This window comes from Pseudomonas sp. PLB05 (assembly GCF_021106615.1).
GTDB classification, from domain to species: domain Bacteria; phylum Pseudomonadota; class Gammaproteobacteria; order Pseudomonadales; family Pseudomonadaceae; genus Chryseomonas; species Chryseomonas benzopyrenica.
This window is the reverse complement of sequence record NZ_JAJOHO010000005.1, coordinates 166,694-223,199: the sequence shown is the minus strand read 5'-3', so window position 1 is coordinate 223,199 and position 56,506 is coordinate 166,694. Positions and strand designations below refer to the sequence as shown.

Here is a 56,506-nt window from a genome sequence, read left to right as displayed (position 1 = left end):
CTGCTGGTGCTGTTGCCCGAGAATCAGCTGCTGGATCTGCGCCGGCTGGTGGAATTCACCGGGCGGCAGCTGGCGGTGGTGGCGCCGGAGCGGCTGATGCGCACCCTGGAGCGCTACGAATTGGACGTCCTGCCAGGGTTGCCGTCGCTGACCAATTCCCCCTGCCTGTATGACGAGCGCCTGCTGGAGGCACCGCGCCTGCTGTTGGAATCCGGTGAGCGCTCGCTACTGTTGGAAGTGGAAACATCTGACTATCGCTGTCTGCTGAGTCAGGCGACCGCGGGCAGCTTCGGCATCCCGGCGGCCGGTATCCAGCCGAATCTGCGGCAACCGGAGCGAGACGAAGCGGAAATCCTCCATGCCGCCACCGCCTTTACCGCGCGGCGCATCCGCCAGCGTCTGGAAGAGACCCTGGAGATTCCGCCCCTGTCCAAGACCGCGGAAAAGGTCATCAAGCTGCGCGTCGATCCCGAGGCCACGGTGGACGACCTGGCCAATGTGGTGGAGACCGATCCGGCCCTGGCGGCCCAGGTGATCAGCTGGGCGGCTTCGCCCTACTATGCCGCGCCCGGCAAGATCCGCTCGGTGGAAGACGCCATCGTGCGGGTGCTGGGTTTCGACCTGGTGATCAACCTGGCCCTTGGCCTGGCCCTGGGCAAGACCCTGAGCCTGCCCAGCGACCAGGCCCAGCAGGAAACGCCCTACTGGAAACAGGCCATCTACACGGCCGCCCTGATCGAGGGCCTGGCGCGCGCCATGCCGCGCGCGGAACGCCCGGAGATGGGCCTGGCCTACCTGGGCGGCCTGCTGCACAACTTCGGCTACCTGGTGCTGGCCCATGTCTTTCCGCCGCACTTCTCGCTGATCTGCCGCCACCTGGAGGCCAACCGCCAGCTGGATCACCAGGTCATCGAGCATCACCTGCTGGGCATCACCCGCGAGCAGATCGGCGCGGCCCTGATGCGCTGCTGGGAGATGCCCGAAGAGGTGGTGACGGCGCTGCGCTTCCAGGGCGACCCGGCCTACCAGGGCGAGCAGGCGGTCTATCCCAACCTGATCTTTCTCGCGGTGCAGCTGCTGCGCGGCGAAGGCATCGGCAACGGCCCCGCGCAGGCCATTCCCGACGATCTCTATGCGCGGCTGAACATAGATCCGACCAAGGCGCGGGAGTGCATGCAGAAGATCCTCGGCGCCGAAGCCGCCCTGCGCGAGCTGACCGGCCAGTTCAAGTAAGCCGTTGATCAGGCTCCGGCGGCGCCACCGCCGGGCCAGGCGCCAGACAACAAAAAACCCGCCGAGGCGGGTTTCTTGTTCAAGGGGCGATCAATTACTTGATCTTGCCTTCCTTGTACATGACATGCTTGCGCACGACCGGATCGAATTTCTTGATTTCGATCTTTTCGGGCTTGGTGCGCTTGTTCTTGTCAGTGGTGTAGAAGTGACCGGTGCCGGCACTGGAAATCAAACGGATCAATTCACGCATGACGAATCCCCTTAGAATTTTTCGCCGCGGCTACGCAGCTCGGACAGTACGGTTTCGATACCGCGCTTGTCGATGATACGCATGCCCTTGGCAGAAACGCGCAGACGCACGAAGCGCTTCTCGGATTCTACCCAGAAACGGTGATGCTGCAGATTCGGCAGGAAACGACGACGGGTTTTGTTGTTAGCGTGGGAAACGTTGTTCCCAGTAATCGGACCCTTACCGGTTACTTGGCAAACTCTCGACATGGCTCAGCCCTCATAAACCTCATGCCAAACCCGGCATGGGTTGGCCGCTTGTAACTGTATTGATTCCTGTTTTGACGGGGAGAGCCGGCAAACGCCGGGGACCTGAAGCGGCCATACCCCGAAAAAAGAGCGCTGTTTTATACCAGAAGCACCCAGGGATAACAAGGTAGGGCGACGGATGAAATGCCTACGGACCGGCCGCCGTGTGGGCCTGGCCGGAATGTCAACCGTTCGTCGGTGAGAAGCATTGTGACGGACGGACGGGTGGTCTAGTTTAGAGCGCGTGCCACACTCAATCCACGTCCGCCAGACGGCCGCCCACAGCGCCCTGTCAGCCGCTGCCCGCTAAGCGCGTGTCGTCTGCCCACCTCGGATCTACAAGGAATCGTTCATGCGTTTCGCCGCCTTGCCTCTGCTCTTCGCGCCCCTGCTGGCTCAGGCCGCCACGCTCAGCGTCTGCACCGAAGCCAGTCCGGATGGATTCGACGTGGTGCAATACAACTCCCTGACCACCACCAACGCCTCGGCCGATGTGCTGATGAACCGGCTGGTGGAATACGACGCCAGCGAAGCCAAGCTGGTGCCGAGCCTGGCGCAGAGCTGGACGATCTCCACGGACGGCCTTACCTACGACTTCGCCCTGCGCCCGGACGTGAAGTTTCACCAGACCGACTACTTCACCCCCAGCCGTACCCTGACGGCCGACGACGTGGTGTTCAGCTTCCAGCGCATGCTGGACAAGGATCATCCCTGGCACGCGGTGGCCAAGAGCGGCTATCCCCATGCCCAGTCGATGCAGTGGCCCAAGCTGATCAAGCGCGTGGAAAAGACCAGCGACCTCGGCGTGCGCATCGTTCTCAACAGCCCGGACGCCACCTTCCTGCCGACCCTGAGCATGGGCTTCGCCTCCATCTATTCCGCCGAATACGCCGCTCAGCTGCTCAAGGCCGGCAAGACCGCCCAGCTCAACGACGAGCCCATCGGTACCGGTCCCTTCGTCTTCAATCGCTATCAGAAGGATGCCGTGGTGCGTTACGCCGCCAATCCGGACTACTTCGCCGGCAAGCCCAAGCTGGATGGCCTGATCTATGCCATCACCCCGGATTCGGCGGTGCGCCTGCAGCGACTCAAGCGCGGCGAATGCCAGATCGCCCTGTCACCCAAGCCCCAGGATCTGCAGAGCGCCCATGAGGACAAGAGCCTGCAGGTGCTGCAGACGCCGGCCTTCATGACCGCCTTCGTGGGTATCAACACCACCCATCCGCCGCTGGACAACATCAAGGTGCGCCAGGCCATCAACCTGGCGTTCGACAAGCAGAGCTATCTGAAAGCGGTATTCCAGGACACCGCGGTGGCCGCCGACAACGTCTATCCGCCCACCACCTGGGGCTATGCCAAGGACGTGCCGGCCTACCCCTATGACCCAGCCAAGGCCAAGACGCTGCTGGCCCAGGCGGGCCTCAAGGACGGTTTCAAGACCACCATCTGGACGCGCCCCAGCGGCAGCCTGCTCAATCCCAATCCGCAACTGGGTGCCCAGATGCTGCAGGCCGACCTGAAGAAGATCGGCGTCGATGCCCAGATCCAGGTGATCGAATGGGGCGAATTGATCCGCCGCGCCAAGACCGGCGAACACGATCTGCTGTTCATGGGCTGGGCTGGCGACAATGGCGACCCGGACAACTACCTGACACCGCAATTCTCCTGCGCCTCGGTGCAGTCGGGGCTGAACTTCGCCCGTTATTGCGACAAGACCCTGGATGGCGCCATCAGCAAGGGCAAGACCCTGTCCGACCAGATGGCCCGGGCCACGGTGTACCACCAGGCGCAGCGCATCATCCACGACCAGGCGCTGTGGCTGCCGTTGGCCCATCCGACGGTAACGGTGCTGGCCAAGAGCGGCGTCGAGGGCTATCAGCCCAATCCCTTCGGGCGGCAGGACTTCAGCAAGGTCAGCGGCGGTCGCTAGGACCGCCTGCGGCGAGTGGTGCGCGGTCAGCCTAGCGCCAGGGCTGGCCGTCGGTGCGCTCCACCTGCTTGACCTTCTGCTGGATGGCGGCGCGCGCCAGCATATGGGCGCTGACCGGCGCGGTGATGAAGATGAACAGGGCGATCAGCAACTCGTGCAGGCTGAGACCTTCGCCCTGGCTGCTGAAGAACAGCATCGAGGCGATGATGGTGCTGCCCACGCCCAGGGTGGTGGCCTTGGTCGGACCGTGCAGGCGCATGAAGAAGTCCGGCAGCCGGTACAGGCCGATGGCGCCGATGAGGGCGAAGCTGCTGCCGATGAGCAGCAGGGCGCAGATCAGGAGTTCGAGCCAGAAGGGCATGGGGTAGCTCCCTGTTAATCGATGATTTCGCCATGCAGCATATGCTTGCCCAGCGCCACGGTGCCGACGAAACCGGTTACGGCGATGAGCAGCGAGGCTTCGAAGAAGACGTCGGTGGCCAGCCAGATACCGAACAGGATGATGATCGCCAGGACGTTGATGTAGAGGGTGTCCAGGGCCAGCACCCGATCCGGGATGTCCGGTCCCTTCACCAGGCGATAGACGTTGAGCACGGCGGCCACGCCCATCATCCCCATGCACAGCAGGGTCACGTAGGTGAGCATTCGAAGATCTCCTTGAGCGGGGCTTCATAGCGCGTCTTGACCTGATGGATCACCGCGTCCTTGTCCGCGACATCGAGACCGTGCAGCAGCAGGGTCTTGCGATCACCGCTGAGGCCGGAGGAAACGGTGCCGGGGGTGAGGGATACCACGCAGGCCAGCAGGGTGAGCAGGAATTCGTCCTCGATGTCGATGGGCACCTCGATGAACGCCGGCTTGAGCGCCTCGGTCCGGCCCAGCACCAGGCGGGCGACGTGCAGGTTGGCGACGATGATGTCGTATACCACCATCAGCATGTAGCGCAGCAGGAGGACCGGGCGGCGCAGCCGGGGCGCGTGCAGCAGGAAGTCCTGGCACAGCAGCGGGATGCCCCAGCCGAGCAGCAGACCCAGCAGCAGCTGGCCCAGACTCAGGCTGTTGTTGAGCAGCAGCCAGGTCAGGGTCAGCAACCCGGTGAGCAGTGGGTGCGGTAGCCAGTGTTTCATGGGCCAACCCCCCGGACGATGTCGAAGTAGGGTGTGACGTCCAGCAATTGCCGGGCGGTTTCCAAGGCGTAGCCGTGCAGCGGCGCGGCCAGCGCCATCAGCAGCGGGCTGCCCAGCAGCAGGCCGAGGGTGGCGGCGAGCTGGACCGGATCGAGGCGGACGTCCAGGGCGGCGCTGTTGCCGCGCCAGAACAGCGTGGTGCCGGCGCGGGACAGGGCGATGATCATGCCCAGGCCGCCCAGCAGCACCACCGGCCAGATGATCAATGCCGGCCAGGCGGTGCCGGTAGCCTGCAAGAGCATCACCTTGCCGAGAAAGCCGGGGAAGGGCGGCAGGCCGGCGACGGATACCGCACCGAGAAAGAACAGGCCGCCGAGCAGTCGTGGGTGAGCCAGCTGCGGACCGCTGTTGAGGGTATCGCCCTGCGCCCCGCGCTGCTGGGCGATGAGATCCGCCAGCAGGAACAGGGCGCCGGCGATCCAGGTGCTGTGCACCAGGTAGAAGAAGCTGGCGGCCAGGCCCGCGACGCTGCCCAGGGCCACGCCGGTCAGCAGCATCCCTACCGAGATGACCACTAGGTAGCCAAGCAGGGCCTTGAGGTGATGGGCCGCCAGGGCGCCGAACACCCCGGCCGCCAGAGTGACCGCCGCCAGCGGCCAGAGCCAGGGCAGGACATAGTGGGCCAGGGGTCCGGCGGCCGTGCCGAATACCAGCAGGAAGACGCGGACGATGGCGTAGAGCCCGACCTTGGTCATGATGGCGAACAGGGCGGCGACCGGGGCGCTGGCGGCGGAATAGGCGCTGGGCAGCCAGAAGTACAGCGGCAGGATGGCGCCCTTGAGACCAAAGACCACCAGCAGCAGAAAGCCCGCGGCGGCCAGCAGCGGCGCCTGCTCGGGATCGGCGTTGGCGACCCGGAGGCCAAGGTCGGCCATGTTCAGGGTGCCGAGCAGGCCATAGAGCAGGCCGATGCCGATCAGGAACAGCGCCGAGCCCACCAGGTTGAGCACCACGTAGTGCAGGCCGGCGCGGACCCGGGCGGGGCCGGCGCCATGCACCAGCAGGGCATAGGAGGCGATCAGCAGGATCTCGAAGAAGACGAAGAGGTTGAACAGGTCGCCGGTGAGAAAGGCGCCATTGATGCCCAGCAGCTGGAACTGGAACAGCGCATGGAAATCCGGGCCACGCTTGTCGTCGCCGCGGCAGGCATAGAGCGCCGCCCCGGCGGCCAGCACCGCCACGCTGACCAGCATCAGCGCGGCCAGGCGATCCAGCAGCAGGACGATGCCGAAGGGCGCCGGCCAGTCGCCCAGGGCATAGACCTCCAGCTGACCGCTGTTGGCTCGCTGCAGGAGCAGCAGTGCCAGCGGCAGCAGGGTCCAGGTGGCCAGCAGTGACAGCCCGCGCGCGGTGCTGGCGGACAGCCGCGGACGCATGAGCAGGAAGGCACCCATGAACAGCGGTACGAGAATCGGCAGGATGATCAGGTGCTTCATCGGCGCGGCTCCTCGCCATCCACATGGTCGGTACGCAACTCGCCGAGGGCGCGCAGCGACAGGGCCACCACGAAGGCGGTCATGGCGAAGCCGATGACGATGGCGGTGAGCACCAGCGCCTGGGGCACCGGATCGGCTTGCTCGGCGGCCTTGCCGATCACCGCCGGCACGCCGGTGCGCAGGCGGCCCATGGCGAACAGGAAGAGATTGACCGCGTAGGAGAGCAGGGTGAGACCGAGCACCACCGGATAGAGGCGCGCCCGGAGCAGCAGGTAGACACCGCTGGCGGTGAGGACCCCAAGGGCCGTGCAGAACAGGATTTCCATGTTAGAGCACCTCCTGGCTGGAGCCGTCCTTGTCCGTCTCGTCCCGGCTGACATGGCCGAGGTTGGAGAGGATCAGGAGGGTGGCGCCGACGACGGCGAGGTAGACGCCGAGATCGAAGATCAGGGCGGTGGCCAGTTCGGTCTTGCCGATCAGGGGGATGGCGAAGTAGTCGAAGGCGGTGGTGAGGAAGGGGTGACCGAAGGCCAGCGAACCCAGTCCGGTCAGGGCGGCGATCAGCACGCCGAGGCCGCAGATGGCGTGGTAGCTGATCGGCAGGCGCCGCTGGGTCCAGGTCACGCCATGGGCCACGTACTGCAGGATCAGGGCGATGGCGGTGATCAGGCCGGCGATGAAGCCGCCGCCGGGCAGGTTGTGGCCACGCACGAAGATGAAGGCCGATACCAGCAACGCCAGCGGCAGCAGCACCCGCGCCACGTTGTTGAGGATCATCGGGTGGCTGTCGCGCGACCAGGGCGTGCCCTTGGGGTCGACCAGCGGATGCGGCAGATGCAGGTGCTTGAGCAGGCCGTAGACGCCGGCGGCGGCGATGGCCAGCACGGTGATCTCGCCGAGGGTGTCGAAACCACGGAAGTCCACCAGGATGACGTTGACCACGTTGTAGCCACCACCCCCGGACACCGAGTTGGCCAGGAAGAAGTCGCCGATGCCCTCGTAGGGGCGGGTTAGCACGGCATAGGCCAGTAGCGCCACCAGCAGGCCCAGGCCGCCGGCCAGCAGGACGTCGCGCAGGCCGCGCAGGCTGCTGGATTCGATGGGGGTGCGATCCGGCATGAAGAACAGCGCCAGCACCAGCAGGATGATCGTCACCACCTCCACCGACAGCTGGGTCAGGGCCAGGTCCGGCGCCGAGTAGCGGGCGAACAGCAGCGAGACGATCAGGCCCACGGTGCTCAGGGTCATCAAGGCCTTGAGCCGGTTGCGGTGGAAGAACACCGTCAGTACCGCGGTCAGCATTAGGATGCCCAGGCCCAGGGCGGTGAGCGGATCGAAGGGCGACAGCGCGACCGGACCGCCGAGGTTGTCCAGCCCCGACAGCGCCGCCACCAGCAGCACCAGGGTGGCCGCCAGCATCAGCGCGATGTAGCCCTGCAGCGAGCCGCTCTCCAGGCGCCCGGTGAGCCGCTGGGCGAAGCCGATCAGCCGGTTCAGGCTCTGCTCGAAGACCAGGCGGGCGTCGACGTCGGGCAGTCCCTCCTGCCAGCGGAACAGGGGCTGGCGGAAGGCATAGACCAGTACGCCGCCGACCATGGCCAGGATGCTCATCACCAGGGCGGTGTTGAAGCCGTGCCAGATGGCCAGGCTGTAGTCGGGCAGGCTGCCGCCAAGGGCGGCGCTGGCACCCGCGGCCAGCAGCGGCGCCACGGTGTAGCCGGGCACCACGCCCACCAGCAGGCAGAGCAGCACCAGGATCTCCACCGGGATCTTCATGTAGCGCGGCGGTTCATGAGGTGGGTAGTGGGGCAGGTCGCGCGGCTCGCCGTTGAAGAAGACGTCGTGGATGAAGCGCAGCGAATAGGCCACCGAGAAAACCCCGTAGAGCACCGCCACCGCCGGCACGACCCAGCTGAAGCTGCCGAACAGGCCGTGATTGAGGGTCTCGTTGAAGAACATCTCCTTGCTCAGGAAGCCGTTGAGCAGGGGCACCCCGCCCATGGCCGCGGCGGCGACCATGGCCAGCACCGCGGTATGCGGCATGTAGCGCCAGAGCCCGGCCAGGCGGCGCATGTCGCGGCTGCCGGTCTCGTGGTCGATGATGCCGGCGGCCATGAACAGCGAGGCCTTGAAGGTGGCGTGGTTGAGGATGTGGAACACCGCTGCCACGGTGGACAGCTGGGTGTCGAGGCCGAACAGCAGGGTAATCAGGCCCAGGTGACTGATGGTGGAGTAGGCCAGCAGGCCTTTGAGGTCGTGCTGGAACAGCGCCAGGATGGCGCCCACCACCAGGGTGGTGAGGCCGGTGAGGGTGACGATGTAGAACCACCACTCCGAATCGGCCAACGCCGGATAGAGCCGCGCCAGCAGGAAGACCCCGGCCTTGACCATGGTCGCCGAGTGCAGATAGGCCGACACCGGCGTCGGCGCGGCCATGGCCTGGGGCAGCCAGAAGTGGAAGGGAAATTGCGCGGACTTGGTGAAGACGCCCAGTAGCACCAGGATCAGCGCCAGTGGATAGAGGGCATGGCCGGTGATCAGCGGGCCGGCGGCGAGCACGTCGGTCAACTCGAAGCTGCCGACGATATGGCCGATCAAAAGGATGCCGGCGAGCAGGGCCAGGCCGCCGCCGCCGGTGACGGTCAGGGCCATGCGCGCGCCCTGGCGGGCTTCCTTGCTATGGCTCCAGAAGCCGATCAGCAGAAAGGATGACAGGCTGGTCAGCTCCCAGAACACCATCAGCAGCAGCAGGTTTTCCGCCAGCACCACGCCCAGCATGGCGCCCATGAACAGCAGCAGGTAGGCGAAGAAGCGGCCGACCGACTCGTCCTTGCCCAGGTAATAGGTGGCATAGAGGATCACCAGCAGGCCCATGACCAGGATCATCAGGGCGAACATCAGGCCCAGGCCGTCCAGGCGCAGGCTGAGGTTCAGGCCCAGGGCCGGCAGCCAGTCCAGTCGCTGCAGCAGCACGGCGCCGTCGAGCACGGCCGGCAATTGCGTGGCCAGCAGGGCCAGGGCTACGGCAGGCGCTATGGCGGTACCCAGGGCACAGGCACGCCGCCCGAAGCGATCAGTCGCCAGCGATAGCAGTGTTCCTAGAAAGGGCAACGCGATGATCAGCGCCAATACCATGCCTGCATCCTTTAGCTGAGCGCCTCACGGCGGTGGATAGATGGGGCTCCCTCGAGACCTCGAGCGGCATTCGATCCGTCCACGCAGAGATCGCCAAGACGGCGAGAGGTGGAGGAATCGATCTTCGAGTTTCGTACAAGAACCGAAGGTTTAATAACCTAAGGTGATAATAAAAGAGAGACCACAAAATCCTAGCCCTGTCTCCCTTACAAAATATTAGGAAACAGGCACGCCGTGTCCAGCACGGGTCTCAAACACCTGGCAGGCGCTGTGCGGGTCTCACTAAGACCTCTAATACGGGCTTTTGCTCAGATCTGTGCGGAGGAGGGCACCCGGTGCGGCACCCTGGGCGCCGCACCGGGTAGTGCAAAGAAAAAACCCGACACGCCAAAGGAGCAAGAGAACACGCGTGTCGGGGGTAAGCGCCAGCGTCAGAGCGCCGGCGCGGGGGAAGCGTTACCCTGGGCGAGACGGGCGGGCTGCACGTCCCAGCCGCCACCCAGGGCCTTATAGAGGGCAACGATGCCGCGATAGAGCTCGATCTCGCCCTGGGCCTGCTGGTCCTCGGCGGCCAGGCGTTCGCGCTGGGCATCAAGCAGCACCAGGAAGTCGGTACCGCCTTCGCGATAGCGGATCTCGGCCTGGTCGGCGGCGGCACGACTGGCCACCGACTGGCGAATCAGCGCCTGCAGGCGCTCCTGGCGCCGTCCGTAGTCGCTGAAGGCGTTGGCGCTCTCTTCCAGGGCGGTCAGCACCTGCTGCTCGTAGTTGGCCAGGGCCTCGTCGGAACCGGCACGGGCGCCGCGCAGGCGGGCGCGCACGCTGCCCAGGTCGAAGGCGGCCCAGCTGATGCTCGGGCCGAGGCCCCAGGCGCGGGCGGCACTACTGCCGATCTGCGAGCCGCGTCCGGCGGTGAAGCCGAGAAAGCCCGAGAGGCTGACCCGCGGGAAGAGGTCGGCGGTGGCCACACCAACGTCGGCGGTGGCGGCGGCCAGCCGGCGTTCGGCGGCCGCCACGTCCGGGCGCCGGCGCAGCAATTCGCCGGGATCGCCGATGGGCAGGCGCTTGGCGATGGCCGGCAGGGCCTTGGGTGAGAGATCCACGCTCAGGGCATCCGGGCGTTGGCCGAGCAGGGTGGCGATGCGGTTGCGCGCACGGGTGGCCTGGGCCTGGAATTCCGGCAGGCTGGCTTCGGTGGCGGCCAGGCGCGCTTCGCTGCGTTGCACGTCCAGGTCGCTGCCCATGCCTTCGTCCCTGAGGGTCACGGTCAGGCGGCGCGCCTCGCGCTGGTTACCCAGGTTGTCCCGGGCGATGCGTTCGCGCAGCTGGGCGCCGCGCAGGTCGCCATAGGCGTCCACCAGTTCGGCGATCAGGCTGACCTGCAGGCCAGCGAGATCCGAGGCCGCGGCTTCCGCGCGGGCATCGCTGGCTTCCAGGGTATGGCGGACCCGACCGAACAGGTCCAGCTCCCAGGCCATGTCCAGGCCCAGGTCATAGCGCTCGCTATTGACTCGCTGCTCGGTCAGCCCGGGCTGCTGGGCCTTGCCGAGCTGGCTGCTGGCGCGACTGGTGACCGTCGGATAGAGGTCGTTGGCGTCGTCATCGCGCAGGGCGCGGGCGGCACGCAGCCGGGCGAAGGCGGCGCGCAATTCACGGTTGCCGTCCAGGCTGCTGGCGACCAGGGCGTTGAGGGTCGGGTCCTCGAACTGGCGCCACCAGAGTGCCTCGAAGCGACCCTGGTCATAGACCGCGGATTGCTGACTGGCCTTGAGTTGGGCCGGCGCCGGGGTAGGCGCCTGGTAGTGCGGGCCGACGGCGCAGGCGGAAACCGCCAGCGCCAGCAGCAGGGGAGCGAAAGCCTTCATGCCTGGGCCTCCTGAGCAACGGCGGAACGGGCCTGGCGACGCTCGACGAAGGCGCGCACCAGCACATAGAACAGCGGCGTGAGCAGCAGCCCGAAGAAGGTCACCCCAAGCATCCCGGAGAACACCGCGACGCCCATGGCATGACGCATCTCGGCGCCGGCACCAGTGGAGGTCACCAGGGGCACCACACCCATGATGAAGGCGAAGCTGGTCATCAGGATGGGTCTCAGGCGCAGGCGGCAGGCCTCCAGCACCGCGGCGACGCGGTCCTTGCCGGTGGCCTGCTGGTCCTTGGCGAACTCGACGATGAGGATGGCGTTCTTGCACGCCAGGCCCACCAGCACGATCAGCCCGATCTGGGTGAAAATGTTGTTGTCGCTGCCGGCCAGGATCACCCCGGTAATGGCCGAGAGCAGGGTCATGGGCACGATCAGGATCACCGCCAGCGGCAGACTCCAGCTCTCGTACTGGGCGGCCAGTACCAGGAAGGCCAGGAGCACGCAGAGCGGGAAGACCAACAGGGCGGTATTGCCGGAGAGGATCTGCTGATAGGTCAGCTCGGTCCATTCGAAGGTCATGCCGTTGGGCAGTTCCTGCTTGAGCAGTCCCTCGATGGCCGCCTGGGCCTGGCCGGAGCTGTAGCCCGGGGCCGGCGCGCCGTTGATCTCGGCGGTGAGGAAGCCGTTGTAGTGCATCACCCGGTCAGGCCCCGCGGTATCGCTGATCTTGACGAAGGTGGACAGGGGCACCATCTCGCCGCGGTCGTTGCGCACCTTGAGCTGGCCGATCTGCTCGGGCTCCAGGCGGAAGCGCTGGTCGGCCTGGACGTTGACCTGGAAGGTGCGGCCGAAACGGTTGAAGTCGTTGGCGTAGACCGAGCCCAGGTAGGCCTGCAGGGTGTCGAAGATGGCGTCGATGGGCACCCCGTGGGTCTTGGCCTTTTCGCGGTCGATATGGGCATCGATCTGCGGCACGTTGACCTGGTAGCTGGTGAACAGCGACTCCGGCGCCAGCTCCGGCAGCTGCCGGGCCTTGGCCAGCACGCTCTGGGTCTGGGTGTAGAGCTCCTCGTAACCCAGGTTGCCACGGTCTTCCACCTGCAGGCGGAAGCCGCCGATGCTGCCCAGCCCCTGCACCGGTGGCGGCGGGAAGATGGCGATGATGGATTCCTGGATGGCGGCGAATTCACCGTTCAGCTGCGCGGCGATGGCGCCGGCCGACAACTGGGGATCACGGCGCTCCTCGAAGGGCTTCAAGGTCACGAAGACGATGCCGCTGTTGGGGCTGTTGGTGAAGCCGTTGATGGACAGGCCGGGGAAGGCCACGGTGCTTTCCACGCCGGGATGCTTGAGGGCGATGGCCGACATGCGGCGGATGACCTCTTCGCTGCGATCCAGGGTGGCGGCGTCGGGCAATTGGGCGAAGGCCACCAGGTACTGCTTGTCCTGGGGCGGCACGAAGCCAGTGGGGGTCTTGATCAGGCCCAGGCCCGTCAGGCCGAGCAGTACCACATAGAGCACCAGCACGATGGAGCCACCGCGCAGTACCCGGCGCACGGCGCCGACATAGCCGTGGCTGGCCTTGTCGAAGAAGCGGTTGAAGGGCGCGAACAGCCAGCCGCCGAACAGCCGGTCGAGCAGCCGCGAGAAACGGTCCTTGGGCGCGTCGTGGCCCTTGAGCAATACCGCGGCCAGGGCCGGCGACAGGGTCAGGGAGTTGAAGGCCGAGATCACTGTGGAGATGGCGATGGTCAGGGCGAATTGCCGATAGAACTGCCCGGTGAGACCGGAGATGAAGGCGGTCGGCACGAACACCGCGCAGAGCACCAGGGCGGTGGCGATGATGGGCCCGGTCACCTCGCCCATGGCGCGCCGAGTGGCGGCTACCGGATCGAGGCCGAGGCCGATGTTGCGCTCGACGTTTTCCACCACCACGATGGCGTCGTCCACCACGATGCCGATGGCCAGCACCAGGCCGAACAAGGACAACGCATTGAGCGAGAAGCCGAAGGCGTGCATCACTGCGAAGGTGCCGATCAGCGACACCGGCACCGCTGCCAAGGGGATGATGGAGGCGCGCCAGGTCTGCAGGAACAGGATCACCACCAGCACCACCAGGATGATGGCCTCGAACAGGGTGTGCACCACGGCCTCGATGGAGCCGCGCACGAAGATGGTCGGGTCGTAGACGATCTCGTAGTCCATGCCCTGGGGGAAGCTTTGCTTGAGCTCGGCCATCTTGGCGCGTACCTGGTTGGACAGGTCGATGGCGTTGCTGCCGGGGCGCTGGAAGATCGGGATGGCCACCGCCGGCTGATTGTTCAGCAGCGATCTCAGGGCGTACTGGTTGGAGCCCAGTTCGATGCGGGCGATGTCGCGCAGCCGGGTGATCTGGCCGTCGCTGCCGGCGCGCACGATGATGTTGGCGAATTCCTCCTCATCCACCAGGCGGCCCTGGGTGTTGATGGCCAGCTGGAAGCTGGTGCTGCCCGGCGCTGGCGGCGCGCCCAGGGCACCGGCGGCGACCTGGCGATTCTGCTCGCGGATGGCGGTGACTACGTCGCTGGCGGTCAGGCCGCGCGAGGCGACCTTGTCCGGATCGAGCCAGACGCGCAGGGAATAGTCGCCCATGCCGAACAGCTGGACATCGCCCACGCCGTCCAGCCGTGCCAGCTCGTCCTTGACGTTGATCAGGGCATAGTTGGACAGATAGAGCATGTCGTAGCGCTGATCCGGCGAGGTCAGGTGCACCACCATCGCCAGGTCCGGCGAGGCCTTGTCGGCGGTCACGCCGAGGCGCTGCACCTCTTCCGGCAGCTTGGGCAGGGTGCGGGTGACGCGGTTCTGCACCTGCACCTGGGCGGTGTCCAGGTTGGTCCCCAGGGCGAAGGTGATGGTCAGGGTCAGCTTGCCGTCGGCGGTGGACTGGGACGACAGGTAGAGCATGTGCTCCACGCCGTTCATGGCCTGCTCCAGGGGCGCGGCCACGGTCTCGCCGATCACCTTGGGGTTGGCGCCGGGGAAGGTGGCGCGCACCACCACGGTGGGCGGGACCACCTCGGGGTATTCGCTGATCGGCAACTGGAACAGCGAGATGGCCCCGCCGATCAGGATGATCAGCGAGAGCACGGCGGCGAAGATCGGCCGGCGGATGAAGAACTGGGAGAAGTTCATCGGAGCAGTCCTTGAGCGAAAGGCGTGCAGAGGCGCAGCCATCGCGGCCATGGGCCGCTCCTACAGGTACGGATGCCACTGTAGGAGCGGTCGCAGTGGCGAACCACCATGACCGCAATACCGCGATGCCTGGACGGGTGAAAGTCTGAAACGGGACGGGGTGGAGCCTGGGGTCTAGCGACTACCCACCTTGAGCGGCTGGGTGGGCGCCGGCAGGCTGGCCAGGACCGCGTCACGCTGGCGCTTGAGGGCGGCCAGGGTGGTGGCATCGGCCATGGGCACCGACTGGGCGTCGACGGTCATGCCCGGGCGCACCCGCTGCAGGCCGTTGACCACGATGCGATCGCCGGCTTCCAGCCCCTTGCGCACGATACGCAGGCCTTCCAGGCGTGGGCCCAGGTCGACGGTGCGATAGGCCGTCTTGCTCTGGCCATCCACCACCAGCACGAATTTCTTGCCCAGGTCGGTGCCTACGGCGGCGTCCTGGATCAGGGTGCCTTCGTAGGTGCCGCTGCCCACCAGCCGCAGCCGGGCATAGAGCCCCGGGGTGAAGCGGCCGTCGGCGTTGTCGAACACGGCGCGGCCGTGGATGGTGCCGGTGCGCGGATCGAGCTGGTTGTCCATGAAGTCCATGTGGCCTTCATGGGAGAAGTCGTCCTCGTTGGACAGTGCCATGTAGACCGGGCTGGCCGTGCCGCGCTGACCCTGGCGGGCGAGGGCTTGCTGCTTGAGGAAGACGCGCTCGTCGGCGTCGAAATAGGCATAGACCTTGTCGGTGGAGACCAGGGTGGTGAGGCGGGTGTCGCCGGCGTTGACCAGGTTGCCGGCGGTGACCTCGGCACGGCCGACGCGGCCGTCGATGGCGGCGCGCACTTCGGTGAAGCCCAGATTCAGACGCGCGGCGTCCAGTTGCGCCTGGGCGGCGGCGACGCTGGCCTTGGCTTCCTGAGCGGCGCTGCGGCGGGCCTCGACGATTTCCGCGGAGATGGCGTTGCTGCTGCGCAGGCGTTCGCCCCGGGCGGCTTCGTCGGCGGTGCGGCTGGCGTTGGCGCGGGCCTGTTGCAGCTCGGCTTCGAGGCGCTTGACCTCGGCCTGGAAGGGGCGCGGATCGATCTGCAACAGCAAGTCGCCGCGCTTGACCCGGGCACCCTCGTGGAACAGGACGCAGTCGACGTAGCCAGAGACGCGGGGACGGACCACCACGGACTCGGGCGCTTCCAGCCGGCCGGTCACCTCGTCCCATTCCACCACCGGCTGGCGCAGCACCTCGGCGGCGCTCACCTTGGGCGCGGGCGGCGCGGCGCTGGCCTGGGGATGGGAATCGCCGCAGGCGGCAAGGAATAGCGTAGAGGTCAGGGCCAGGGGGCCGAGGGTTTTCGCGAAGAGATCCATGTTCGAGTCCGCCCGAGGTGGAAAGAGGTCAGGGAGGCGAGTCTGCCGCCGGGGAAGGGCGACGACGAATCGAAGGGCTCGAACTTATTTATCGATGACGGTGATGGTTTTGCTGTAGGTATCGCTGGCGGTGATGGCCCTCGCTGGAAAGGGCCGCGGTTGAGCCCTTCGCCGGGTCGAGAGCAGGATCCGTGTCTCAAAGACTGTCCGGATCGCCAATGAACATCTGGATGCGCGATCTCAGCCAGCGCTCGCCGGGGTCGTGATCCTGGGCACCGCTCCAGGCCATGGGCAATTCATGGCCGCCGTCGTTCAGCTCGGCGGGCGGGTCTTCGTAGCGAAGGCCGCCGGTGCTGGCCAGCAGGCGTGCGGTGTAGTCCGGCACCATCACCAGCAGATCGGTTTCCGCCAGCAGCGAGCCCAGGCCGTTGAACTGGGGCACCGCCAGCACCACCCTGCGCTGGCGGCCGAGCTTGTCGAGCAATTCGTCGATATAGCCGGTGAGGTCGCCGGCATAGGACACCAGGGCATGGGGGCGGGCGCAGTATTCGTCCAGGGTCAGGCGCCCGGGCTTGCTGTCGGCGCGCAGTACCTTGAAGCCGAAGCGGCGCACCGGGCGGCGCTTGGCATTGGCTGGCAATTCCTCGGTATAGCCCACCGCCACGGTGATCTCGCCGGAGGCCAGCATGCCGGCGGCGGTCAGGTAGTTCATTCGCCGCACCACCAGGGTGGTGCCCGGCGCCTCGATGCGGATGCGCCTGAGCAGCGGCGGCAGCAGGGCGAATTCGACGTCGTCGGATAGGCCGACGCGAAACACCCGGTCGGCGCTGGCCGGCTCGAAACTCTGGGTCCGGCTCACCGCGCTGGAGATCTGGTCCAGGGCCGGCGACAGCAGGGCGGCGATCTCCTGGGCCCGGGGGGTCGGCTCCATGCTGCGCCCGGTACGCACGAACAGCGGATCGTCGAACAGGGTGCGCAGTCGCGCCAGGGCGGCGCTGATGGCCGGCTGGCCGAGAAATAGCTTTTCCGCGGCACGGGTGACGCTGCGCTCGAGCATCAGGGTCTCGAACACGATGAGCAGGTTGAGGTCGACGCGGCGCAGATCGGTACGGTTCATTCAGGCCCCGATAGGGAGTGGATCGATACCCCCGATGTCCATTATCGATGGGGATGCATAGAATCCTAAGGCAAGGCTGGTTAGAGTCCTAGCCATAAGCAGTCCGCCTCGGCAACGGTTCCGGGGTCGGCATCAACGCGAGGTAGTGCCATGTCCCGCCTGATCCAGTTCACCCAATTCGGCCCGCCGGAGGTGCTTGCCTGCATCGACCGGCCCACGCCCGTGGCGGGGCCAGGCGAGGTGCTGGTGCGGGTAGAGGCCATCGGCGTGAGCTGGTACGACGTGCTCTGGCGGCAGAATTTGGCCCCTGAACAGGCCGTGCCGCCGGCCGGTCTCGGCTGCGAGCTGGCCGGGGTGGTCACCGCCCTGGGCGAAGGCGTGGCCGACCTGGCGGTGGGCGATCGCGTGGCCAGCTTTCTCGGCCACGACATCAATCGCTATCCGGCCTATGGCGACGACCTGGTCTATCCAGCCACCTCCCTGGTGCGCTACCCGGACGTGCTCACCCCGGTGGAAGCTGCGGTGCACTACAATCCACTGCTCACCGTCTATACCGCGTTGATGCACCAGGCGCGGCTGCAGCCCGGCGAATGGGTACTGATCACCGATGCCAGTCGCTGTTGCGGCCCGGCCTCCATCCAGCTGGCCAAGGCCCTGGGTGCCCGGGTCATCGCCAGCACCCACGACGCCGCCGACCGTGACTACCTGCGCGAACTGGGCGCGGAAAGGGTCATCGCCGCCGAGGAAGAGGATCTGGTCAGCCGCATCGCCAGCATCACCGACGGCGTTGGCGTGCACGTGGCCCTGGATGCCCTGGGCGGTCCGCAACTGGCGCTGCTCGGCGAGGCCATGGCGCCCCGCGGCCGATTGCTGCTCTATGGTCTCAACGGCGGCAACCAGACCCCCTTGCCGGCCTGTGCGGCCTTCAAGAAGAAATTCAAGCTCTACATCCACTGCGTGCAGGACTTCACCGGCCAGCCGGAGATGGGCCTGGAAGCCGATTGCGCCGCGGTGCGTGAAGCCTTGCAGCACATCGACCAACTGACCCGTGATCGCCTGCTCAAGGCGCAGATCAAGCAGGTCTTTCCCTTCGCGCAGTTCGTCGAAGCCCATCGCTGCATGGAGCAGTGCCCTACCCGCGGTCGCGTCGTCCTCAGCGTCGAGTGACGGGCCAGGCAATAAAAAACCCACGCCAAGGCGTGGGTTTTTTCATGGCCGGTCGCCCTTGCAGGTCGCCTAGGCCGTGGCTTTCTTTTGCAGTGGCGGTGTGGCGCGATTGACTCGCGTCTTGGCGCCAAAGAAGGCCACGCTGAGGAAGTGCAGCGGACTGATCCGTTCCAGCACCAGCTTGAGCGCCACCGGCAGGAAAAGACCCATGACCATGCTGACGGTGAACACCACCCAGGTGTCGTGCACCTGCAGCTTGTTCAGCACGATGCGCGCCCCGGCGGTGCCGAAAACGTGGAACAGGTAGATCTCGAAGGAGAAGTACCCTAGCCAGGCCAGCGGCTTGAAGTAGAAGCGGCGGGCGATCAGCAGGCTGATGGCGGCAAGACCCAAGGCGGTACCGATGATGGCCATGTCGGTCTCGTCGAGATCGACCAGTTCGAACAGATAGGCCTGGTCCATGGCCACCAGGATCACCAGGGCCACGGCCATGGTCACGACATTGCGTTGGGTGATGAGCTGCGCGCCGAAGCGGTAGAGACCCAGGCCCAGCAGGAAGAAGGGGAACAGCTGCACCGCCTTGTAGAGGCTGAACAGGTCCGGGAAGCTCTCCCAGGCGAAGGACGCCGCCAGGGCCACGGCGAACACCAGGCCGAAGTTGCGCAGGGTCAGCAGCAGTCCGGCCTTTTCCAACAGGGCGATCACCACGAAGATGCAGAAGATCGACTGCAGGAACCAGAAGTGCGCGTAGCTGAAGAAGTAGATGCTGAAGATATCGGTCAACTGCGGCTTGTAGTTGGTGTTGGGCACCGCCATCTGCAAGGCGAAGAACAGCGTCGACACCACCAGCAGAGGAATGCCGATGCGTTTGAACTTGCCCTGGTAAAAGCGTGACAGGTCGCTGCCGGTATTCACCGGGCGCAGCGCATAGACGTAACCGGAGATGGCGGTGAACAGCGGCATCCGTACGTAGACGAGAGAATCGTAGAGATAGCGCAGCACGGAGTCGTCCGGCACCTTCATGCCGAGGGTGGACGAACTGCCGATCACGTGGCCCGCTACCATCAGAAACAGCGCCAGTCCGCGGATCGTCTCGATGCGCAGATCCTTTTCAGGCGTGGTCTTGGTCATGCTGAGTCCTCTGTACTAGCTAAGCGAGACAGCGTCTCCACGGGCGTGGGGAACGGATGTCGGCGCATCAGATCATCTGAGCCCGGTGAGCTTAGGCTAGTTCGTTAGCTTCCTTGCGGTAGCGGCGGGAAAACTCCGGCTTTTCTTGCGCTGCATCACTTTTCTGTGAAGCGATTACTAGAAGTGTGAACTTGCAACGGCGGCGAACAACGTTGATTCAGATGGCATTGTGCCAGGCTTAAGGTGTTCTTAAGCCAGCTTGCGCTAGGCCAGCGGCGGCCAGGGCAGGCCGCCGTGGCTTGGCTCAGACGAAGGCCTTGCCGTCCAGAATCGCCTTGCGCCAGCGGGTGATACGCACTTCGCCAGGCAGCCCGGCAGTGGTGAAGGGATCGCGGGCGATGAAGGCTTCGGCCTCGGCGCGGGTTTCCACATCGACGATATAGACGCTGCCGCTGGCGGTCTCGCCGTCATCGCTGAGCTTGGCACCGCAGGCCAGCAGGGCGGCGGCGTTCTCGCGCAGGAAATCCAGGTGAGCCGGGCGATGCTGCTGGCGCAGGGCCAGGCTGTCCGGCTTGTCGAAGGTCTCGATCAGAAAAGGCATGGCGGGCTCCGATAGGCTCGGCGGCCCCGATGGCCGCCGCTGGCGCAGGGTGGCGCGATCCTGGGGCCAGCGTCAATCGGACCTTGGCCGGCCATTGATGCCTGGCCTGGGCATAGCCTTAGCAGAGAAATGTATTAAACATTCAGGTCTAGATAGGCCAGGCTGACCTTTCCAAATGGAATATAAGGAAGGTCACCATGGTTCGTTCCTCTCTCCGACGATGGCTGGCGCAAGGCGCCGTTCTGCTAGCCGCGCTCGGTGTGCTCGCTCCGGTACAGGCCGCCGACCAGCCGTTGCGCATCGGTTATCAGAAGGGCGGCGGTCTGCTGGCCGTGCTCAAGGCCCAGGGCACCCTTGAGCAGGCCCTAGGGGCCCAGGGCTATCAGGTGAGCTGGCGCGAATTCCAGGCTGGGCCGCAATTGCTGGAAGCCCTCAATGCCGGCAGCATCGACGTCGGTTATACCGGCTCCCCGCCACCGATCTTCGCCCAGGCGGCGGGGATCGATCTGGTCTACCTGGGCGCCGAACCGGCCAGCGAGGCGGTGGAAGCCATCCTGGTGCCGGACGGTTCGCCGATCCGCGACGTCGCCGAACTCAAGGGCAAGAAGGTGGCCGTGCAGAAGGGGTCGAGCGCCAACTTTTTGCTGGTCGCGGCCCTGGAAAAGGCCGGGCTGAGCTTCAAGGACATCCAGCCGGTCTATCTGCCGCCGGCCGATGCCCGCGCCGCCTTCGTCAACGGTTCGGTGGACGCCTGGGTGGTCTGGGATCCCTATCTGGCGGCCATCCAGCAAGGCCAGCCGGTGCGAGTGCTGGCCGACTATAAAGGTCTGCTGCACGCCAACAGCTTCTATGAGGGTTCGCGGCGCTTCGCCGATGCCCATCCCGAGGCGATCCGCCTGTTGCTGGCGGAACTGGCCAAGGCTGGTGCCTGGGCCAATGCCCACAAGCCGGAGGTGACGCGCATCCTGGCCGAGCAGATCGGGCTGCCGGAAGCGGTGATCGCCACCTGGCAGGCACGCACCCGCTACGGGGCGACGGCGCTGACGCCGGAGATCATCGCCACCCAGCAACAGACCGCCGACATCTTCAAGGCCCAGGGGCTGATTCCCCGGGCGGTGGAGGTAAGCCAAGCGGTCTGGCAGGCGCCCTAGGACGACTAGGCGCGGCGGGGCAGCAGGTAGCCCAGCAGAAACATCCCGGCGGCTGCCACCACCACCGAGGGTCCGGCCGGGGTGTCCTGGTACCAGGACAGGGTCAACCCCAGGCACACGGCGGCCATGCCCAGCAGGCTGGCGCCACAGGCCATCTGCTCGGGACTGCGGGCATGGCGCTGGGCCGTGGCGGCGGGGATGATCAGCAGCGAGGTGATCAGCAGAACCCCGACGATCTTCATGGCCACGGCGATGACGATGGCCACCAGCAGCATCAGCGCCAGGCGGATCCAGGTCACCGGCAGGCCTTCGACCTGGGCCAGTTCCTCGTGCACGGTGATGGCCAGCAGCGGGCGCCACAGACAGGCCAAAGCCACCAGCACCACGGCGCTGCCGCCGAGGATCCAGCGCAGATCGCTGGGGCCCACCGCCAGCAGATCGCCGAACAGATAGCTCATCAGGTCGATCCGCACCTCGTGCATGAACGACAGCGCCACCAGGCCCAGTGACAGGGTGCTGTGGGCGAGGATGCCGAGCAGGGTGTCGGCGGCCAGGCCGCGACGGCGCTGCAGCACCACCAGCACCACCGCCAATGCCAGGCAGCCGACGGTAACGGTCAGGGTCGGGCTGACATCCAGCAGGAAGCCCACGGCGACCCCGAGCAGGGCGGCATGGGACAGGGTGTCGCCGAAGTAGGCCATGCGCCGCCAGACCACGAAGGAGCCGAGGGGGCCGGCGACGAGGGCGAGGGCGAGACCGGCGAGCAGGGCATACAGCAGGAAATCAGCCATGCTTGCAGTGGGCTCCATGGACGTGCGGCGTCTTGACCACGCTGCCATGCAGGTCGTGGGCGTGATCGTGGTGGTGGTGATAGACGGCGAGATTGCGCGCACTCTGGCCGAACAGTGCCTGGTAGGCCGGATCGCCACTGACTTGCTCGGGGTGCCCGGAGCAGCAGACGTGGCGATTCAGGCAGATCACCTGATCGGTGGCGCCCATCACCAGGTGCAGGTCGTGGGAGACCATCAGCACGCCGCAACCATGACGCTCGCGCAACTGGCCGATCAGCCGGTACAGCTCACTCTGGCCATTGATGTCGACGCCCTGCACGGGTTCGTCGAGCACCAGCAACTCGGGTTGGCGGAGCAGGGCGCGGGCCAGCAATACCCGCTGCAACTCGCCGCCGGAAATGCTCTGCAGGGGGCTGTCGATGACGCCCTCGGCGCCCACTTCGCCCAGGGCGGCCAGGGCGCTGGCGCGGGTCACCCCCGGCACCAGGCGCAGGAAGCGCAGCACCGACAGCGGCAGGGTGGCGTCCACCTGCAGTTTCTGCGGCATGTAGCCGATGCGCAGCCGCGGGCGGCGCCAGACGCTACCGCGATCAGGCGTGAGCAGCCCGAGCACGCTGCGCACCAGGGTGGTCTTGCCGGCGCCATTAGGGCCGATGAGGGTGACGATGCGGCCGGGATCCAGGGTCAGGCTGACCTGATCGAGCACCGGCTGCCCGGCAAAGGTCACACCGACATCCTGCAGCCGGATCAGCGCCTCGCTCATGCCTGCTTCCGGCAGGCGGCGCACTGACCGACCACTTCCACGGTCTGGCCTTCCACCTGGAAGCCCACGGCGCTGGCGCCGTCGAGGATGGCCTGGTGCACGGCGGGTTGTTCCAGTTCGATGCTCACCTGGCAGCTGCGGCAGATCAGGAACTGCCCCTGGTGGGCCTCGCCGGGATGATTGCAGCCGACGAAGGCGTTGAGCGAGGCGATGCGGTGCACCAGGCCGTTCTCGACAAGGAAATCCAGTGCCCGGTAGACGGTGGGCGGCGCCGCGCGGCGACCGTCCTGCTCGCTGAGCACGGCCAGGATGTCGTAGGCGCCGAGCGGCTTGTGGCTTTGCCAGACCAGCTCCAGCACCCGCTTGCGCAGCTCGGTGAGGCGCACGCCAGCGCGGCTGCAGAGTTCGTCGGCCTCGGCCAGGGCGTGGGCGACGCAGCGCGAATGATCGTGAGGCCGAAAGGCCAGGGGGGCGTCGGACATGAAACGGTACCTTGGGAGCCAGGACGTTATTATATTGCACCTCTCCTAAGAATCGGGATTTTCACGTGCCACGCCTCCTACCCCTCGTCGCTTCCCTGCTGCTCGCCTGCACCCTGCTGCCCGCCCAGGCCGAGGTGAAGGTGTTGACCAGCATCAAACCCCTGCAACTGATCGCCGCGGCCATCCAGGACGGCGCCGGCCAGCCCGCCGTGCTGCTGCCGCCGGGCGCCTCGCCGCACCATTACGCCCTGCGGCCCTCGGACCTGCGCCAGGTACGCGAGGCCGGGCTGGTCTACTGGATCGGCCCGGATCTGGAGACCTTCCTGCCGGCGGTGCTCAAGGAACGCCAGGGCCCCAGCGTGGCCATCCAGGACTTGCCGGGCCTGCACCTGCGTCGCTTCGGCGCCGAGCACGCCCATGAGCCGGGCGACGATCATGACGAGCACGAGCACGAGCACGAGCACGAGCACGAGCACGAGCACGGTGCGGCGCCCGAGTACGCCCACGACCATGACCACCGCCCTGGTAGCCTGGATGCCCACCTCTGGCTGACCCCGGCCAATGCCCGGGTGATCGCCACGCGTCTCGCGGCCGACCTGAGCCAGGCCGATCCGGCCAATGCCAGTCGCTACGCGGCCAACCTCAAGGCCTTCGAGCGTGGACTGGCCGCCAAGGACCAGGCCCTGCGCGCCCAGCTGGCGCCGCTGGCCGGCAAGCCCTACTTCGTTTTCCACGAGGCCTTCGACTATTTCGAGGAAGCCTATGGCCTGGGGCATCGTGGCGTCTTCGCCCTGGGCGCCGACGTCCAGCCCGGCGCGCGCCATGTGGCCGCCATGCGTGAAGAGCTCAAGGCGGCCGGTCCGACCTGCGTCTTCACCGAGCCGCCGCTGCAGCCGAAGATCGCCACCACCCTGAGCAGCGGCCTGCCGGTGACCCTGGTGGAGCTCGATCCCCTGGGGGCCCGCATTCCGGTCGATAGCCAGGGCTATGCGACCCTGCTGCAACAGGTGGCCGACACCCTCGGCGGCTGCCTCGGCAAGCTCCCCTGAGCCACCCGGGATACCGATTCGGCAAGGGCTACCGTTCGTCGCCCTTGACCTGCCCTGGTGATCGTTCAGCTGGCGTTCAGGACGAGTTCAGGCAGCGTTCAGGGCCCTTGGCCTAATCTGCAACTGTCAGATCAGCAACGCCGAGGTCGCCCGGATATGTTCACCCTAGCGCAGCTCCCGCTAAGGCAGATCGTCCGGACACTTCGACCCGACCTGGCGATGTTCATCCTTGTAACTCCACTGCAGGGTCACCAAGTCAGCTCTGGTCCCCTGTAGCCGTCTCACGACGGAGCCGTCCCCCAACGGCAGTTTCCGATCCCCATGAAGTGCTCCTTACCTCTCCAACCGGAGAGGTTTTTTTTGCCTGGAATAAAGTAAGTGTCCCCATCCATCCGCTCCCTGCTCTCGCCGTCAGCCGGCTCCAGGCGCCATAATCGGGCCCAGGGCGCTGCTGCGCGGCGTACGCGACAGATGCAGTCGCAGCCACAGAAAGTCTCGTTAGCTGTTCAGGAGTCTGCATGAAGATCCTCGTCGTCGAAGACGAAAACCTGCTGCGCCACCACCTCAAGGTGCGTCTGGGTGAAGCCGGTCATGTCGTCAATGCCGTGGCTGATGCGGAAGAAGCGCTCTACAGCGCCCGCGAATTCCATCACGATCTCGCCATCATCGACCTGGGTCTGCCCGGCATGAGCGGTCTCGATCTGATCCGCCAGCTGCGCAACCAGGGCGCCACCCTGCCGATCCTCATCCTCACCGCCCGTGGTAGCTGGCAGGACAAGGTCGAGGGCCTGGGTGCCGGGGCGGACGACTATGTGGTCAAGCCCTTCCAGTTCGAAGAACTGGAAGCCCGCCTCAATGTGCTGTTGCGTCGCTCGGCGGGCTTCGTCCAGCCGAGCATCCGCGCCGGTTCGCTCAAGCTGGACCTGGGGCGCCAACAGGCCTTCAACGAAGACCAGCCGCTGCAGCTGACCGCCTACGAGTACCGGCTGCTGGAATACCTGATGCGCAATCACCAGCAGGTGATCACCAAGGAGCGGCTCATGGAGCAGCTCTACGACGATGACGGCGAGCACGACAGCAACGTCATCGAGGTGCTGGTCGGCCGCTTGCGGCGCAAGCTGGAGGCCAGCTGCCAGATGCAACCCATCGAAACGGTCCGGGGCCGCGGCTACCTGTTCACCGAGCGCTGCCAGTGATCCGTTCCTTTCGCGTGCGGCTGCTGCTCAGCGCGGCGCTGCTGGTGATCGTCTGCCTGGCGCTGATCGTGCCGGCGATCCGCAATGCCTTCGACCGTACCGTGGAAAACTTCGTCGCCGCGCGGCTGGAGGCCAATGCCAACACCCTGATCGGCGCGGCGCGGGCCATCGACGGGCGCCTGGCGATGCCGGAGATGATCGCCGAGGAGGTCTTCGACCGACCCGGTTCGCCGATCCTCGGCTATGTCTACGACCAGAACGGTCGCCTGCTCTGGCGCTCGCGCTCGGCGATCAAGGAGCGGCCCAACTACCGGCCGACCTTCGACGGCGGCGGGGTCAAGCTGGTCAAGGCCACCGATGACCAGGGCCAGGGCTTCTTCGTCTTCGATCGCGAGGTGCTGCTGGGCAATCCGCCGGTCGCCGGCTTCAGCGTGGTCACCATGCAGCCGGCCGAGGAATACGAACGGCTGCGCGCGACCTTCGTCCACCAGGTGATCCTCTGGCTGGTCGGGGTGCTGGGTGCGTTGCTGGTATTGCTGGCCCTGGTCATGCAGTGGAGCCTGAGACCGCTGCGCCGCCTCAGCCAGCAGCTGGACGCCGTGGAAACCGACCAGCGCGAGCTGCTCGACGAAAAGAACGTGCCCAGCGAGATCAGCCGCCTGATCCGCTCGCTCAACCGCCTGCTCGATCACGAACGGCTGCAACGCGAGCGCTACCGCGACACCCTGGGCGATCTGGCCCACAGCCTGAAGACCCCCTTGGCGGTGTTGCAGGGGGTGACCGAAGAGTTGCGCCGGCAGCCGCAGCTGGATCAGGAGGTCGGCACCCTGCAGACCCAGATCGAGCGCATGAACCAGCAGGTGATGTACCAGTTGCAGCGGGCCACCCGCCAGGGCGGCGCGGTGCTCAGCCGGCCGCTGGAACTGGCGCCGCTGCTGGACTCCCTGTTCAGCACCCTGGACAAGGTCTATGCCGAGAAACGCGTGCAGGCGGAAATGGATTTGCCGCCGAATCTGCGGGTGCAGGCCGAAGAAGCCGCCATGCTGGAGGTGTTCGGCAATCTCCTGGAAAACGCCTATCGCCTCTGCCTGACCCAGGTGCGGGTCAGCGCCCGCCGTCATACCGAGCACTGGATCCTCGACATCGAGGACGACGGCCCCGGCATTCCCGCCGAGCGCCGCGAAAGCGTGCTGCGTCGCGGCATGCGCATGGACAGCCGCCATCCTGGACAGGGCATCGGCCTGGCCGTGGTGCAGGACATCCTGGAAGGCTACCGCAGCAGCCTGACCATCGATGAATCCAGTCTGGGCGGCGCCCGTATCCGCTTTCGCCTGCCGGCGGCGATTTCCCCGGAGCGGCCTTCCTTGGTGCACAATGGGGCCAAGACGTGACCCATGGGTCATGGCTTGCGTCTGCTCCTGATAGTGAAATTCTGTCTGTAAGGACCCCGGCATGAGCCGCGACTGCCGTCACCTCGAATCCCTGTTGCACCACGATATTCCCATCACCAAGGCCCTGGGCCTGGAAGTCCGCGACTGGAGCGAGCAGCGCCTGCAGCTGCATGCCCCGCTGGCTGCCAACATCAACCACGCCAGCACCATGTTCGGCGGCAGCCTCTACTGCGTGGCCGTGCTGGCCGGTTGGGGCTGGCTGTACCTGCGCCTGCGCGAAGCCGGCATCGAGGAAGGCCACATCCTCATCCAGGAAGGCCAGATCAGCTATCCGCGGCCCATCACCGCCGATGCCCTGGCCTATGGCGAGCCGCCCGAGGCACGGGCCTGGGAGCGCTTCGAGACCACCTTCCGCCGCCGTGGCCGCGCCCGCATCACCCTGCAGTCGCGCATCGTCACCGAGAGCGGCGAGGATGGGGTGCGCTTTACCGGTCAGTACGTGTTGCACCGCTGACAGCGGGCGCGGCATGCAAAAGGGCGACCCTGGGGTCGCCCTTTTTTTGTGGCCGTTCCCTGGCTAGCCGTGGGGGTGCGGCTCGGACTTCGCCTGCTGGGCGGTATTGGTGTCGGGCAGGTTGTCCGGCGGCACGGCCAGGGCGCGCAGGGCGCCGGACATGATCTCGCTGAAGGTCGGCGCCGAGACCAGGCCGCCGAAGTAGCCTTCCTTGGTCGGGGTATCCAGCATCACCGCCAGCACCAGCTTGGGATCGGCCGCCGGCGCCATGCCGACGAACATCGAACGATAGGCGTGCTCGGTGTAGCTGCCAGAGCCGGCCTTGCGTGCGGTACCCGACTTGCCGGCCACGTGATAGCCGGGCACCCGGGCGCGGATCACGCCGCCTTCGTCTTCCACCACGTGGTTGAGCATGGCGCGCAGGCGCCGGGCGATGGTTGGGTCCATGGCCTGGACGCTCTGCTGCTTCTGGTCCTTGAGCAGGGTCAGAGGGGTGAGCAGGCCGTCGTTGGCGATCACCGAGTAGGCCTGGGCCAGTTCGGCGACGTTGACCGCCAGGCTGTAGCCAAAGGACATACTGGCCGTGGCGATCTGCGACCACTTGGTGTGGCCGGGCAGGTAGCCGGCGTTCTCGCCGGGAAAGCCCAGCGCCATGGGATTGCCGAAACCGACCCGGCTGAGCTGTTCGTAGATGGGCAGCGGGCCGATCTGCAGGGCCACCTTGCTCATGCCGATGTTGGAGGAGTTGAGCAGCACCCCGGTCATGGTCAGGACACCGCGTCGGGCCACGTCGTGGATGGTGTGACCGTCGATGGTCATCCAGCCCGGCGCCACGTCCACGGTGCTGTTCTCGTTGAACTTGCCCGAGGCCAGGGCCACCGACATGCTGAACGGCTTGATCACCGAACCGGGCTCGAAGGCGTCGGTCAGGGTGCGGTTGCGCATGTTGGGGATCTGCAGGGTGGCGCGGTTGTTGGGGTTGTAGGATGGGAAGTTGGTCATCGCCAGGATCTGGCCGGTCTTGGGATTGACCAGCACGGCCGACCCGGACTGGGCGCCGAACTTCTCCACCGCGGTCTGCAGCGCGCGATAGGCGATGAACTGCAGGCGCAGGTCGATGGACAGCGCCACGTCCTTGCTCGGTTGCGGCTGGCGCACCACGCGGATGTTCTTGACCACCGAGCCACGCGGATTGATCAGCACCTCGCGCACCCCGCCGCGGCCGGCCAGCCAGTCTTCGAAGCCCAGTTCCAGGCCCTCCTGGCCATGGCCGTCGATGTTGACCATGCCGATCACCTGGGCCACCAGGTCGGAACTGGGATAGTAGCGCTTGTATTCCTTGATCTGGCGCACCCCGGGTACGCCAAGGGCCATGATGTTCTCGCCGTCGATGGGCGACAGCGCCCGGGCCAGGTAGAGGAAGTGCTTTTCCGGATGGCCGAGGATCAGGTTGCGGAGTTCGGCTTCGGGCTTGTGGATGGCCTGGGCCAGGCGCCCCAGCTGGTCGGCGCTGTCCTGCATCTCCGATGGATTGCACCAGATGGTCACCACCTCGGTGGAAACCGCCAGGGGCGCGCCGTTGCGGTCGGTGATCATGCCGCGGGTGACCGGAATGGGAATGTGGCGCACCGAACGGCGATCGCCCTGGTCACCCAGGAAGGCGGCATCGATCAGCTTGAGGTAGGTGATGCGGCCAGCGACCACGCAGGTCAGCAGGACCAGCACGACGACCACGACATAGAAGCGATAGCGGGGTGCGGCCGTCATGGCGGCTCCTGCGCGAGAAGAAGGCTTGGGCATGGTCACAACTGGTTACAACCGTCAGGGACGCGCATGGTAACTGCTCCAGCCATCGGCCGGAAACCGCTGGGCGGTCGAGGGCGGTACACTGCGCACATGAGCGACATTCCCCTGCACGATCTTTCCACCCCTGCCGTGACCTGCGAGAGCTGTCAGGCCTGGTGCTGCCGCCAGGAAGTCCTGCTGTTCGAGGATGCTGGCGTGCCCGCCCGCTACATCGAGGAAGACTGGACCGGCACCCGCATGAAACGCCTAGACGACGGCTGGTGCGCTGCCCTGGATCGCGAGCAGATGAATTGCAGCATCTACGAGGTGCGGCCCTGGGTCTGCCGGATCTTCGACATGGCCGGTCCGGAATGCCTGGAAGAGCGGGCGGACATGAAAAGGGCGATGGAGAGTGGCGAGTTCTAGCGTCGCCCTGGTCAACCCTGTTGGGCTTCGCTGCGCTCAACCCAACCTACGCGTCCAGCTTTGAGGCACCCGTAGGTTGGGTTGAGACGGCTTTTTCATCGAAGCCCAACAAGGCCGGCAGGCGGTGACACGTCCCGTAGGGCTTCGCTGCGCTCAACCCAACCTACGCGTCCAGCCTTGAGGCACCTGTAGGTTGGGTTGAGACCGCTTTTTCGTCGAAGCCCAACAAGGCAGGCAGGCGGTGATACGTCCCGTTGGGCTTCGCTGCGCTCAACCCAACCTACGCGCCTAGCCTTGAGGCACCGTAGGTTGGGTTGAGACGGCTGTTTCGTCGAAGCCCAACAAGGCAGGCATGCGGTGATACGTCCCGTTGGGCTTCGCTGCGCTCAGCCCAACCTACGTGGCTAGCCTTGAGGCACCGTAGGTTGGGTTGAGACGGCTGCTTCGTCGAAGCCCAACAAGGCGGGCATGCCTCGGCGGACCGCCGTCTAGCGCAGCTTCTGCGGCTTGTAGGCGCAGTAGTTCGGCCGTGGGCCGACCCGTGGGTGGTTGCGGCAGGTTTCCGGGCGCTGGTCGTAGATGGTGCACAGCCGCGTCTTGGGATGCAGATAGATGCAGTCGTTGTTGGACAGCCGCACCAGGGTGAACAACCCGGTCTTGGCATTGAGGCGTTCGACCACGCCGTCCTTCTTGAGCCGCTTGGCGATGTCCTTGAGCGGCTCGCCCTTCTCGAATTCGTCCACCACGCCCATGCGGATCAGGTCCGACAGGCGGGCTTCCACCGGCAGGGTGCAGCAGCTGGACACGCAATCCAGGCACATGGCCTTGTCGTAACGGATCCAGGTTTCGGTGCGATCGAGATCGGCCCCGAGAATGCGCAGTATCTGGGCCATGGCTTACTCGGCGAAGGTGACCTGACCATCGGCCAGGGAGGCGACGCGGGCCAGGGATTCGACGCGATAGCCCTGGGCATCGAGTTCGGCACGACCGACCTGGAAGGACTTCTCGATGACGATGCCAAGTCCGGCTACCTGGGCACCGGCCTGACCGATGATGGAGATCAGCGCCTTGGCCGCCTTACCGTTGGCGAGGAAGTCGTCGATGATAAGCACCCGGTCGTCGGACGACAGATGCATGGTCGAGACGGCTATGGTGCTCTCCGTCTGCTTGGTAAAGGAATAGACGCTGGCCACCAGCAGGTTGTCGGTCAGGGTCAGCGACTGGTGCTTGCGGGCAAAGATTACCGGCACACCCAACTCCAGCCCGGTCATCACCGCTGGGGCGATCCCCGAGGCCTCGATGGTCACGATCTTGGTGATGCCGGCGTCGGCGAAGCGGCGGGCGAACTCCTGACCGATGTCGCGCATCAGCGCCGGATCGATCTGGTGGTTGAGGAAGGCATCGACCTTGAGCACCTGCTCGGAGAGTACTTGGCCTTCGCTGCGAATCTTGGCTTTGAGGCGTTCCACGCGGACGGTCCTTTAACGGCAACGCCCGGGCCTGAGTACAGGACCGGGTCTGGGAATACGGGAGGGCGGCGATTGTGCCCTATCTTTCAAGAAAGTCGTTAGTTTGCCGACAAATCGTCCTATAGGTATCCGCAACGGATAGCCGACGCTTGCCGGTGGCTGGCACAGGAGTTGTCGAACATGGGTGTTTTGTTGTCACCGGGGATTCGCGTGCTGAGCCAGTTCGGCTTCGCCCGCAAGTTCGCCCTGCTGCTGGTGCTGTTCATCCTGCCGCTGGCGGTCAGTCTCTGGCTGCTGGGCGCCGACTTCCAGGCCAAGCTGGCCACCGTCAGTGGCGAGCGCAGTGGTGTGCGACTGCTGCAACGGCTCGACGCCGTGGAAGAAGAACTCACCCTCCGGCGCAACCTGACCGCGCGCTGGAAGGCGATCGACACCAGTCGCCAGGAGACCCCGGCCGTGCAGGCCGCCATCGCCGCCCTGGAAAGTCGCAACGACAGTCGGCGCGAGCGACTCGCCCAGCTCGGACAGCAACTGGAGAGCGAAGGGGCCAGCACCGATGTGCAGGCGCGCTTCAAGACCCTGCAGCAGGCGCTTGCCGGGCTCGAGGTCAGCGATCTGCGCAGCCTGGGCTGGTGGCCGGACGGCTACGATAGATTCACCGCCGCCCTGGGCGCCGTGCAGGCGCTGCGCGAGGAGATCGCCCTGGACAGCGGCCTCATCCTCGATCCCTGGCTGGAAACCTATCTGCTGATGCAGATCGGCACCACCCAGTCGGTCGAGTTGTACGAACGCCTCGGCCGCCTGGCCAGCGTCGGCCAGGCCAGCGTGGTCTCCGGCCAGTTCAGCCTGCAGAGCCGCCTGCAGTTACGCGACCTGCGCGCCCGCGTCGGCGATTCCAGCGAGAGCCTGGCCAAGGTCGCCGTCCTGCTCGGCAACAAGCTGCCCGCCGACATGGCCGGCTGGAAGGACGACTACCAGAAAGTCAGTGGCCAGCTGGAGGCCAGTCTCAAGACCCTCGACCAGGGGGTGTTCGGCGGCGAGATCACGCTCAAGCCGGAGCAGTTCGAAGCCACCCTGGACGGGGTCCTGCAGGGGCTGCAGACCTTCCGCCAGCAGACCCTGAAGAACCTGGATCAACGGCTGCAATACTATGGCGCCGATGCCGTGCGCAGCTTTGGCGCCATTGCCGCCGGCTTCGGTCTGCTGCTGGTGGTGACCTGCTATCTGCTGCTGTGCATGCAGGCCGCCATTCGTGGCAGCGCCCGGCGCATCACCACCCTGGCCGAAGGCCTGCGCGACGGCGATCTGACCCGTTCGGCCCAGGTGAGTGGCCAGGACGAACTGGCCGAGATCGGGCGCGCCCTGGACCTGGCCGTGGTGCAGTTGCGGGGCAGCCTGCAGGCGGTCGAACAAGAGAGTCGCCAGGTGGGCACGGCTTCCGGCGAGCTGGGTCAGCAGGCCGAGGCGGCGCTGGGCGCCGTGGAAGTCCAGCGCCAGCAGATCACCCAGATCGCCACCGCGGCCACCGAACTGGCCGCCACTGCCCAGGGCGTGGCGCGGATTTGCGAAGAGGCTGCCGGCCGCGCCGAGCAGATGCGCGGCATCGCCGAGGTCAGCCAGAGCGACAGTCGCCAGACCACGGCCAGCATCCAGCGGCTCAACCAGCGCCTGGACGAGACGGCTGCGGCCATGGCCCAGGTCGACGCCCAGGCCGGACAGATCCAGCAGGTGGTGGATGTCATCCGCGGCATCGCCGAGCAGACCAACCTGCTGGCGCTCAACGCCGCCATCGAGGCGGCCCGGGCGGGTGACCAGGGACGGGGCTTCGCGGTGGTCGCCGACGAAGTGCGTTCACTGTCACAACGCACCCAGGCCTCCACGGCACAGATCGCCGGCACCGTCGGCAGCCTGAGCAGCACCGTAGCCCAGGCCGTGGCCCTGATGCAGGAGGCCTGTGGTCAGGCCGCCAGCGACGCCCAGTCCATCACCGGGCTGGGGCAGCGGCTGGAAGCGATCGCCGAATCGGTACAGGGTGTCTCCGACACCCTGGCGCAGATTGCCACCGCCGCCGAACAGCAGGCGGTCACCGCCGACCAGGTCAGCGGCAACATCCAGCAGGTCGATGGGGCCGCGGCCGATCTGCTAGGCAACGCGCGCACGGTGCAGAGCACGGCGGTGGGTCTGGAGGCGGGCAGTCGCACCCTGACGGCCAACACCACCCGTTTCCGCCTGGGCTAGAACGCAGAAGGGGCGCCTCGCTGGGCGCCCCTTCCACTCACATAATTGCTGATCAGGCCCGAGTATCGAGCAGCCGGCCCAGGGTTTCCTGGGAAGCCTGCATGACCTTGGTACCGGCCAGCGCCTGGTACTTGCCGACATCCAGGTTGACCAGTTCGCTGGCCAGATCGGCCTGGCTGTTGGTAGTCGCGCCCAGGGCTTGCTGCTCGTTGCGCGCCGTCTGGGAGGCGAGGGCGGCACCAGCCTTTTCGACCGTGCGGCTACCGTTCTGGTAGGCCTGCACCCCGGCATAGAGCGAATTGCTTGAAGTCACGTTCATGGACAGGGTCCTCGACGGTGATGTCAAAGGGCTATTGAAGCAGCTTTGACGCCAAAGAACCAGCAGCCCGTGTCACCGCCTGTGTCCGGCTATTGCTGGATCGTCGCCCGGTTGCCCTGGCCGCTCTGGCGCAGGTCGACGTGGCTACCCGCGCCGATCTGACTGATCGAGGCGTACTGGCCAGCGCCCTGCTGACTGGCGCTGACCTGGGCGTCGCTGCCCAGACCGGCAGAGAAGGAGTGACCATCGCCCAACTGCTCGACGCCGAGTTCGATGTGGTCGCTGAGCCAAACCGCACTGACCTCGTTGTCGTTGCCCTGGGAGACCAGGTTCAGGCGGGAATCGTCGCCGCCGATCAGGACGCCAACCCTGTTGCGATCGCCCTGCTGGTGCAGGTCGAGGCGGTTGCCGTTGCCGTTCATGATCGCCTGGACGGCGTTGTCGTCGCCCAGCTGCCGCGCGCTGACGCTCTGGGCGCCGCCCTCGGGACCGGTCTGCTGCACCGCCGCGCTGTTGCGATTGCCGATCTGGACCAGCCGGACCTCTTGCTGCCGCGCGCCCTGGCGGGCGCCGGCCTGGTTGTCGTCGCCCCGCTGCTCGACCACCGCCCGGTTGGCGCCGCCGCCCTGCAGCAGATTGACCTCGTTGCGCGTGCCCAGACTCAGCACGTCCTGCACATGATCGTCGCCCACCTGCCTGAGTCGCGAGTGGCTACCGCTGTCGCGACCGTCCTGGAACAGGTTCAGCTGGTTGCGTGCGCCCTGCTGTTCGATGAGCATCCGCTGGTCGTCGCCGCCCTGGCGCACCAGGGCTTCGTTCTGCAGGCCGCCCTGGACGATCTCCACGCCATTACGCTGGCCATGGCCCTGATAGACATAGGCATGGCTCTGGCTGGCCTCGCGCTGGTCGATGACGATCTCGCGCGTACCGCCGGCGGCCTGGGTGACATTGGTGAAGTTGCCGACACCGCCCTGCTCGACGCGGGTGCGGTCGCCCTGGGAGTTGCGCTGGGTGAGATAGGCCTGGCTGGCGCGACCGGTCTGGATGACCTCCAGGTTGCCCTGGCGGGTATCGGGTTCCTGGCTCAGGAAGGCGCCGAGGCGTTCGCCGTGCTGCTCCACGCGGGTCTGGTTGTCCAGCGCCCAGGCGGTGCTGGTCAGGCCGAGCAGGCCCAGGCAGGTCAGAAACTTCGAGGTAGACACTAGGGCTGGTCCGGCGGCGAAAGACAGGACAGTCTGCTGCCGGCCTGGCCCTGCGGCCATCGCCCGAAAGACTGATATCAGCGGGGCAGGCGCAGGTGCGCGGCGACCGCGGCGGGAGAGGCCGCAGCCAGGTGCGGCACCGTGCCCAGGCAGGGCGCCGGCAGGCGCTCGTGCAGGGTGGCGAGGTTGTCGTCCAGGCGCAGGGTGGCCGGCGCGACCAGATTGGCCACCCAGCCGGCCAGCGGCAGGCCGTCGGCGAGGATGGCCTCGGCGCTGAGCAGCGCGTGATTGATGCAGCCCAGGCGTACACCCACCACCAGGATCACCGGCAGGCCCAGTTCGCGGGCCAGGTCGGACAGGGATTCGCGCCCGGCCAGGGGCACGCGCCAACCGCCGGCGCCTTCCACCAGGGTGAAGTCGGCCTGCAGCGCCAGGATCCGGCGTACTGGCGCGGCCAGGGCGGCGACGCTGAGGTCGATGCCGGCTTCGCGGGCGGCCAGGTGCGGCGCGATGGCCGGCTCCAGGGCGATGGGATTGATGTCGGCATAGCCGAGCGGCAGCGAGGTCTCGCCCAGCAGCGCCAGGGCATCACCGTTGCGCAGGCCGTCGGCGGTGCGTTCGCAACCGGAGGCCACCGGCTTGACGCCGGCGGTTGTGAGGCCCTGCAGGCGCGCCTGGTGCAGCAGGCCGGCGGCGATGGTGGTCTTGCCGATCTCGGTATCGGTGCCGGTGACGAAATAGGCGGGCATGGCGGTCATTCCTTGCGGAGCAGAACGTGGATCACCTGATAGGTGGCCGGTAGGCCGGCGGGCTGGCGCAGGCTTTCATAGGCGCGGGTAAAGGCCGCCAGCCGCTGGCGCCCGGTGAGGCCCTGGGGGCGACCCTGGTTGAGGTTGTGGGCGCCGATGGCCTTGAGGTGCTGGGTCAGGGCGCGCAGGTCAGGGAAGTGCAAGCGCTCGGGCTCGACGTCCAGCGCCAGCACCTGCAGGCCACTGGCTGCGGCGGCGTCGGCATAGGCCGCCTGGCGGCGGAAGCGATTGACGTGCACCTGGTCGTCCACCTGCGCCCAGCTCTGGCGCAATTCGTCGAGGGTGCCCTCGACCAGGCTGCTGAAAGCCAGTACACCGCCCGGGCGCAGGATGCGGCGCGCCTCGGCGAGCACGGCGGGCAGGTCCGGGCACCACTGCAGGGCCAGGCTGGACAGGATGAGGTCGCAGCAGGCGTCGCGCAGCGGCAGGCGTTCGGCGTCGGCGGTCAGGTAGTGGCGGGCGCCGGCGCCTTGCGTACGGGCGTGGCGAAGCATGCCGGGGGCCAGGTCGAGGGCCAGACCTTCCGCCTGTGGATGGCACCGGGCCAGGGCCCGGCTGCAATAGCCGGTGCCGCTGCCCAGGTCCAGCCAGCGTTGCGGGGCCTGGAGGGGCAGCCGACCGAGGAGGCGATCGGCGACCCGGCGTTGCAGCAGGGCGGCGCCGTCGTACTGCGCGGCGGCGCGGGAAAAGGACAGCGCCACCTGGCGCTTGTCGGGCAATACGTCAGCCATCGCGTCCTGCATAGATGAATTCACGGATACGGGTGGCCACCTCGTCCGGGCGCTCCAGCGGCAGGCCATGGCTGGCATGTTCCAGCACCTCGACCTGGGCGGTGGGCAGCTCGTCGCTCAAGGCCTGGGCGGCGGTAGCCGGGACCAGGGCGTCATGGGCACCGAACAGGTGCAGCTGGGGACCGCTGAAGGCCTGCAGGGCGGCGCGGGTGTCCAGGCGGGCGAGCAGCTCCAAGCCGGCGATGACCGCCTCGGGATCGACCTCGGGCAGGGTCACCTGCAACTGGCGGGCGAGGGTACGGCTGTCGCGGGCGCCCTGGGCCACCAGCAGGGTGAAGCGCTTGAGGGTCAGCTCGGCGTCCAGCGAGCAGGCCTCGAAGAAATCGGTGAAGACGCTGCGCGCCATGGCGGTCTGCCAGCCGGCGCGGGCGACGAAGCAGGGATTGCTCGCCAGGGTGATGAGACCGTGCACGCCCTCGGGGCGGCGCAGGGTGAATTCGCTGGCGAGCATGCCGCCCAGCGACCAGCCGCCCAGCCAGACGCCCTCGGCGATCCGGGCTTCCAGGTCGGTGAACCAGTCCTGGGTGTCGGCCAGGGTTGGCAGCGGCTCGATCAGGACATCGAGAAAGGGTGCCTGCTCGACGAGTTCGTCACGCAGGGGTTCCAGGGGAGCATTGCCCAGGCCCCAGCCGGGCAGCAAGATCAGGGTATCGCGCATGGGTCGGTCACTTATCCGCGTCGGGCGGTAATTCGGCCATGGCCTGGGCCAGAGCGTCGAGCAAGAGGTCCACGTGCGCTTCGCGATGGGCCGCCGTCAGGGTTACCCGCAGGCGGGCACTGCCGGCCGGTACGGTGGGCGGTCGGATGGCGGTGACCAGGATCCCGCGTCGGCGCAGGGCGGCGGAGAGTGCGAGGGCGCGCGCGCTGTCGCCGACCAGGATGGGCTGGATCGGCGTGGCGCTGAGCATAAGGTCCAGGCCGAGAGCCGTCGCGCCCCTGCGGAATCTCTGGATCAAAGTGTGCAGAAGCTCACGGCGCCAGCCCTCTTCGCGGACGAGCTGCAGGGCGGCCAGGGTGGCGCAGGCCACCGCCGGCGGCTGGCTGGTGGTGTAGATGTAGGGGCGGGCGAACTGGATCAGCGTCTCGATCAGCTCCTCGCTGCCGGCGACGAAGGCCCCGGCGGTGCCGCAGGCCTTGCCCAGGGTGCCGACCAGCACCGGGACCTGGCTCTGGTCCAGGCCGAAGTGCTCGGCGATACCGCCGCCGGTGGCGCCCAGGGTGCCGATGCCGTGGGCGTCGTCCACCAGGGTCCAGGCGCCGTGACGCTGGGCGACCTGGCAGAGCTCGGGCAGGGCGGCCAGATCGCCGTCCATGCTGAAGACCCCGTCGGTGACCACCAGGGTGTCGCCCGTGGCCTTGGCCAGGCGCGCGGCCAGGCTGGCCGGATCGTTGTGCAGGTAGCGGGCGAAGCGCGCGCCGCTGAGCAGACCGGCGTCGAGCAGGGATGCGTGGTTAAGACGGTCTTCCAGCACGGTGTCGCCACGACCGACCAGGGCGGTGACCGCCGCCAGGTTGGCCATGTAGCCGGTGGAGAACAGCAGCGCGCGCGGCCGCCCGGTGAGTTCGGCCAGAGCCTCTTCCACCTGATGGTGCGGGCTGCTGTGGCCGATCACCAGGTGCGAGGCGCCACCGCCCACCCCCCAGCGTTCGGCTCCGGCGCGCAGGGCGGCGATCACCTGGGGATGATTGGCCAGGCCCAGGTAGTCGTTGCTGCAGAAGGCCAGCAGGGGCTCGCCATCCACCATCACCTCGGGACCCTGGGGCGCCTCCAGCAGCGGGCGGCGCCGATAGAGGTGCTCGGCGTGACGCTGGGCCAGGCGGGCGGCGAGATCGAAGGCCATGGGATGGGTATCTCAGTGGTCGTTAGAGCCCCTCACCCCAGCCCTCTCCCGAGGGAAGAGGGGGAAGAACGGGGCGTGAGGGTCAGGCGGTGGCGGCGTCGTAGAAGAGCTCGCTGTTGCGCTGTTCTACCAGGGCCTGCTCGATGGCGGCCTGGTGCACCTCGTCGGCATGCTCTTCGCGGGCTTCGGGCTGGATGCCGAGGCGGGCGAACAGCTGCATGTCCTTGTCGGCCTGGGGGTTGCCGGTGGTCAGCAGTTTCTCGCCGTAGAAGATGGAGTTGGCGCCGGCCAGGAAGGCCAGGGACTGCATCTGCTCGTTCATCTGCTCACGACCGGCGGACAGGCGCACGTGGGACTTGGGCATGAGGATGCGTGCCACCGCCAGGGTGCGGATGAAGTCGAAGGGATCGACGTCCTTTTCCTCGGCCAGCGGGGTGCCCTGGACCTTGACCAGCATGTTGATCGGCACCGACTCGGGGTGCTCGGGCAGGTTGGCCAGCTGGATCAGCAGGCCGGCGCGGTCATCCACCGACTCGCCCATGCCGAGGATGCCGCCGGAGCAGATCTTCATCCCGGCTTCGCGGACATAGGCCAGGGTCTGCAGGCGCTCGCCGTAGGTGCGGGTGGTGATGATGTTGCCGTAGAACTCCGGCGAGGTATCCAGGTTGTGGTTGTAGTAGTCCAGGCCGGCGTCGGCCAGGGCGCGGGTCTGCTCCTGGTCCAGGCGGCCGAGGGTCATGCAGGTTTCCAGGCCCAGGGCCTTCACGCCCTGCACCATCTGCAGGACGTAGGGCATGTCCTTGGCGGAGGGGTGCTTCCAGGCGGCGCCCATGCAGAAACGGGTGGAGCCGATGGCCTTGGCCTCGGCGGCCGCCTCCAGCACCTTCTGCACCTCCATCAGCTTTTCCTTTTCCAGGCCGGTGTTGTAGTGGCCGGACTGGGGGCAGTACTTGCAGTCTTCCGGACAGGCGCCGGTCTTGATCGACAGCAGGGTGGAAACCTGCACGCGATTGGGATCGAAGTGCTGGCGGTGCACGCCCTGGGCCTGGAACAGCAGGTCGTTGAAAGGCTGCTGGAACAGGGCGCGGACTTCGGCAAGAGTCCAGTCGTGACGCAGGGCGGTAGCGCTCATGGGAGATCCTCAAGGCATTGGACGGCCAGTACTGGAGCGAGGCCGGTGAATGCGGTCGACCTTAGCTGAAGTGTTGGTCGACTACTGCTCATAAAATGACCAATTGCCGGATTTTTTGCAGGGGGATTGACCGAGTCGTAGGTTGGGTTGAGCGCCAGCGAAGCCCAACGGGGTTGGCACCGTGCTGGTTGTTGGGCTTCGACGATGGAGCTGTCTCAGCCCAACCTACGGGCGTCCAGCCGTTGGCTCGCGTAGGTTGGGTTGAGCGGCAGCGAAGCCCAACAGGTTCGGCGCGGTGCCTGTTGTTGGGCTTCGACGATGGGGCTGTCTGAGCCCAACCTACGGGCGTCCAGCCGCTGGCTCGCGTAGGTTGGGTTGAGCGTGAGCGAAGCCCAACAGGTTCGGCGCGGTGCCTGTTGTTGGACTTCGACGATGGAGCTGTCTCAGCCCAACCTACGATCCAACACCCTCACGCTCTGGGTGAGGGCGAAGCCTAGAGCATCCGCTCCAGCCCCACTGCCTTGACCACCCAGGCGTTGAAGCGGCGCCAGGCGCTGCCGGGTTCGTGGTGCAACACCCGGGGTTGGCCATTGCGCTCGCTGACCCACTGCAGATGCACCCGTCCCTGATCTTCGATGCGTTGCACCGCGTAGGACACGCTGGGGTCCATGCCCTGCAGCATCAGCTGCCGCAGACGACCGGTGAGGGCCGCGCTGTCCACCAGTACCCCGACCTCGGTGTTCCACAGCACCGAGCGCGGATCGAAGTTGAAGGAGCCGATAAAGGACCAGCGCCCGTCGATGGCCATGGCCTTGCTGTGCAGGCTGGATTCGGATTCGCCGAAGCTGTAGGGCAGGGCGGATCGCTGCTGGTCCGGGCGGGCACGCAGCTCGAAGAGTTTGACGCCCTGGGCCAGCAGGGCCGCGCGATAGGGCGCGTAGCCGGCATGCACGGCGGGCACGTCGGTGGCTTCCAGGGCGTTGGTCAGTACCCGCACGTCCACGCCGCGGGCCGCCAGGCCGCCGAGATAGGCGACCCCCTGATTCATGGGCACGAAGTAGGAAGAGACCAGCAGCAGCTCATGCTGGGCGCCATCCAGGGTCGGTTGCAGCTGGCGTGTCAGCAGCAGCTGCCAGTCCGGCTCGTCGTCGGCCAGCACCTTGCGCGGCGCATCCCAGAGCGCCTGGGCGTGAGCCCAGGTCAGCTCCTGCAGCCAGCCGTCGAGCTGGGGCGCGGTGGCGTAGCGGCGCAGGCGGTTGTACAGCGCCAGGTCGCGGGTGCGTTCGCTGTCGAGATAGCGTTGCAGCCGTGCGCGCAGCCGCACCAGGGCCTCGGTCGAAGGCGCGAACCAGCGCAGCCGTCGCGCCGGCTGGCTCAGGGAGCTGTTCCAGTACTGGTCGAAGCTGGTGCCCAGTTGCCGCGCCACCGGGCCAGCGGCCAGCAGGTCGAGATCTGTGAAGTTCATCTCCGGGCGGGCATCGAAGTACTCGTCGCCCAGGTTGCGGCCGCCGACGATGGCCACGCTGTCGTCGGCCAGCCACAGCTTGTTGTGCATGCGTCGATGCTGGTGGTTGAGATCAACCAGGCGGCCCAGGGCCCGGGTCGGACCGGTGCTGCGGCCCAGGTGCAGCGGATTGAAGACGCGGATCTGCACGTTGGGATGGGCCGCCAGCACGGCGATCTGGTAGTCGTTGCCGTCGCTGCTGGTGTCATCGATAAGAAAGCGGATGCGCACGCCGCGATCCGCCGCCTTGAGCAGTTCGTTAACCAGCAGGCGCGTGGTCAGGCCGTCGTGGACGATGTAGTACTGGATGTCCAGGCTGCGCTGGGCCTTGCGGATCAACTCGGCGCGGGCGGTGAAGGCATCGGTGCTGGTTTCCAGCAGGCGCAGGCCCGAGAGGCCCGGGTGGGCGGCGCCGGCCGCGCGTACCTGGCTGTCCAGGACAGTGCCGGCGACCGGCAAGACCTTGGAGGCTTGGCGCGGGATAGGCGTGGCGCAGCCGGCCAGCAGCGCCAGCAGCAGGGGCACGACCAGGCGGATCACAGGCGGTCCTTGAGGCGGTACCAGAGCATGCCCAGGGCCAGCAGCGGCGAACGCAGGTGGCGACCGCCAGGAAAGCGCGCATGGGGCACCTGGGCGAAGAGATCGAAACCGGCCGATTGGGCCAGGATCGCCTCGGCCAGCAGATGGCCGGCCAGGTGGGTGGCATTGACCCCATGGCCGGCATAGGCCTGGGCGTGGAAGACGTTGGGCTGCTCGCGCAGCCGACCAATCTGCGGCAGGCGATTGGCGCCGATGCCGATCATGCCGCCCCAGGCGTAGTCCACCCGCACGTCCGCGAGTTCGGGGAAGACCTCCAGCATCTTCGGCCTCATGTAGCCGGCGATGTCCTTGGGGTCGCGCCCGGAATAGTGGCAGGCACCGCCGAACAGCAGGCGGCGGTCGGCGGACAGGCGGAAATAGTCCACCGCCACGTTCTGGTCGCAGACCGCCCGGTTGCCCGGCAGCAGCCGCGCGGCACGCTCGGCGGACAGCGGTTCGGTGGCGATCACATAGCTGCCAGCCGGCAGCACCTGGGCGGCGAGATCGGGCTGCAGGTCGTCAATGTAGGCGTTGCAGCAGAGCACCAGGGTGTCGGCCGAGACCCGGCCGCGGGCGGTATGCACCCGCACCTTGGAGCCGTATTCCAGGCGGGTGACCTGGCTGTCTTCGTGCAGCTGGACGCCCAGCGCCCGGGCCGCGGCGGCTTCGCCGAGAGCCAGGTTGAGCGGATGCAGGTGGCCGGAGCCCTCGTCCACCAGGGCGCCCTGGTAGCGGTCGGAGCCCACTACCTCGGCCAGCTGGACCCTGGGCACCAGACGCAGCGGATGGGGATAGCCCAGGGCCTGGAGCGCGCTGTGCTCTTCCTGCAGGTGTTGCCAGTGACGTGGCTTGTTGGCCAGGTCGGCGAAACCCCAGGTGAGATCGCAGTCGATGCCGTGGCGGGCGATGCGCTGGCGGACCAGCTCCACCGCCTCGAAGCCCAGCCGCTTGAGTTCGCGCACCCCTTCGGCGCCGATGACCGATTCGAACTGCTCGACGTCATGGCCGACGCCGCGGATCAGCTGACCGCCGTTGCGGCCGCTGGCACCCCAGCCGATCCGCCGGGCCTCCAGCAGCACCACCCGGGCGCCGCGCTCGGCCAGCTCCAGGGCGGTATTGAGCCCGGAAAAGCCACCGCCAACCACGCAGACATCGGCCTGGACCTCGCCCTCCAGGGGCGGAAAGCTCAGTGTCTGGTTGGCGGTGGCGGCGTAGTAGGAGGGCGCGTGGGGCTGCATGGAGGATAGGCGGCTGATAGGAACAAGGGGACCATGCTAAGCCGTCGGGCGTTGTGCCACCAGGGTAAAGCTCATCGGCAACTGGGCGGCCTGGTCGCTGTAGCGGTCATAGTCGGCCTCGCGATTGGAGTGCGGATGCTCCTCCAGCCGTTGCAGGATCAGGCCGGCGTCCAGGCTGGCGGTGACGATGGCGCCCAGGGTGTGGATATGCCAGTAACTCGTTGCGCCCTGCCCATGAGATTCGCCGTCATAGGCGATGAGCGCCTCGCTGACCAGGGGCTCACGGCGGAAGTAGCTGTAGTGGGGCAGCAGCGGCTGGTCCGCGTGGGGCTCGAACATTTCCAGGAACGGATGGGTCTCGTAGATCACCAGGCGCCCACCCGGGGCCAGCAGACCGGCCACCGCGGCGAAGAAGGCCGGCAGATCCGGCATCCAGTTCAGCACGCCGATGGTGATCAGCACCAGGTCATGCTGGCCGAGATCCTCGGGCAGCGCATAGATGTCGGCGGCTACCAACCGGGGCGTCAGGCCTGCCGCCGCGGCCAGTTGCTCGCCCTGAGCGAGAAAGGCGGGCGACTGGTCGATGCCCAGTGCGGGCCGGGCGCCGAGGGCAGCCAGGGAGAGCAGTTCGCGGGCGTTGTTGCAGCCGACCTGGGCGCAGCTCAGGCCGCGGATGTCCAGGTCGCCGAGGGTGGCGGTCAGGCAGGCATCGAGGACCGAGAAACCGGGTTGCCGGGCCTGTTCCAGCAAGCGCTGCCAGTCCTCACCCTGGGCATGGAGCGGCGCCGACACCTCCCAGGCCTGACGATTGGCGGCGGTGATGAGCTGACGCTGGCGTGGGTCCATGGGCGGCCTCCTTGGCCATCAGGCGAAAGACCGCAGCCTAGACGCCCAGCGCCGGGATCGCCAGCCGTTAGTCCGGCACGGGCAGGCTCAGGGTCTCCTTGATCTCTTCCATCACGATGTAGCTCTTGGATTCGCGCACGTGGGGCAGCTTGAGCAGGATGTCGCCCAGTAGCTTGCGATAGGAGGCCATCTCGGAGATGCGCGCCTTGACCAGGTAGTCGAATTCGCCGGAGACCAGGTGGCATTCCAGCACCTGGGGCAGCTTGAGCACGGCGCGGCGGAATTCCTCGAAGGTGTCGCCGGACTTGTAGTCCAGGCTCAGTTCCACGAACACCAGCAGGCCAGCCTTGAGGTGCTGTGGATTCAGCCGAGCGTTGTAGCCCTGGATGATGCCCTCGCGCTCCAGGCGGCGGACGCGCTCGGTGCAGGGCGTGGTGGACAGCCCCACGCGCTCGCCCAGCTCGGTGAAGGAGATGCGGCCATCGTCCTGGAGGATGCGCAGGATGTTGCGGTCGATCTTGTCCAGCTCGCGTCTGGCCTGGTGATGGGTACGCATCGCGGGGGTCTCTGCCAAAGGGGTCTTTACCGGAAAATTACTCCGAATATAGGCAATTCTTCAGTGATTAGCACTGCGTGCGGCTTTCTATACTTGCCGTATCTGCCTTCATTCCGACGAAAGCCGGCGAAATCCTCTCACCGGCCAGGAGCTAGCGATGCGTGTACTGGTTTTGGGTAGTGGCGTCATCGGTACGACCAGCGCCTACTATCTGGCCCGTCAGGGTTTCGAGGTGGTCGTGGTCGATCGCCAGGCCGGTCCCGCCCTGGAGACCAGCCATGCCAACGCCGGTCAGGTCTCCCCTGGCTATGCCTCGCCCTGGGCCGCACCCGGCGTGCCGCTCAAGGCATTGAAGTGGCTATTCCAGAAGCACGCGCCCCTGGCCATCCGCCTGACTGGCGATAGCAGCCAATACCTGTGGATGGCGCAGATGCTGCGCAACTGCACGGCTGCGCGCTATGCGGTGAACAAGGAACGCATGGTGCGGCTGTCCGAATACAGCCGCGACTGCCTCGACGAGCTGCGCCAGGACACCGGCATCGCCTACGAAGGCCGCCAGCTGGGTACCACCCAGATCTTCCGCACTCAGCAGCAGGTGGAGGCCGCGGCCAAGGACATCGCCGTCCTGGAGCGTTCCGGCGTGCCCTTCGAACTGCTCGACCGCGACGGTGTGGCCCGGGTCGAACCGGCGTTGGCGGCGGTCAAGCACAAGCTGGCCGGCGGCCTGCGCCTGCCCAACGACCAGACCGGTGACTGCTTCCTGTTCACCAATCGCCTGGCCGAGGAAGCCCGCCGCCTGGGCGTGGAATTCCGTTTCGGCGCCGAGATCCAGCAACTCAGCGCCAGTGGCGACCGTATCGATGGCGTCAAGGTCGATGGCGAACTGCTCACCGCCGATCACTATGTGCTGGCTCTGGGCAGCTATTCGCCGCAATTGCTGGCACCCCTGGGCATCCGCGCGCCGGTCTATCCGCTCAAGGGCTATTCGTTGACGGTGCCCATCGTCGATGCCGCCATGGCACCGACCTCGACCATCCTCGACGAGACCTACAAGGTCGCCATCACCCGCTTCGACGACCGCATCCGCGTCGGCGGCATGGCCGAGATCTGCGGCTTCGATCTGAACCTGGATCCGCGGCGCCGCGCGACCCTGGAAATGATCACCGGGGATCTCTATCCTCGCGGTGGCGACCTCGCCCGGGCCAGCTTCTGGACCGGCCTGCGACCCGCCACCCCGGACGGGACCCCCATCGTCGGCGCCACCCGCTATCGCAACCTGTTCCTCAACACCGGGCACGGGACGCTGGGCTGGACCATGGCCTGCGGCTCCGGTCGTCTGCTGGCCGACCTGATCGCGCGCAAGCAGCCGCAGATCAGCGCCGAGGGTCTCGACATCTCCCGCTATTCCGCCACCCAGGAGTCCCCGCGCAATGCCCGTACAGCGTCTGCACACTGATCGCCGCCTGAGCGAAATCAATATCCATAACGGCACCGTCTATCTGGCCGGTCAACTGGCCGACGACTTTTCCGGCGACATCTACCAGCAGACCCGCGAGACCCTGGCCAATGTCGACAAATTCCTCGCCGAGGCCGGCAGCGACAAGGAACACATCCTGGTGGTGACCATCTTCCTGCGCGACATCGCCCTGCATTTCGAGGGCATGAATCGCGCCTGGGACGAATGGGCCGCCCAGGGCGCTACCCCGGGTCGCACCACCGTCGAAGCCAAGCTGGCCAAGCCGGACATCCTGGTGGAGATGAACGTCATCGCCGCCGTCAAAGAGTAAGACCGCTATTCCCCCTCTCCCTCTGGGAGAGGGCCGGGGTGAGGGTGTTTCACGCCCCCCAAACTTTCCCTTTCTCTGCCGAGACCTCCCATGCGTCCCGCCCGCGCCGTCATCGACCTCGCCGCCCTGCGCCAGAACTATCGCCTGGCCCGTGAACTCTCCGATGCCCGTGCCCTGGCGGTGATCAAGGCCGATGCCTATGGGCACGGCGCGGTGGCAGTGGCCAAGGCCCTGGCCAGCGAGGCTGACGGCTTCGCCGTGGCCTGCATCGAGGAGGCGCTGGAGCTGCGCGCCGCGGGGATCCGCGCGCCTATCCTGCTGCTGGAAGGCTTCTTCGGCATCGACGAATTGCCGCTGATCGCCGAGCACGATCTCTGGACGGTGATCCACGCCGATTGGCAACTGGAGGCGCTGGAGCGGACCGCCCTGGCGCGGCCGCTGCAGGTCTGGCTGAAGCTGGATTCGGGCATGCACCGGGTCGGCTTCTTTCCCCAGGACTACGCCGCCGCCTACCGGCGACTGCTGGCCAGCGGCAAGGTCAGCGGCATCGTCAAGCTCACCCACTTCGCCCGTGCCGACGAACCGGACAGCCCCGCCACCAGCGCGCAGATCGCCACCTTCCGCGCCGCCACCGAGGGCCTGCCGGGCCCCACCAGCCTGCGCAATTCCCCCGCGACGCTGGGCTGGCCCCAGGCGGCTGGCGACTGGGTGCGGCCGGGGCTGATGCTCTATGGCGTGACGCCCTTCGCCACGCCCCAGGCCGCCGCCGAGCGGCTGCAACCGGTGATGACCCTGACCTCCCGGGTGATCGCCGTGCGCGAATTGCCGGCCGGCGAACCGGTGGGTTATGGCGCGCGCTTCGTCACCGCCGGGCCGACCCGGGTCGGGGTGGTTGCCTTGGGCTATGCCGACGGCTATCCGCGCCATGCGCCCAATGGCACCCCGGTGGCCATCGAAGGGCGTCCCGGCCAGCTGATCGGCCGGGTATCCATGGACATGCTCACCGTCGACCTCACCGATCATCCCCAGGCCGGGGTGGGCAGCGAGGTGGAATTCTGGGGCCGCCAGGTGTCGGTGGCAGACCTGGCCGAGCGCTGCGACACCATCCCCTACCAGTTGCTGTGCAACCTCAAGCGGGTACCGCGCGGCTATCGCGACTAGCCCCTGGGCGGTCTTTGGCCGCTATCCAAGCCGAGTGAGGGCGGCAAGGCCGCACGTCCGCCCTGGTGTTGTAAATCTCGAACAGCGTTGCCATGATGCCGAACACCGTGCCGCGGCACGCCTATCGCGCGTGGCCTGGCCACGTCTCACCCGCCTGCTCGAGGAGTCTTCTCCACCTTGGACGTCGGTGCCCGCCTGCAAACCATCCGTACCCTCAAGGGCCTGTCCCAGCGCGAGCTCGCCAAGCGTGCCGGGGTGACCAACAGCACCATCTCGATGATCGAGAAGAACAGCGTCAGCCCCTCCATCAGCTCGCTGAAAAAGGTGCTGGCCGGCATCCCCATGTCTCTGGTGGAATTCTTTTCCCTGGACCTGGAACAGGACGCGCCGACCCAGGTGGTCTATCGCGCCAATGAGCTCATCGACATTTCCAGCGGCGCCCACACCGTGCGCATGCGCCTGGTCGGCCGGGCCCATCCCAGTCGCGCCCTGGCCTTTCTCGACGAGACCTATCCGCCCGGCGCCGACACTGGCGAAGAGATGTACGCCCATGAGGGCGAGGAGGCCGGCCTGGTGGTGGAAGGCCGCCTGGAGCTGACCGTGGGCGGCGAGGTGCACATCCTCGAACCGGGCGACAGCTACTACTTCGAAAGCAGCCGCCCGCATCGCTTCCGCAATCCCTTCGAAGCCCCCGCCCGGCTGATCAGTGCGACCACGCCGGCGAATTTCTAAGCACTTGCGTTATGGCGGTCGTAGGGTGGAAAACGGCGCAGCCTTTTCCACCTGGAGGCCGGTGTCTGGGGCGGCCCTCACCCCAACCCTCTCCCGGAGGGAGAGGGGGCGGTCCGAGTGGGCGCTCGAAACCGTAGGTTGGGCTGAGACAGCTCTATCGTCGAAGCCCAACATTGCCGCCACGTTGAGGCAAGGCCTGTTGGGCTGCGCGGCGCTCGACCCACGCTACGGGGCGATTCCCCACAACTCCCTTTCATCGATCCCCAACGCCGCCAGCTCCGTCCGGCGCAGCGGTTCGTCCTGGGCGAGAAAGAATTCGTCCAGTTGCGGCGGGGCGACGCCGCCGGCCAGGAGCAGGGCGTGGGCCTGGCCGCGGTGGTGCAGCTGGTGCACGAAGAGATGCTGCAGGGTGCGCAGTCGCTGTTCCCGTACCGGGCCGCTGGCGCGGGGCAGGGTGATGAGTCCGGTCAGCTGCTGGGGAGCGAGGCCGCGACACAGGGCGATCAGGCGCTGGTCGCTGGCGATCTGGGCCGCACACAGCGTCGCCAGATCAGGCCAGTCCGTGTCCTGGTAAGGCCGGGGCTGGTCATGTAGCGCATCGAGATAGAAGAGATCCACGTCCAGCAGATGGCCGAGCAGGGCCCAGAGCGAACCAAAGAAGGCGGCGGGTTGGGCTGCGTGCAGGGCAGCCGCCGGCAAGGTGGTGCAGGCGACCAGCAGGCGGTGGTTCGACCAGCGATTGTTGCAGGCCTGGGCCAGCAGCAGGTTGGCGGTCATGGGCAGGTCCTCGACACGGCGAGCGGACACCTACTGTAACGCGCCTGGTTGTGCGGGGGGTCGCAGCCTGGAGTCATCCATGATTGAGGCACTGGCGGCGCTTTGCCATGCTCCGCCGCTCTGCTGCCCACCTGCAAGGATGCGTCTGATGCCTCGAATGTCGCCCTGGTTCGGCCTGGTCGCTGCCCTGTGCCTGGGTGGCACGGTCCGGGCCGCCGAGCCTGTCACCCTGCCCGAATTGCCCTACATCCCCCTGGGGGTGGTCGGTCACGACAACAACGCCGCCTATCCCGATGCGCAGATGGAAAAGCGCCTGCAGCTGCTCGACCGCTACAACCTGCGCAGCTACCGCTCCGGCGAATTCCTGCTGCTGGATCTGCCGCGCCTGGATCGCCTGGTGGCCCTGGCCCGCCAGTACCACATCACCCTGAGGCCGGTGATCACCCAGCAACTGACCCAGGCCCAGGCCTATGCCCTGGCCAAGCGCTATGCCAACGACATCAAGATCTGGGAAATCGGCAATGAGCAGGATCACTCGCGGATCGGCGCCAGCATCCGCATCAGTCGGCTGGTGGATATCTATCGGGGCATCCGGCGCGCCTCCGACGAGCTGAACGCCGATCTCAAGACCACCATCAACGTGATGTCCTGCAATTCCTACGACACCGGGCCCAAGGCGCGCTGCCCGGGCGATCGCCTGGGCTCCATGTGGTTTCTCGATCAGGCCAAGGCCGCCGGTTTCGATTTCGACTACATCAGCTTCCACTACTACCCGCATTACCACGACCGCGGTCACTGGATGGATCTCTACCTGGGGCAGATGCGCGCCATGGCGGCCAAGTACCGGACGCAGATCTTCTACAACGAGGTCAATTGCGCGGAGATCTACAAGGGCACCACCGACGGCGGCCGGCCGGGCGATCGCAGCTGTTATGACAGCCTCGAGTACATCCTCTCCGAGCTCAATGGGCGCTATCGCGACATCGTCCGCGAGATCAACGTCTATGAACTGCTCGACGAGCCGACCCATCCGGTTGCCCATGAGCGTCACTTCGGGCTGATGTACGACCTGGATCGGCCCAAACCGGTCATGGAACTGGTCCGCCGCTATGCCGGAGCGCCTTGAGCCGCCAGAAAGCAGACAAGTCTGACTTTTGCCTGGGGATCGGCTCTTTGCGTGACCAGGCGGTCAGCGACGAGTGGTAGCGAAAGTGCCATCATCGGCACCGTACATCTGGCAAAACACCGCGTTCACCCCTGCTTCGTGATGGCACGGGTTCTTCTTGGTCTAGCGCTTGCAATAGGCTTCGCAGGTGCTGGGGAAACGATCTTCCCCGGCAGTTTTCCTGCTGTACCGAGGTGGGATGCACGGATCGAATCGCGCACCTCGGCCTATCTGGTTCCTTCTTGATGACAATCCTTAGCTCCATCTCCCGCCGCCTGCCGCGTCAGGCGCTGCTCTTGCCTGCCCTGTTCGCCACCGCTTCGCTTGCCACCTCCGCCCAGGCCGTTGACCTGGTCGGTCTCAACTTCTCCGGCGCCACCTTCGCCGCCCAGGTACTGCCCGGTGTCAACGACCGCAACTTCATCTTTCCGGCCGAGAGCCATTTCCAGCAATGGAGCGCCAAGGGCGTGAAGCTGGTGCGCTTCCCCATTCTCTGGGAGCGCCTGCAACCGTCCATGGGGGTCAATCTCGATCCCACCTACGCCGGCCTGGTCGATCGCACCCTGGGCTACGCCCAGAAGTACGGCGTCAAGGTCATCCTCGATCTGCACAACTACGCCCGCTATCAGGGCAAGGTCATCGGCGCGGGCGAAGTTCCCTACGAGGCCTTCCAGAATCTCATGACCCGTATCGCCCAGCGCTGGGGCACCCATGCGGCGCTCTATGGCTACGACATCATGAACGAGCCCCACGACGCCGTGAGCAACTGGCCGATCGCCGCCCAGTACGGCATCGATGGCGTGCGTGCGGTCGATTCGACCCATCCGATCTTCATCGAGGGCAACGGCTGGGCCGACACCACCCGTTGGCCGCAGTGGAACGACGCCCTGCTCAAGCTCAACGATCCGGCCAACAACCTGATCTTCATGGCCCAGGCCTTCTTCGACGGCAGCCTGAACGTGGCGACCCTCTCGCCCAGCTATGGTGTCGAGCGGCTCAAGCCCTTCGTCGCCTGGCTCAAGGCCAACAACAAGCGCGGCTTCATCGGCGGCTTCGGCGTACCTGACACGGATGCGCGCTGGTTGCCCATTCTCGACGGCATGCTGGCCTATCTGAAGCAGAACTGCATTCCGGCCACCTACTGGGCCGCCGGGCCGGGCTGGGGTACCTACAACCAGGCGGTCGAGCCGATCAATGGCAAGGAGCGTCCGCAGTGGGCGGTGCTGGCCAAGTACCTGGACAAGGACAGCTGCGCCGCCATCGGCCCGCAGGTAGCGCCGACCGCCGCCACACCACCCAAGACCGGGACCGCCACCAGCGGTGCGACTGCGGGCACCACCGGCGGTACCGGCGCCACGGGCACCGCTGGAGCGACCACTGGCACCACCACCGGCGTCGCGCCGACCACGGGTACCGGCACCACGGGGACCGCCACGGGTAGCACCGCCACGGCAGGGGCGACCACCGGCGCCGCCACGGGCACCGCAGGCAATGCCGCCAATGCCACCAAGCTGACCACCGTCGAGCAGCTCTACCTGGCTTACTATGGCCGGGCGGCCGATGCCGGTGGCCTCAACTACTGGGCCTCGCGACTGGCCAGCGACCTGAGCGTCGAGCAATTGGCGGCCACCTTTGCCGCCAATGGCGAGTCGACCACGCTTTACGGATCCCTGAGCGGCGCCGCCCTGGTCAACAAGGTCTATCAGACCCTCTATGGCCGGAGCGCCGACAGCAGTGGCAGCGCCTATTGGAGCAGCCGGCTGGCCAATGGCGTCACCTCCCGGGCCAACCTGCCGCTGGAAGTCCTGCGCGCCGCTGCCGGCGACGACAAGGCCGCCTTCGACAAGAAGGTGAGCGCGGCGCTGGCCCAGGGCACCACCACGACCACGCCGACCCCTGCGGTCAGCGTGCAACCGGTGCAGAACGTGGTCCAGCCGGTCACCGGCGGGGCGGTCGCCTCGGCCCCGCTGAGCGGCTACAAGAACATCCCCCTGGGGGTGGTCGGCCACGACAACAGCGCCGCCTATCCGCCGGCCGAGATGGAGGCCCGGTTGCAGGTCCTGGCGGCGCGCAACCTGCGTACCTATCGCTCCGGCGAGTACCTGGTGATGAACCTGCCCGAGCTGGATCGTCTGGTCGCCCTGGCCCGCAAGTACAACATCACCCTGCGGCCGGTCATCACCCACAAGCTGACCCAGGCGCAGGCCTATGCCCTGGCCAAGCGCTACGCCAACGACATCAAGATCTGGGAGGTCGGCAACGAGCAGGACTATTCCAAGGCGGGTGCCCAGGAGCGCATCAATACCCTGGTCGGCATCTACCGCGGGATCAAGCAGGCCTCGGATGAGCTGGGCGCCAACCTCAAGACCACCATCAACGTGATGGCGTGCAACTCGGACGACCGCACCGCCACCGCCCGTTGCCCGGGTGATCGCAACGGTGCCATGTGGTTCCTCGACCAGGCCCGGGCGTCAGGCTTCAACTTCGACTACATTAGCTTCCACTACTACCCGTACTTCGACGACAAGGGCTACTGGATGGACATGTACCTGGGGCAGATGCGCGCCATGGCCACCAAGTACAGGACCAAGGTGTTCTTCAACGAGATGAACTGCGGCAACGTCTACCAGGGCAACACCGATGGCGGCCGTGACGGCGACCGGGCCTGCTACGACAGCGTCAAGCAGATGCTCACGGTGCTCAACACCAGCTACAAGGATGTGGTGGCCGAGATCAACGTCTACGAACTGCTCGATGAGCCGAGTCTCTCGGTGATCCACGAGCGCCACTTCGGGATGATGTACGACCTCAAGCGACCCAAGCCGATCTTCGACATGGTGACCAACTTCGCCAAGTAAGCGCCCGGCGCGACCATAGCACCGCCCCCGTTGCCTGACCGGCAGCGGGGGCGGTGTCGTTTTGGGGGTAGGGATCTAGGCTGGGCGGGCCCTCTCCCCGGCCCCTCTCCCAGAGGGGGAGGGGGCAGAGCGGCGTGGGTGCAGGGGGGGGATGCTGTTTGCTCCCCTCTCCCTCTGGGAGAGGGGCTGGGGGTGAGGGTGTCAGCCCGGCGCGGGGTGGGCCCTCACCCTAACCCTCTCCCAGGGGAGAGGGGACTGATCGGCGTATGGCGAAACCCGGTGGTGACTGCGGACGCCCCCTCCCCCTCCGGGAGAGGGCTGGGGTGAGGGTGATCCCAGTGAAGGCCTTCCCCTCAACGCTTGAGCATCGCCCGCATCGCCGCCAAGGCATCGTTGCCACGGGCGGCCTTCTGCTCCTGGGGGGCTTCTTCCAGGCCTTCCCATTGCAGGTCCTCGGGCGGTAGCTCGTCGAGGAAGCGGCTGGGGGTGCAGTCGATCAGCTCGCCGTACTGCTTGCGCCGGGTGGCGTAGGTGAAGGCCAGGGTCTGGCGCGCGCGGGTGATGCCCACGTAGGCCAGGCGGCGCTCCTCCTCGATGGTGTCGGCCTCGATGCTGGAGCGGTGCGGCAGGATCTCTTCCTCCATGCCCATGATGAACACATAGGGAAATTCCAGGCCCTTGGAGGCGTGCAGGGTCATCATCTGCACCCCATCGGCGCCTTCCTCTTCCTCCTGCTGGCGTTCGAGCATGTCGCGCAGGACCAGCTTGGCGATGGCGTCCTCGATGGTCATCTGGCCGTCCTCGTCCTTTTCCAGGATGTTCTTCAGCGCATCCATGAGGAACCAGACGTTGCCCATGCGGAAATCGGCGACCTTGTCGGAGCTGGCGTTCTGGCGGATCCAGTTCTCGTAGTCGATGTCCATCACCATGCTGCGCAGGGCGCCGATGGGATCTTCGCCGGCGCAGTTCTGGCGCACGCCATCCATCCAGCGCTTGAAACGCCCCAGGCGCTCGGTGAAGCGGGCATCCAGGTGCTCGCCCAGACCGATCTCGTCGGCCGCGGCATACATCGACAGGTCGCGGCTGCCGGCATAGTTGCCGAGCTTTTCCAGGGTGGTGGAGCCGATCTCCCGGCGTGGCACGTTGATCACCCGCAGAAAGGCGTTGTCGTCGTCCGGATTCACCAGCAGGCGCAGGTAGGACATCACGTCCTTGACCTCCTGGCGGGCGAAGAAGCTGGTACCGCCGGAGAGCCGATAGGGGATCTGGTGGTGCTGCAGCTTGAGCTCCATCAGCTTGGCCTGGTGGTTGCCGCGATAGAGGATGGCGAAGTCCGCATAGGGCCGCTGGGTCTTGAGGTGCAGGGTGAGGATTTCCAGGGCGATGCGCTCGGCCTCGCCGTCCTCGTTCTTGCAGCGCAGCACGCGGATCGGATCGCCATGGCCCATCTCGCTCCACAGCTGCTTCTCGAACACATGAGGATTGTTGGCGATGAGCACGTTGGCGCACTTGAGAATGCGACTGGTGGAGCGGTAGTTCTGCTCCAGCATCACCACCTTGAGCGAAGGGAAGTCGTCCTTGAGCTGCATCAGGTTTTCCGGCCGCGCGCCGCGCCAGGCGTAGATCGACTGGTCGTCGTCGCCCACCACGGTGAACTGGGCACGCTCCTGCACCAGCATCTTCACCAGCAGGTACTGGCTGGTGTTGGTGTCCTGGTATTCGTCCACCAGCATGTAGCGGATGCGGTTGCGCCAGCGCTCCAGCACCTCGGGGTGCTCCTGGAACAGCTTCACCGGCATCAGGATGAGGTCGTCGAAGTCGACCGCGTTATAGGCCTTGAGGGTGCGCTGGTAGTGCAGGTAGACCACTGCAGCGGTCTGTTCCTTGGGCGTGCGCGCCTTTTCCAAGGCCTCTTCCGGCAGGATGAGGTCGTTCTTCCAGTTGCCGATGTAGTTCTTGATCTCGTCCAGGCCGTCGTCGCCCTGGTATTCCTTCTGCATGATGTCGGTGAGCAGCGCCTTGATGTCGCCCTCGTCGAAGATGGAGAAGCCCGGCTTGTAGCCCAGGTGTACGTACTCGCGGCGAATGATGTTCAGCCCGAGGTTGTGGAAGGTGGAGACGGTCAGGCCGCGGCCTTCGCCGGCCTTGAGCAGGCTGGCCACCCGCGCCTTCATCTCGCGCGCCGCCTTGTTGGTGAAGGTCACGGCGCAGATGTACTGGGCGCGGATGCCGCACTGCTGTACGAGGTAGGCGATCTTGCGGGTGATGACGCTGGTCTTGCCGGAGCCGGCGCCGGCCAGCACCAGCAGGGGGCCGCTGATGTAGGCCACGGCTTCGGCCTGGCGGGGGTTGAGCTTGGACATGGCGGACCGGGGGGACGACGCTGGGCGGGGGATTCTACCAGCGCCGGTCCATCACGGTCTCAGGGCTTGGGCGGTGGCGCGACGAAGGTCAGCTGGCGCGGATAGCCGTACTTCTCCCCGGGCAGCGCCGGGCTGTCGAGAAACACCGCCATGCTGCGGCCGAATTCGTTGACGTAGGTGACGGCATAGTCCTGGCCGTCGGCCAGGCGGACGATGGCGCCGGTCTTGAATTCTTCGCGATTGCGCTCGGTGACCGGAATGGAGATGCCGGCGGCCTTGCGGTAGACGCCCTTTAGCCAATCCTGGTTGGTGAAGTCATTGATCGGGGTGCTGAAGCGCCCTGGCAGGCGCTGCAGGTGCCGACCGGTGCCGGGGGCGTCATCCACCGCCAGCCGCCGCGGATAACCCACGGCCTCGGCATCCAGCGGCTTGCCCTCAAGGAACACTGCCAGATTGTCGCCGACGCGCTGGACATCGGTGATGGCACGCCACTCGCCGTCGCCCAGCTGCGCCTGACGACCGCTGATGAAGCCCTCGACGTTGGCTGGCGTAGCGGGAATGGTCAGACCGGCCACGCGGCGCAGCACACCGCGATCCCAGTCTTCGTTGCTGAAGTCGTTGATGGAGCTGGAGAGCAGCGGCTGGGTGACCGGGGCGCTGTGCGGCGGTTTGGCGTTCTCGGCATGGGCCAGCGGCAGGCCGAGATAGCAGGCGCAGAGCAGCAGAAGGGAGCGAGCCAGGCAGGTGGGCATAGCGGTCATCCTTAACGCAGGTTTCTTGTCGATCCCATACCGGGAGTGGGCGATAGACCCCTGATGTCTCCCGGCGTTTGGCGAGCGCAATGCAAAGCGGCAATTTTTTTCCCGCTCGGCGCCGGACGGCAAGGGCTGCGTTACCCTGGGGCTTTTCCCACCGGAGTCCATCCATGAATTCGACCCTTGCCGCCGTCCCCCTGGCCAAGGCCTATCGCCTGCTCAACCATGGCCCCACGGTGCTGGTCAGCGCCGCCCACGACGGCCGGCGCAACGTCATGGCCGCGGCCTGGGCCATGGCGGTGGATTTCGAGCCGGGCAAGGTGGCGGTGGTGCTGGACAAGCAGACCTGGACCCGCGAACTGTTGGAAGCCGAGGGCAGCTTCGTGCTCAGCGTGCCCTGCGCGGCCCAGGTGGATCTGGTGCAGACGGTGGGCAATACCACTGGCCGGGGGCTGGACAAGTTCGCCGCCTACGGCATCGAGACGCTGGCAGGTGAAAGGGTCGGTGCCCTTTGATCGCCGGCTGCGTGGCCTGGCTGGAATGCCGGGTGCTGCCCGAGGCGCACAACCAGCAAGGCTACGACCTGTTTCTTGGCGAGGTGGTCGCCGCCCGGGCCGATACCCGGGTGTTTCGCGAGGGGCGCTGGGATTTCCGCGGTCAGGACAGCCTGCGCACCCTGCATCACGTCGCCGGTGGTCACTTCCTGGTGATCGGCGACGGTATCCAGGGGCAGCTGCTCACGCCCAAGGCCTGAGTCCGACGACGCCAGCGCCTGGCGTCGTCCGGGCAGTGGTCAGACGCGGAAGCGCGCGACCATCTGCTGCAGATCGCCGCCCAGGCGGGCCAATTCGTTGACCGAGGCCGCGGCATGGGCGTTGGCAGTGGCGGACTCCTCGGCCAGGCCGCTGACCTTGACCACGTTGCCGTTGATC

General features: G+C 66.6%; 51 protein-coding genes and 1 pseudogene (2 of these 52 cut by a window edge). 17 read left to right on the top strand and 35 right to left on the bottom strand.

Annotated elements, in window-relative coordinates; translation table 11 throughout:
• Positions 1–1,233 carry the 3' portion of an aminoacyl-tRNA deacylase and HDOD domain-containing protein gene (locus LRS53_RS21115; RefSeq protein WP_231357208.1) on the top strand. The gene continues 162 nt to the left of window position 1, outside the view, so the window shows 1,233 of its 1,395 coding nt (coding positions 163–1,395); its start codon lies off the left edge, out of view; its stop codon occupies positions 1,231–1,233.
• Between the two features lie 94 nt (positions 1,234–1,327).
• On the opposite strand, the gene rpmG is transcribed toward LRS53_RS21115, so the two are convergent.
• Together rpmG and rpmB are read right to left on the bottom strand one after the other, a co-directional pair.
• Complete coding sequence (gene rpmG, locus LRS53_RS21110; RefSeq protein WP_007159904.1) at positions 1,328–1,483, bottom strand: 50S ribosomal protein L33; 156 nt, start codon at positions 1,481–1,483, stop codon at positions 1,328–1,330.
• A gap of 11 nt (positions 1,484–1,494) precedes the next feature.
• Positions 1,495–1,731, bottom strand: coding sequence for a 50S ribosomal protein L28 (rpmB, locus tag LRS53_RS21105; protein WP_007159903.1), 237 nt, complete (start codon positions 1,729–1,731; stop codon positions 1,495–1,497).
• A gap of 391 nt (positions 1,732–2,122) precedes the next feature.
• Here rpmB and LRS53_RS21100 point away from each other — a divergent pair, with 391 nt between their 5' ends.
• Positions 2,123–3,700: an ABC transporter substrate-binding protein gene (locus tag LRS53_RS21100; protein ID WP_231357207.1), complete on the top strand. Its 1,578-nt coding sequence runs from the start codon at positions 2,123–2,125 to the stop codon at positions 3,698–3,700.
• A gap of 31 nt (positions 3,701–3,731) precedes the next feature.
• Here LRS53_RS21100 and LRS53_RS21095 read toward each other — a convergent pair whose 3' ends face one another.
• The 10 genes from LRS53_RS21095 to LRS53_RS21050 all read right to left on the bottom strand — a co-directional run bounded on the left by LRS53_RS21095 (position 3,732) and on the right by LRS53_RS21050 (position 17,005).
• On the bottom strand, positions 3,732–4,061 hold the full coding sequence (locus tag LRS53_RS21095; protein ID WP_093255117.1) for a Na+/H+ antiporter subunit G: 330 nt from the start codon (positions 4,059–4,061) through the stop codon (positions 3,732–3,734).
• 14 nt (positions 4,062–4,075) lie between these two features.
• Positions 4,076–4,345, bottom strand: a complete 270-nt coding sequence (locus tag LRS53_RS21090; protein ID WP_007159900.1) for a K+/H+ antiporter subunit F — start codon at positions 4,343–4,345, stop codon at positions 4,076–4,078.
• Complete coding sequence (locus tag LRS53_RS21085; RefSeq protein ID WP_093255114.1) at positions 4,330–4,827, bottom strand: Na+/H+ antiporter subunit E; 498 nt, start codon at positions 4,825–4,827, stop codon at positions 4,330–4,332. The genes LRS53_RS21090 and LRS53_RS21085 overlap by 16 nt, the downstream gene beginning before the upstream one ends.
• Positions 4,824–6,323: a monovalent cation/H+ antiporter subunit D gene (locus LRS53_RS21080; protein ID WP_017642338.1), complete on the bottom strand. Its 1,500-nt coding sequence runs from the start codon at positions 6,321–6,323 to the stop codon at positions 4,824–4,826. Before LRS53_RS21080 ends, LRS53_RS21085 begins: the two co-directional genes overlap by 4 nt.
• Positions 6,320–6,649, bottom strand: a complete 330-nt coding sequence (locus LRS53_RS21075; RefSeq protein ID WP_017642337.1) for a Na+/H+ antiporter subunit C — start codon at positions 6,647–6,649, stop codon at positions 6,320–6,322. Before LRS53_RS21075 ends, LRS53_RS21080 begins: the two co-directional genes overlap by 4 nt.
• Before the next feature lies 1 nt (position 6,650).
• Complete coding sequence (locus LRS53_RS21070; protein ID WP_231357206.1) at positions 6,651–9,458, bottom strand: monovalent cation/H+ antiporter subunit A; 2,808 nt, start codon at positions 9,456–9,458, stop codon at positions 6,651–6,653.
• 431 nt (positions 9,459–9,889) lie between these two features.
• Entirely contained in the window at positions 9,890–11,323 is a 1,434-nt protein-coding gene (locus tag LRS53_RS21065) for an efflux transporter outer membrane subunit (RefSeq protein ID WP_231357205.1), read from the bottom strand.
• Positions 11,320–14,496 (bottom strand): efflux RND transporter permease subunit, encoded by a 3,177-nt coding sequence (locus tag LRS53_RS21060; RefSeq protein ID WP_231357204.1) that lies wholly within the window; start codon positions 14,494–14,496, stop codon positions 11,320–11,322. The genes LRS53_RS21065 and LRS53_RS21060 overlap by 4 nt, the downstream gene beginning before the upstream one ends.
• A gap of 174 nt (positions 14,497–14,670) precedes the next feature.
• Positions 14,671–15,888 carry an efflux RND transporter periplasmic adaptor subunit gene (locus LRS53_RS21055; protein WP_231357203.1) on the bottom strand — a complete coding sequence of 406 codons (1,218 nt, stop codon included), beginning with the start codon at positions 15,886–15,888 and terminating at the stop codon, positions 14,671–14,673.
• A 196-nt stretch (positions 15,889–16,084) separates the two neighbouring features.
• Positions 16,085–17,005 (bottom strand): LysR family transcriptional regulator, encoded by a 921-nt coding sequence (locus LRS53_RS21050; protein ID WP_017642332.1) that lies wholly within the window; start codon positions 17,003–17,005, stop codon positions 16,085–16,087.
• Positions 17,006–17,155: 150 nt separating this feature from the next.
• Here LRS53_RS21050 and LRS53_RS21045 point away from each other — a divergent pair, with 150 nt between their 5' ends.
• On the top strand, positions 17,156–18,172 hold the full coding sequence (locus LRS53_RS21045; RefSeq protein ID WP_017642331.1) for a zinc-dependent alcohol dehydrogenase family protein: 1,017 nt from the start codon (positions 17,156–17,158) through the stop codon (positions 18,170–18,172).
• A gap of 69 nt (positions 18,173–18,241) precedes the next feature.
• On the opposite strand, the gene LRS53_RS21040 is transcribed toward LRS53_RS21045, so the two are convergent.
• Entirely contained in the window at positions 18,242–19,303 is a 1,062-nt protein-coding gene (locus tag LRS53_RS21040) for an acyltransferase family protein (protein WP_017642330.1), read from the bottom strand.
• Between the two features lie 304 nt (positions 19,304–19,607).
• Positions 19,608–19,904 carry a YciI family protein gene (locus LRS53_RS21035; protein ID WP_017642329.1) on the bottom strand — a complete coding sequence of 99 codons (297 nt, stop codon included), beginning with the start codon at positions 19,902–19,904 and terminating at the stop codon, positions 19,608–19,610.
• Between the two features lie 197 nt (positions 19,905–20,101).
• On the opposite strand from LRS53_RS21035, the gene LRS53_RS21030 reads away from it, so the two are divergent.
• On the top strand, positions 20,102–21,055 hold the full coding sequence (locus tag LRS53_RS21030; RefSeq protein ID WP_231357202.1) for a sulfonate ABC transporter substrate-binding protein: 954 nt from the start codon (positions 20,102–20,104) through the stop codon (positions 21,053–21,055).
• 5 nt (positions 21,056–21,060) lie between these two features.
• On the opposite strand, the gene znuB is transcribed toward LRS53_RS21030, so the two are convergent.
• From znuB to LRS53_RS21015, 3 genes are read right to left on the bottom strand one after another with little or no spacing between them, the layout of a single operon-like run.
• Positions 21,061–21,846, bottom strand: coding sequence for a zinc ABC transporter permease subunit ZnuB (gene znuB, locus LRS53_RS21025; RefSeq protein WP_173149828.1), 786 nt, complete (start codon positions 21,844–21,846; stop codon positions 21,061–21,063).
• The gene (znuC, locus tag LRS53_RS21020; RefSeq protein WP_064309197.1) at positions 21,839–22,609 is read right to left on the bottom strand and encodes a zinc ABC transporter ATP-binding protein ZnuC; all 771 of its coding nucleotides are present in this window, start codon (positions 22,607–22,609) and stop codon (positions 21,839–21,841) included. The genes znuB and znuC overlap by 8 nt, the downstream gene beginning before the upstream one ends.
• Positions 22,606–23,091 carry a Fur family transcriptional regulator gene (locus LRS53_RS21015; RefSeq protein ID WP_017642325.1) on the bottom strand — a complete coding sequence of 162 codons (486 nt, stop codon included), beginning with the start codon at positions 23,089–23,091 and terminating at the stop codon, positions 22,606–22,608. The genes znuC and LRS53_RS21015 overlap by 4 nt, the downstream gene beginning before the upstream one ends.
• A 65-nt stretch (positions 23,092–23,156) precedes the next feature.
• On the opposite strand from LRS53_RS21015, the gene znuA reads away from it, so the two are divergent.
• The 4 genes from znuA (at position 23,157) to LRS53_RS20995 (ending at position 27,241) form a co-directional block, all read left to right on the top strand.
• Complete coding sequence (znuA, locus tag LRS53_RS21010; RefSeq protein WP_231357201.1) at positions 23,157–24,140, top strand: zinc ABC transporter substrate-binding protein ZnuA; 984 nt, start codon at positions 23,157–23,159, stop codon at positions 24,138–24,140.
• A 518-nt stretch (positions 24,141–24,658) separates the two neighbouring features.
• Complete coding sequence (locus LRS53_RS21005; RefSeq protein ID WP_231357200.1) at positions 24,659–25,336, top strand: response regulator transcription factor; 678 nt, start codon at positions 24,659–24,661, stop codon at positions 25,334–25,336.
• Positions 25,333–26,727: an ATP-binding protein gene (locus LRS53_RS21000; protein ID WP_231357199.1), complete on the top strand. Its 1,395-nt coding sequence runs from the start codon at positions 25,333–25,335 to the stop codon at positions 26,725–26,727. The genes LRS53_RS21005 and LRS53_RS21000 overlap by 4 nt, the downstream gene beginning before the upstream one ends.
• Before the next feature lie 61 nt (positions 26,728–26,788).
• A complete protein-coding gene (locus LRS53_RS20995; protein ID WP_231357198.1) occupies positions 26,789–27,241 on the top strand; it encodes a thioesterase domain-containing protein in 453 nt (150 codons plus the stop codon).
• Between the two features lie 63 nt (positions 27,242–27,304).
• Here the strand turns inward: LRS53_RS20995 and LRS53_RS20990 are convergent, their stop codons facing one another.
• Positions 27,305–29,008, bottom strand: a complete 1,704-nt coding sequence (locus tag LRS53_RS20990) for a peptidoglycan D,D-transpeptidase FtsI family protein (RefSeq protein ID WP_231357197.1) — start codon at positions 29,006–29,008, stop codon at positions 27,305–27,307.
• 129 nt (positions 29,009–29,137) lie between these two features.
• Between LRS53_RS20990 and LRS53_RS20985 the strand changes: the two genes are divergently transcribed.
• Entirely contained in the window at positions 29,138–29,452 is a 315-nt protein-coding gene (locus LRS53_RS20985; protein WP_231357196.1) for a YkgJ family cysteine cluster protein, read from the top strand.
• Positions 29,453–29,940: 488 nt separating this feature from the next.
• Here LRS53_RS20985 and LRS53_RS20980 read toward each other — a convergent pair whose 3' ends face one another.
• Positions 29,941–30,345 carry a YkgJ family cysteine cluster protein gene (locus tag LRS53_RS20980; RefSeq protein ID WP_093255091.1) on the bottom strand — a complete coding sequence of 135 codons (405 nt, stop codon included), beginning with the start codon at positions 30,343–30,345 and terminating at the stop codon, positions 29,941–29,943.
• Between the two features lie 3 nt (positions 30,346–30,348).
• Positions 30,349–30,921 carry a xanthine phosphoribosyltransferase gene (locus LRS53_RS20975; protein WP_160924245.1) on the bottom strand — a complete coding sequence of 191 codons (573 nt, stop codon included), beginning with the start codon at positions 30,919–30,921 and terminating at the stop codon, positions 30,349–30,351.
• Between the two features lie 180 nt (positions 30,922–31,101).
• Here LRS53_RS20975 and LRS53_RS20970 point away from each other — a divergent pair, with 180 nt between their 5' ends.
• Complete coding sequence (locus LRS53_RS20970; protein ID WP_231357195.1) at positions 31,102–33,159, top strand: methyl-accepting chemotaxis protein; 2,058 nt, start codon at positions 31,102–31,104, stop codon at positions 33,157–33,159.
• A 52-nt stretch (positions 33,160–33,211) separates the two neighbouring features.
• On the opposite strand, the gene LRS53_RS20965 is transcribed toward LRS53_RS20970, so the two are convergent.
• From LRS53_RS20965 to LRS53_RS20915, 11 genes are all read right to left on the bottom strand, one after another.
• Positions 33,212–33,478 carry a hypothetical protein gene (locus LRS53_RS20965; RefSeq protein ID WP_058791715.1) on the bottom strand — a complete coding sequence of 89 codons (267 nt, stop codon included), beginning with the start codon at positions 33,476–33,478 and terminating at the stop codon, positions 33,212–33,214.
• 89 nt (positions 33,479–33,567) lie between these two features.
• Positions 33,568–34,680, bottom strand: coding sequence for a hypothetical protein (locus LRS53_RS20960; RefSeq protein WP_231357194.1), 1,113 nt, complete (start codon positions 34,678–34,680; stop codon positions 33,568–33,570).
• Positions 34,681–34,757: 77 nt separating this feature from the next.
• Positions 34,758–35,429 carry a dethiobiotin synthase gene (bioD, locus tag LRS53_RS20955; RefSeq protein ID WP_231357193.1) on the bottom strand — a complete coding sequence of 224 codons (672 nt, stop codon included), beginning with the start codon at positions 35,427–35,429 and terminating at the stop codon, positions 34,758–34,760.
• A 5-nt stretch (positions 35,430–35,434) separates the two neighbouring features.
• A complete protein-coding gene (gene bioC, locus LRS53_RS20950; RefSeq protein ID WP_231357192.1) occupies positions 35,435–36,232 on the bottom strand; it encodes a malonyl-ACP O-methyltransferase BioC in 798 nt (265 codons plus the stop codon).
• Positions 36,213–36,938 (bottom strand): alpha/beta fold hydrolase, encoded by a 726-nt coding sequence (locus LRS53_RS20945; protein WP_173149811.1) that lies wholly within the window; start codon positions 36,936–36,938, stop codon positions 36,213–36,215. The genes bioC and LRS53_RS20945 overlap by 20 nt, the downstream gene beginning before the upstream one ends.
• 7 nt (positions 36,939–36,945) lie before the next feature.
• A complete protein-coding gene (bioF, locus tag LRS53_RS20940) occupies positions 36,946–38,121 on the bottom strand; it encodes an 8-amino-7-oxononanoate synthase (protein WP_231357191.1) in 1,176 nt (391 codons plus the stop codon).
• An 82-nt stretch (positions 38,122–38,203) separates the two neighbouring features.
• Positions 38,204–39,253: a biotin synthase BioB gene (gene bioB, locus LRS53_RS20935; RefSeq protein ID WP_007159868.1), complete on the bottom strand. Its 1,050-nt coding sequence runs from the start codon at positions 39,251–39,253 to the stop codon at positions 38,204–38,206.
• Positions 39,254–39,746: 493 nt separating this feature from the next.
• Positions 39,747–41,297 (bottom strand): phospholipase D family protein, encoded by a 1,551-nt coding sequence (locus LRS53_RS20930; RefSeq protein WP_231357190.1) that lies wholly within the window; start codon positions 41,295–41,297, stop codon positions 39,747–39,749.
• Positions 41,294–42,574, bottom strand: a complete 1,281-nt coding sequence (locus LRS53_RS20925; RefSeq protein ID WP_231357189.1) for an NAD(P)/FAD-dependent oxidoreductase — start codon at positions 42,572–42,574, stop codon at positions 41,294–41,296. The genes LRS53_RS20930 and LRS53_RS20925 overlap by 4 nt, the downstream gene beginning before the upstream one ends.
• Before the next feature lie 36 nt (positions 42,575–42,610).
• Positions 42,611–43,420 carry a class I SAM-dependent methyltransferase gene (locus LRS53_RS20920; protein WP_231357188.1) on the bottom strand — a complete coding sequence of 270 codons (810 nt, stop codon included), beginning with the start codon at positions 43,418–43,420 and terminating at the stop codon, positions 42,611–42,613.
• 67 nt (positions 43,421–43,487) lie between these two features.
• Positions 43,488–43,976 carry an Lrp/AsnC ligand binding domain-containing protein gene (locus LRS53_RS20915; protein ID WP_007159864.1) on the bottom strand — a complete coding sequence of 163 codons (489 nt, stop codon included), beginning with the start codon at positions 43,974–43,976 and terminating at the stop codon, positions 43,488–43,490.
• 157 nt (positions 43,977–44,133) lie between these two features.
• Between LRS53_RS20915 and dadA the strand changes: the two genes are divergently transcribed.
• The 4 genes from dadA to LRS53_RS20895 all read left to right on the top strand — a co-directional run bounded on the left by dadA (position 44,134) and on the right by LRS53_RS20895 (position 47,656).
• Entirely contained in the window at positions 44,134–45,432 is a 1,299-nt protein-coding gene (gene dadA / locus LRS53_RS20910) for a D-amino acid dehydrogenase (protein ID WP_173149803.1), read from the top strand.
• Positions 45,407–45,763, top strand: coding sequence for a RidA family protein (locus LRS53_RS20905; protein WP_231357187.1), 357 nt, complete (start codon positions 45,407–45,409; stop codon positions 45,761–45,763). The genes dadA and LRS53_RS20905 overlap by 26 nt, the downstream gene beginning before the upstream one ends.
• 90 nt (positions 45,764–45,853) lie before the next feature.
• Positions 45,854–46,924: an alanine racemase gene (alr, locus tag LRS53_RS20900; protein WP_231357186.1), complete on the top strand. Its 1,071-nt coding sequence runs from the start codon at positions 45,854–45,856 to the stop codon at positions 46,922–46,924.
• 177 nt (positions 46,925–47,101) lie between these two features.
• Complete coding sequence (locus LRS53_RS20895; RefSeq protein WP_064309213.1) at positions 47,102–47,656, top strand: cupin domain-containing protein; 555 nt, start codon at positions 47,102–47,104, stop codon at positions 47,654–47,656.
• A gap of 225 nt (positions 47,657–47,881) precedes the next feature.
• On the opposite strand, the gene LRS53_RS20890 is transcribed toward LRS53_RS20895, so the two are convergent.
• Positions 47,882–48,433 carry a DinB family protein gene (locus tag LRS53_RS20890; RefSeq protein ID WP_231357185.1) on the bottom strand — a complete coding sequence of 184 codons (552 nt, stop codon included), beginning with the start codon at positions 48,431–48,433 and terminating at the stop codon, positions 47,882–47,884.
• 148 nt (positions 48,434–48,581) lie between these two features.
• Here LRS53_RS20890 and LRS53_RS20885 point away from each other — a divergent pair, with 148 nt between their 5' ends.
• Together LRS53_RS20885 and LRS53_RS20880 are read left to right on the top strand one after the other, a co-directional pair.
• On the top strand, positions 48,582–49,559 hold the full coding sequence (locus LRS53_RS20885) for a glycosyl hydrolase 53 family protein (protein WP_231357184.1): 978 nt from the start codon (positions 48,582–48,584) through the stop codon (positions 49,557–49,559).
• A gap of 284 nt (positions 49,560–49,843) precedes the next feature.
• The gene (locus tag LRS53_RS20880) at positions 49,844–52,456 is read left to right on the top strand and encodes a cellulase family glycosylhydrolase (protein ID WP_231357183.1); all 2,613 of its coding nucleotides are present in this window, start codon (positions 49,844–49,846) and stop codon (positions 52,454–52,456) included.
• Between the two features lie 353 nt (positions 52,457–52,809).
• On the opposite strand, the gene rep is transcribed toward LRS53_RS20880, so the two are convergent.
• Together rep and LRS53_RS20870 are read right to left on the bottom strand one after the other, a co-directional pair.
• Positions 52,810–54,819, bottom strand: coding sequence for a DNA helicase Rep (rep, locus tag LRS53_RS20875; protein ID WP_017639881.1), 2,010 nt, complete (start codon positions 54,817–54,819; stop codon positions 52,810–52,812).
• Positions 54,820–54,878: 59 nt separating this feature from the next.
• A complete protein-coding gene (locus LRS53_RS20870; protein WP_231357182.1) occupies positions 54,879–55,571 on the bottom strand; it encodes a hypothetical protein in 693 nt (230 codons plus the stop codon).
• Between the two features lie 173 nt (positions 55,572–55,744).
• Between LRS53_RS20870 and LRS53_RS20865 the strand changes: the two are divergent.
• Positions 55,745–56,328, top strand: a pseudogene (locus tag LRS53_RS20865) (flavin reductase family protein).
• Between the two features lie 39 nt (positions 56,329–56,367).
• Here LRS53_RS20865 and LRS53_RS24060 read toward each other — a convergent pair.
• Positions 56,368–56,506 carry the 3' end of a methyl-accepting chemotaxis protein gene (locus LRS53_RS24060; protein WP_371099774.1) on the bottom strand. It continues 587 nt past the right edge of the window, so only the last 139 of its 726 coding nucleotides appear in the window; its start codon lies off the right edge, out of view; it ends in the stop codon at positions 56,368–56,370.

Coding starts and splice junctions, on each gene's coding strand:
- rpmG (WP_007159904.1), bottom strand. CDS start 1,483: ATGCGTGAATTGATCCGTTTGATTTCCAGTGCCGGCACCGGTCACTTC.
- rpmB (WP_007159903.1), bottom strand. CDS start 1,731: ATGTCGAGAGTTTGCCAAGTAACCGGTAAGGGTCCGATTACTGGGAAC.
- LRS53_RS21100 (WP_231357207.1), top strand. CDS start 2,123: ATGCGTTTCGCCGCCTTGCCTCTGCTCTTCGCGCCCCTGCTGGCTCAG.
- LRS53_RS21095 (WP_093255117.1), bottom strand. CDS start 4,061: ATGCCCTTCTGGCTCGAACTCCTGATCTGCGCCCTGCTGCTCATCGGC.
- LRS53_RS21090 (WP_007159900.1), bottom strand. CDS start 4,345: ATGCTCACCTACGTGACCCTGCTGTGCATGGGGATGATGGGCGTGGCC.
- LRS53_RS21085 (WP_093255114.1), bottom strand. CDS start 4,827: ATGAAACACTGGCTACCGCACCCACTGCTCACCGGGTTGCTGACCCTG.
- LRS53_RS21080 (WP_017642338.1), bottom strand. CDS start 6,323: ATGAAGCACCTGATCATCCTGCCGATTCTCGTACCGCTGTTCATGGGT.
- LRS53_RS21075 (WP_017642337.1), bottom strand. CDS start 6,649: ATGGAAATCCTGTTCTGCACGGCCCTTGGGGTCCTCACCGCCAGCGGT.
- LRS53_RS21070 (WP_231357206.1), bottom strand. CDS start 9,458: ATGGTATTGGCGCTGATCATCGCGTTGCCCTTTCTAGGAACACTGCTA.
- LRS53_RS21065 (WP_231357205.1), bottom strand. CDS start 11,323: ATGAAGGCTTTCGCTCCCCTGCTGCTGGCGCTGGCGGTTTCCGCCTGC.
- LRS53_RS21060 (WP_231357204.1), bottom strand. CDS start 14,496: ATGAACTTCTCCCAGTTCTTCATCCGCCGGCCGATCTTCGCCGCCGTG.
- LRS53_RS21055 (WP_231357203.1), bottom strand. CDS start 15,888: ATGGATCTCTTCGCGAAAACCCTCGGCCCCCTGGCCCTGACCTCTACG.
- LRS53_RS21050 (WP_017642332.1), bottom strand. CDS start 17,005: ATGAACCGTACCGATCTGCGCCGCGTCGACCTCAACCTGCTCATCGTG.
- LRS53_RS21045 (WP_017642331.1), top strand. CDS start 17,156: ATGTCCCGCCTGATCCAGTTCACCCAATTCGGCCCGCCGGAGGTGCTT.
- LRS53_RS21040 (WP_017642330.1), bottom strand. CDS start 19,303: ATGACCAAGACCACGCCTGAAAAGGATCTGCGCATCGAGACGATCCGC.
- LRS53_RS21035 (WP_017642329.1), bottom strand. CDS start 19,904: ATGCCTTTTCTGATCGAGACCTTCGACAAGCCGGACAGCCTGGCCCTG.
- LRS53_RS21030 (WP_231357202.1), top strand. CDS start 20,102: ATGGTTCGTTCCTCTCTCCGACGATGGCTGGCGCAAGGCGCCGTTCTG.
- znuB (WP_173149828.1), bottom strand. CDS start 21,846: ATGGCTGATTTCCTGCTGTATGCCCTGCTCGCCGGTCTCGCCCTCGCC.
- znuC (WP_064309197.1), bottom strand. CDS start 22,609: ATGAGCGAGGCGCTGATCCGGCTGCAGGATGTCGGTGTGACCTTTGCC.
- LRS53_RS21015 (WP_017642325.1), bottom strand. CDS start 23,091: ATGTCCGACGCCCCCCTGGCCTTTCGGCCTCACGATCATTCGCGCTGC.
- LRS53_RS21005 (WP_231357200.1), top strand. CDS start 24,659: ATGAAGATCCTCGTCGTCGAAGACGAAAACCTGCTGCGCCACCACCTC.
- LRS53_RS20995 (WP_231357198.1), top strand. CDS start 26,789: ATGAGCCGCGACTGCCGTCACCTCGAATCCCTGTTGCACCACGATATT.
- LRS53_RS20990 (WP_231357197.1), bottom strand. CDS start 29,008: ATGACGGCCGCACCCCGCTATCGCTTCTATGTCGTGGTCGTCGTGCTG.
- LRS53_RS20985 (WP_231357196.1), top strand. CDS start 29,138: ATGAGCGACATTCCCCTGCACGATCTTTCCACCCCTGCCGTGACCTGC.
- LRS53_RS20980 (WP_093255091.1), bottom strand. CDS start 30,345: ATGGCCCAGATACTGCGCATTCTCGGGGCCGATCTCGATCGCACCGAA.
- LRS53_RS20970 (WP_231357195.1), top strand. CDS start 31,102: ATGGGTGTTTTGTTGTCACCGGGGATTCGCGTGCTGAGCCAGTTCGGC.
- LRS53_RS20965 (WP_058791715.1), bottom strand. CDS start 33,478: ATGAACGTGACTTCAAGCAATTCGCTCTATGCCGGGGTGCAGGCCTAC.
- bioD (WP_231357193.1), bottom strand. CDS start 35,429: ATGCCCGCCTATTTCGTCACCGGCACCGATACCGAGATCGGCAAGACC.
- bioC (WP_231357192.1), bottom strand. CDS start 36,232: ATGCAGGACGCGATGGCTGACGTATTGCCCGACAAGCGCCAGGTGGCG.
- LRS53_RS20945 (WP_173149811.1), bottom strand. CDS start 36,938: ATGCGCGATACCCTGATCTTGCTGCCCGGCTGGGGCCTGGGCAATGCT.
- bioF (WP_231357191.1), bottom strand. CDS start 38,121: ATGGCCTTCGATCTCGCCGCCCGCCTGGCCCAGCGTCACGCCGAGCAC.
- bioB (WP_007159868.1), bottom strand. CDS start 39,253: ATGAGCGCTACCGCCCTGCGTCACGACTGGACTCTTGCCGAAGTCCGC.
- LRS53_RS20925 (WP_231357189.1), bottom strand. CDS start 42,574: ATGCAGCCCCACGCGCCCTCCTACTACGCCGCCACCGCCAACCAGACA.
- LRS53_RS20920 (WP_231357188.1), bottom strand. CDS start 43,420: ATGGACCCACGCCAGCGTCAGCTCATCACCGCCGCCAATCGTCAGGCC.
- LRS53_RS20915 (WP_007159864.1), bottom strand. CDS start 43,976: ATGCGTACCCATCACCAGGCCAGACGCGAGCTGGACAAGATCGACCGC.
- dadA (WP_173149803.1), top strand. CDS start 44,134: ATGCGTGTACTGGTTTTGGGTAGTGGCGTCATCGGTACGACCAGCGCC.
- LRS53_RS20905 (WP_231357187.1), top strand. CDS start 45,407: ATGCCCGTACAGCGTCTGCACACTGATCGCCGCCTGAGCGAAATCAAT.
- alr (WP_231357186.1), top strand. CDS start 45,854: ATGCGTCCCGCCCGCGCCGTCATCGACCTCGCCGCCCTGCGCCAGAAC.
- LRS53_RS20890 (WP_231357185.1), bottom strand. CDS start 48,433: ATGACCGCCAACCTGCTGCTGGCCCAGGCCTGCAACAATCGCTGGTCG.
- LRS53_RS20885 (WP_231357184.1), top strand. CDS start 48,582: ATGCCTCGAATGTCGCCCTGGTTCGGCCTGGTCGCTGCCCTGTGCCTG.
- LRS53_RS20880 (WP_231357183.1), top strand. CDS start 49,844: ATGACAATCCTTAGCTCCATCTCCCGCCGCCTGCCGCGTCAGGCGCTG.
- rep (WP_017639881.1), bottom strand. CDS start 54,819: ATGTCCAAGCTCAACCCCCGCCAGGCCGAAGCCGTGGCCTACATCAGC.
- LRS53_RS20870 (WP_231357182.1), bottom strand. CDS start 55,571: ATGCCCACCTGCCTGGCTCGCTCCCTTCTGCTGCTCTGCGCCTGCTAT.